The organism is Pseudoalteromonas sp. A3, from assembly GCF_025942345.1.
GTDB classification, from domain to species: Bacteria; Pseudomonadota; Gammaproteobacteria; order Enterobacterales; family Alteromonadaceae; genus Pseudoalteromonas; species Pseudoalteromonas atlantica.
In genome coordinates, this window is sequence record NZ_JAPCKL010000013.1 from 1 (window position 1) to 57671 (window position 57671).

Consider the following 57671-nt stretch of genomic DNA (forward strand, 5'->3'; position numbering starts at 1 on the left):
TGTATGTGCGAATATGAGAAAGCTCATCCATATATGTTTTGGTGTAATAAAAAACCAAGAAGCGTTTAAGCTCCAAGTAAGTTAAGTACGACCTTGAAGCTTAAAATGAGAGATGGTATCTACAGCCTAAATTTAGCATCGTGGCTATTTTACTTCTGGACGCACAACTTGTTGGCGTGACGGGCAAAGCCTGTAATAAAGGATTTACCCTCGAAGAGATTTAGAGGCGCTGCGCTTTAGAGCATTAATAAAACTAAATTAAAGGTAATAAAAAAAGCGCGATAAAAATATCGCGCTCTTAAATCGGCTTTTAACTAGATCAAATGAGTTTACTCACTTTCACTTTCCATAAAGCGTTGTAGTTGATCTTTTAAGTTTGGTGGAATGCCTTTAATAACCAGTGTATCGGTCGCTTCATTGTAAGTTACGCGCTCACCTAAATGTTTACGCTCAAAACTAACACTAACTCCGCCCCCTAAACCCGAAAACTTAACCATACTGGTCACCGTTTTTTTATCGACCGGGAAAGACTCTTCTAAATCGTAGCTTTGCTCTTTGCAAAAGTTATCAAACGGACTGTCGTCACCTTTCGTTAGCGTAGCCGAGAGCTCAGTAACGCTTGCATCTTCACCTGTGGTCACACAATCGTTACAGTAGTCAAATACTTGCTTACGTAATTCGTCTTTTTCTGATTTATCAAATGATTGCTCCGATAAATAGTCTTCAACGGCATTAAGCATCACTTGGCTTTGTTGTTTAGGGTCTATGCCCTCTTCACAACCTAAAAAGTCTAAGAAAAAGTCTGCTACTTTTCGCCCTGCTCGCCCTTTAATAAAAGAGATATAGCGATTGTCGTCAGCTTGAGTATCCCACGCGGTTAAATCTATACGTGCAGCTAGTTGCATGCGCGATATATCTAAGTGGCGCGACGCTGCTAAATCAAGCTCAGAGGTCATGCTGTAGTGCTCTTTAATATTGATCATAGCTATTAGCATGTAATCAGTAGCCACATACTGATAATGACAAAATACTAAGTAACCTGTTTCGCTAAAGGCATATTTATCTAACTCTTCTTTTAAAACAGTAGATGCCTGCTCGGTCATGTGCCAAAAGCCTAACTCGTCATTACGATAGCTTTGCATTGCCGAGGCTACAACACTGTTTTTATCGCCACTAAATGCACAGTAACCTTTACCTGGCTTTGAGTTGTATGCATGATGAAGTTGTTCGATAAAAACAGCGACTTTATCGTTTATCACCATTTCATCGTTTCGTAGGTGAATTTGCGTATCGTCGTCTTTTTTGTCTACATAATGAACGACTAATTTTTTAACGTCTGTTGTCATCTTTGTTTTTCACGCCTCTGGTGTTAAAATACGAGAATATAACTCTTTTATTGAACCAACTGATGCCAATCTTATCAAAATACTCTAATGAAGAAGTAGAACAAATCGTCGATCAGCTCATTGATGTGCTAACGCAACACAATGCGCCGGTTGATTTAAGCCTTATGTGTTTAGGAAATTCTATCACGCATATCCTAAAAGAGCATGTACCTGCAGGGAAAAGACAAGCCGTAACTGAGAACTTTGCAAAAGCACTTGCTCAGTCGGTTAAATAAATTATATGAATTTATCGCAGCACAATCAGTTTTCGTCAAAAGCGAGTCAGTTATTAAGTTGGGGCCACTGGTTCACTTTTGCAAATATTGGTTTAGCGCTTTTTATTAGCCTAAGCTTTTTATTTGCAGATTCACCGCCAACTAGCTTTATGGGTATTACCTATATGTTAGTGACGTGGTTAAGCCATACGAGCTTTATCGCTTTTTTAGCATTTGTGCTGACGGTATTTCCTTTAAGCTTAGTGTTTCCCTACCCTCGACATATTCGAGGTATGGCTGCCGTTATTGCTACGCTTGGGGCGTCTATTTTAACGCTTGATGCGTATGTATACGTTAATTTGGGCTATCATTTAAGCTCTTCTGCGCTACCGGAAATCATTTCCTTACTGTGGCATCGTCTAACTAGCTCGCCTGCCCTTACTACATTGCTAGCCGGGGGGATTGTTTTACTCATTTTAGGCTTCCAATTAGTTGTAAGTAACTATACATGGCAGCACTTAGCGCGTTTAAAACAACTTAAGTTTGCCCGTTTTGCCAGCTCGTTTTTAGTGTTGTGTTTTGCACTTAGCCACAGTATTCACATTTGGGCAGATGCAAATTTAAAGTTTGATATAACGAAGCAAGATAACGTTTTACCGCTGTCGTACCCTACGACCGCTAAAAGCTTATTAGCAAAAAATGATTTGCTCGACATTGAAAGCTATAAACAAGCTCACAATGTAAGAATTAATAACCAAAATATTAATTACCAAATACCTGCGCCAATGCAAAAATGTGAAGATTACACTGCGCAGCAAGTCGATATTTTTGTATTTGATACCAACGAGCAGTTAAAACGCTTTGTTGCCAAGCATAAAAACCTACATAAAACCGATCAGTTTTTACAGCCAACACACCATGGCGATAGCTTGTTTAGTTTAGTGTATGGCTTACCTTCTTTTTATAAAATGGCTATTTTATCAGAGCAAACCTTACCTGCGTGGCAAAGTCAGCGCAGAAGCATAGAGCTTGCTGGAATTGAAAAGCTAAGCTTTATAAACGATCAAGCGCATTCAAACAGCGCAATTAAAATCATTAAAGGTGAAGATAATCCGTCTCCTCGCAGTGACGACACCCGTATTTTTGCGTTTAGCTTAGCTAATAATAGCTCGGAAGTAGTTACATCATCGGTGTTATACAGTTCAGATAAGCGAATAGCCAAGGTAGATGGACTTATTCAACCCAGTGATATTATTGCAACCAGTGTAGGCCAGTACTTAAACTGTAAGTCTGTGGTTAAACAAACCATGCTAGGTGAAAACCTGTATAAGAAAAAAACGGACACTGGCGTTAATTACTCGCAAGGCGTAGTTATTGCTTACAAAAAAGATAGAATTACGCTAATAGATTCAGACGGTAACTATAAAAATATATCTGCCGCTGAAGGTTTTTCTATTGAGCAAAGCCTCGATATCCCGTTTTTAGTACAAAGTATTAAAAAGCTAAAAACCTACACACAATAGCCCTATCCCTTAACCTAGCTTGCTATAACACCAAGCTAGGTTATATTTACTAAATCATAGTAAACGCTCAGGGATGAAATTAATGCAAAAACACACACTTTTTTTATGCGCAGTAATGGTATGCCCACTTTCTCTGCATGCGCAAAATGCCACAACTTACTATAAATGCGTGACAAAAAACGGCACTATCTTTTCGCAATTCCCTTGTAACGATAACGCTACCGCCTACACAATTAATACTGTATCGGGAATTAATACTGCACCGGCGCAAGATTACACAAAAGAGCTAAACGCATTAGAGCGCGAACGGATCGTGCTTGACCTGCAAGCTGAGCTGAGAAGTAATACTAATAAATTAGCGATTATAAAACGTAAAAAAGACCGCGCAGAATACAACCAACAACAGCGCCTCAACCGTATTTTAGATGACGAGGACAAAAAGTTAATTAGCAAAGATATTACCAAGCAATTAAAAATAATAAATAAAGATCATAAAAAGCAAACCACCGAAATTGAAAAGCGCATTAAAAAATTAGAGAAAAAAATAGCTTCCTACCAATAACTTAGCTTTTGCCATCACACTCAATTATGCTTTAAGCTAAAAGTATAAAAACTGAGAATATTTATCTTGGTTTTAATCTTAAAATAACATAACCTTAACAACTATAGAGTTAAAGCTCTAACGTGTATAACACTACAGCACCACTAACATTTATCAATGCTGTACTAAAATCGTTATATACACTTTTTTAAGGAGTGTTTATGCAGCCACGCCACATAGCTGAATTAATTTTAACAGGTTTTAAAAAGCATTATCAGCTGTTTCAAAAAACCACCGCCCAAGCCCCGCTTGCCTTTGCAAAGCGCGATTGGCAGCAAATTAATGAAATTAGTAAACTGCGTATTAGTTACTACGATGACAGAGTAAACGAAACCACTAAAGCATTAAAACAAGCACAGTTAACTGAGCAATTAGATGAGCAGCTTTGGCTTGAAGTAAAAAGACTGTACCAACGCTTTTTATGCTTTCATCCTCAAGCTGAACTTGCCGAAACATTTTATAACTCAGTATTTTGCCGTTTGTACCACAGACGCTATTTTCATAACGACTTTATATTTGTACAAGCCACATTAAAAGATGCCCCTGCCATTCCTGTTGAGGCAGAGTACCGCAGCTACTTTCCAGTGGTTGATGGTTTAATGCCCACAATAAAGCGTATTATTGAGCATTTTGATTTTAAAGCCTCGTTTGTAAATTTAGAGCGGGATATACGTTTGCTCGTAAAGGCATTTTACAAACAAGCACCCGACACTCACCACCAGCCTTGGCAAATGCGCTTTGATATTTTGCACACGCCTTTTTATCGTAATAAAGCTGCTTACATAGTCGGCCGTGTGGTCTCTCAAAGCGGTGTGCAGCCTTTTATTATTGCGGTACTGCACCATGAAGATAAAGGCTTATACCTCGATGCGCTATTAACCAAATCATCGCAAATGCGGGTGATTTTTGGCTTTGCACGGGCTTATTTTATGGTTGAAACCCATGCGCCCTCAGCAATGGTGCGATTTTTAAATCAACTTATGCCTAATAAAACACTCGCTGAGCTTTATAATGCCATTGGGTTTCATAAACAAGGTAAGACAGAGTTTTACCGTGAATTTTTACATCACTTGTCTCACTCAGACGATAACTTTATTATAGCGCCAGGCACACCAGGCATGGTTATGATGGTATTTACACTGCCCTCTTTTGGCTATGTATTTAAAGTAATTAAAGATAAGTTTGGCGAAAGCAAACCGTTTGGCCGTGATACCGTGCTTAAACGCTATCAACTGGTAAAAAGCCATGATCGGGTTGGTCGCATGGCCGATACCATAGAATACTCTAACGTCGTATTTCCTTTGGCACGCTTTGATAGTAATTTACTGGCACAGCTACATAAAACCATTGGCTCATCTATGGTAATTGAAGGCCCGTGGCTTATTATCAAGCATTTATATATTGAAAGGCGCATGACACCGCTTAATTTATTTTTAGAAAACGCCAGCGAAGAAAGTGCTGCCGATGCAATAGAAGAGTACGGCCAAGCACTTAAAGAAATGATTGCGGTAAATATATTCCCAGGCGATATGCTGCTTAAAAACTTTGGGGTAAGCAAACACAAGCGCATTATTTTTTACGACTACGATGAGGTTCAATACCTAACAGATATGAACTTTAGGGCCTTCCCTAAGGCCAAAAGCTATGATGATTACTTAACTGATGAACAAAGCTACTCAGTTGCGCCGCAAGATGTTTTTCCTGAGCAGCTTTGTACCTTTGTTATGCCAAACCCAAAGTACAAACAGTTTTTGCTCAGTACACACCCCGAGCTTGTTGATGTTAGTTTTTGGAAGCAAGCTCAGCAAAATATAAAAAAGGGTCATGTTAGTCACATATACCCATACCCGACAGCACAACGCTTTATTCATCACTGGTAAGCGTTAAAGGACACACAATGAACATAAGTAAAATAGATTTAAATTTGCTGGTTTACCTCGACACCCTATTACGTGAGTGTAACGTAACCCGCGCCGCTAACCAGTTAAGTATTACTCAACCAGCTATGAGTAACGGCCTTAAGCGTTTAAGAAACTTGTTTAACGATCCAATTTTGGTACGTACCAGTGAAGGTATGGTCCCCACAGAGCGTGCTATAGAGCTACAACCGGTTATACGCGGTATATTAATGACCCTAGAAGAAACCCTGGCACCTAATCGCGAATTTGAAGCCAGCCAAAGTAAACGTGTATTTAGAATAATGGCCAGTGACTATGCAGCCAGTACATTAGCGCCAAAGCTTTTAAGTAAACTTCATGAAGAAGCGCCCGATACAACCCTAGATATACTGACGCCTAGTGATGTAACGTTTCATGATGTTGAAAATGGTAAAGTGGATATGGCAATTAACCGCTTTGAAAACCTTCCGCAATCTTTTCATCATAAACGCATATGGAAAGACAGCTTTTGCTGCTTAGTAAAAGCCGACAACCCAATTATCGAAAACTTTAGCCTAGACAGCTATTTAAAAGCCCGCCATATATGGGTCAGTAAAACCGGCTTTGGGGTCGGCGTAGGTATGGACCCTAAAGATGTACAAAAGCTAGGTTGGGTAGATGAAGCACTTGCCCATTTTGGTAAACACCGAAATATTGCCACGTTTACCCGTAATTACCACGTAGCCATTCATTTAGCAAAAGAGCAAAATTTAGTGGCGACCTTACCTTCAAAGGCTGCCAATATTTACTTAGATGATGCAGGCCTTAAAATTTTAGAGCCGCCATTTCCTATACCACCTTTTGAACTAGATATGATTTGGAGCCCTTTACTGCATCGTGATGCAAGTCATATTTGGTTACGCCAAAAAGTAGCCGAAGTGGCGGATGAGCTTAAATAACCTTATTACAAAAGCCATGTAAAATTTGCGAGGTTGTTTTATTTTAAATAGCCTTGCAGCTTGCTGAATAAAGAAATAATCAATAATTACAATAGTTTAAAAATTAAAATGAAATTGGAATGGCCTTTGCTTTAGTTACTATGAAACTTAAATTCATGTAAAGAGAGGTCATTATGAATACCCATCAAGGAACAGAAGCAACTCATATTACTGACATCATCCAAGTAATGAACAGTGGCATTGATTTTTATCAAAAAGCGCAAGAGAAAGTTGAAGACCCAGCCATTGGCGCATTATTTCAACGCATGATTGACGCACGAAAAGTAAGTGTTGAGCGCTTACAACCTTATGCTGTTAACGAAAAAGGTGAGCGTGAAGACGGCTCTTCTTTTGCTGTAGAAGCACGCAGAGCTTACACAGCCCTACTTACTACGTTTACTTCTCACAACGATAAAACATACGTTAAAGAGCTTGAAGAGGTAGAAGATAAAACACTTGAAGAAATTAAAGCAGCGATGGATAAACCACAGCCAGCCGACTGTGAAGCAGCCTTAGCGAAAACTTTGCTAACGATGCAAAGCTGCCACACCGAAATGAGCCGTATGCAAAAGCATTAATTTTCAATTGCATATATTTAAAACCCAGCCTAGCCGCTGGGTTTTTTATTATTACAACGTCCATTTTAAACCCTGCTATGTATAGCCAAGTCCAAAATGCCACATTTAGTATTATCAAAGCCATACAGGGGTTATACCAATCCGTAATAATGTTTAATTAAGCGAATTGGTATAATTTAACGCTGAGGTAAGGCGCAACACAATAAAATCGCGGTTGAGAAATAAATACTAAAAAGGCTAAATACAAAAAAAGGGCCTAACGGCCCTTTGAACTTAAATAACATAAGGGAGTGTTATTTATTAAAAACGGTATTCTGCGCCTACATAGTAATAAGCACCATTAAAGCCAAATGGCGCTGAACGGCGAGAGTATTCAAATACCCCATCGCTGCTTACAATCGTATTGCCATTTGAATCTACAATTGTGCCCGAGCGTGAGTTACCAATGGTGTTTTTATCTGGGTACACGTCAAATAAGTTATTTGCACCAATATTTACAGATAAATCTTCAGTAACGAAGTAATTAACTTTAACGTCAGTTAAAATTTCTGCACCGTAGGTTTGGCGTCCGCCATCTTCTACTGTGTATTCACCAAAGCGGTTGAGTGAAAGGTTTACAGTCCAATCACCACGCTGGTAAAGCGCACTTAAGTTGATGCGATCTTCTGGTTGCCACTCTTCAATAATTGAAATTTCTTGATCAGAGAAAACATCTTCAACAGGTACGGTTTCAAGCCCTGAGCCCGATGGCGTAAATAACGATACCACCTCAGTTTCAGTAAAGTTAGCTGCTAAAGTAAAATCAAGCGTGCCACCTAACCCCTCGGTATTCCAAGTAGCTACAAAATCAATACCCGAAGTTTCGGTATCTGCACCATTTAAGAAAAACTGCCCTGCACCTGCGCCTGAGCTGATTAATGCAGCATCTAGGCTTGAAGAAAGCCCTTTACCTAAACGGTTACTAATTACTATGCGGTCGTCAATATCAATTGAGTAGTAATCCACAGTAACATTAATGTTATCCGTAACGTTGTAGACAATACCTAAGCTGCGGTTTTGCGATTTTTCTTCCTTAAGTTTTGGAATACCTAAACTTTGTGCAAGGGTTGAATCGTTTCTGAATGTACCTACTTCTTCAGCAACTAATGAGCCGTCTTCAGCCACAACAAATTGTGTGCTGATATTGTTAAAATACAATTGCTGCATTGATGGCGCTCTAAAGCCTGAGCTTAATGCACCACGCAGTGACACATCATCAGTAATTGCCCAGTTACCCGCAAGCTTAAAGTTTACCGTGTCGCCAAAGCCTTTGTAATTATCGTAACGCAGTGCGCCTGATAAAATGACATCTTCAATTAGGTAGGTTTCTGCATCAAGGTAAAACGAAATTACATCGCGTGACTCATCAACCGATGATGCCGGCGAAGAACCACCAAAACCTTGCGTACCGCCAGAGGCATCTTCAGAGCCTACACCGCCACTTAAACCACTATAAATACTTACCCCATCAAGGGTGTCGTAATCACGATAAGCATATTCGCTACCCTCTAAAATACGGTATTCATCGGTGCGAATTTCTGCACCCATAGCCAGTGAGTAGTCATCAAAGTTTTGTGTAAAATCTATATTAATGGTTTGCAGTGATAACTCCATGCCATAGGCATAGGCTTCACGCGGAATAGTACTGCGAATATCAGCGGCACTTAAACCTTGCTCGTATCGTAAAAAGTTAGCGTACGAGGCATTAATTGTGTCACTTGTTGTGTAATCAATACTGTTTTCACCGTAGGTGTACGATACATCTAAACTTGCATCGTTATCAAAGTCGGTTTTGTAACCAAAGTTGTAAGAAATATCATCAATTGTGGTATTAATTTTAGGTAAAAAGCCTAACGGGATAGTTGCATCGTTGTCTTGTAAAACAGGGTTACCACCCGCATTCGCATTATGACGGAAAAACGCTGCTGATTCGTTATCGCGGGTTGAATAAGTAATAAAGCCATACAGCTCGCCATCACCTAACTCATACCCTGTATTAACGGTTAAGCCAAATTGTTGTGAGTCGGCATCGCCAATACGAAAAGTGTCTCTGTCGGCGGTCAATTCACGCGGATCGCCTGCTAGTAAAGTACCGTCGCTAAGCTCTGTACAGCCATAAAACTGACACGAGCCGTGCAAACCTGCGCGGTTAGTAGGCGAGCGGTCGCGGTAATTAAGTGTTGCATTTAAGTAGCCACTATCACTTAGGGCAAACCCTTTATTAAAATCAACGTTTACTGTTTCGCCATCACCCTCTGAGTATTGGCCGTAATTAACCGCTGCTTTGCCGCCTTCGCTGCCATCTTTTAGTACAATATTAATTACGCCGGCAATTGCATCTGAGCCGTATTGTGCTGCTGCGCCGTCTCGTAAAACTTCTATACGTTTAATAGCTGAGGCTGGAATAGCATTCATATCGGTACCTGCGGTACCACGCCCTACTGAGGTATTGATATGAATAATACTTGCCTGATGGCGGCGCTTACCATTAATAAGCACAAGTGTTTGGTCAGGCCCTAAACCACGCAGTGTTGCAGGTCGTAAGGCATCAGTGCCGTCACTGATTGACGAGCTTGAAAAGTTAAATGAAGGTGCAATAGATTGCAACATACGGCCAACTTCGGTTTGGCCTGTGTTTTCAAGTGCTTCAGCACTTAAAATATCAACGGGTACGGGTAAATCTTCTACTGAGCGCCCTGCTACGCGGCTACCTACAATAGCAATTTTTTCTATTTTCTCTTGTGCAACATCCTCTGCTGCATTCACACCGTGTGAATTTGCTGCAAGCAATGCTGGTAATACAGCTGCACTAACCCCTGAAAGCTTCATCATGTTGTTATCTTTCCTATTGATTTGTTTGAGTTTTATACTCAGTAAACCATTTTGATCAACAACCGCATCGAGCTCAGTCCCACTTAATAATGCTTGCAGTGCATCTAATTGGGTATAAAAACCATAAACCGAATTTGCTTGGTAATTTTTTGCCAACTCATAAGAAAACACCACGGTTTGCTCTGTTTGTTTAGCAAATTCTATTAAGGCTTTGTCTGCTCGCTGCGCTTGTATATCAAATTGCACCATTTGCCCAGTGGTCTGTGTTGCCCCTTGCACACTCAAGCTAAAAATAGCCGGAGCAAGTACACTTAAACCACTAAATAAATGCGTTTGGTTACTGCGCAATTTATATAAACAGCTGACAAACAAAATTCCTCTATAGTTTTTTATCTTTTTTTTAAACTTTTTTTTACTAATAACATTTAAAGATGCAACTTCACCTAACATTTGTTTGATATGCATAACATTTCTTATGATTTAGTTTGCTGTGTTAGGCTCACCATATGTTCACCTAAACGCTCATGCTCAATTGCAAAGTTAGTCTGTAAACTCTCAAGTAGCCCCTCAACATCGCCAGCTTTAAATACACCCGCCACTTTTATATTGGCAAGCTCATCGCTTGAAAGCTCAAAACGGGTAGAGGTGTAGCGGCTCACTTCATTTAATGCATCGCTTAAATGCTCACCATTAAAAATTAACATGCCATTTTGCCACGCTAAATCACGCTGTACGTCATCCACAGAAAGCTGTGTGATAGGTTTAGTAATGCTTTGCTCTATAATTGCTTTTTCACCAGAGATAACAATATTGGCATTGATTTTACGTACTTTTTTAGCGTTATTATCAGCCAGTTGGTAGTCTTTAAAATCGTTGGCACTTACCGCAACACTTGGGTCGGTGATCATCACTTTACCTTCGGTTACAACCAGCTCTAAATCAGAAGAGGTATTGCGTTGTACATTAAATACAGTACCAAGTGCCGTAAAGCTCTTATCGCCAGCCATCACACTAAATGGGCGCGATGCATCTTTTGCTACATTAAAACGCCCTTCACCCTTACTCAGTAATAACTGACGACGCCCTTTGCTATAAGCTACCTCTAATAGGCTATTCGTGTTTAATTGCACTATGGTGCCGTCGGGTAAAACATACGTGGCTTGTTCGCCCACCTTGGTTGTATAAATTTTGGTGTAATTTATTTTAGCCAGCTCTTCGTTGTAGCCGTTTTCAAGGTTAATTAATAAGTAACTACACACCATTAATGCTGCAAATAAGCTCGCGGCAATGGCACTAGAAAACGCCCATCTTTTTTTCTGGGGCTGTTTTACACTTCTATGCGGAAATAAACTGCTTAACTCGTTTAATACGGCCAATTCATCCCATAGCTGCGCAAGTTCGTAGACGGCATCTTGATGGGCGGTACTTTGCATCATCCACAGCTTAAATTGCTCTTTTTCAATTTCGCTTAAGCCCCTATCAATTGCGCTGATCCATTGGCAGGCTTTTTCTAAAATTAAATCTTTTGATGTAAATTGATGAACATTACTCATTTTGCTGCCCTCTCAATTGATAGAGCCGAATTACAAGCAGAATTATGTGCCGCAGATTGGTTATGATTTTGTTCATGTTCTTTCATGTATAACATGGTTTGTAATAAACCTTTGGCAATGTGTTTTTCTACTGTGCTTTCACTTAATTGCATGTGCTGGGCGATTTCTTTTTGGCTCATACCGTACACTTTTTTAAATATAAAACATTTACGGATAGAAGAATTTAGTTGATCCGTTGCTCTGCAAAAAAGTAAAAAACGCTCTTTTGAGGTGTATTCATCCTCAAGTTGTGAGGATTTAAGCAGCGGGGGTAATTCTGCGTCGTGCTCTAACGAGTCATTAAACTTGTTATCCCACTTGGCTATATGATTAAGCGCTAAGTGCTTTGCAGTTTTAAGCATGTAACTGCGTCTAAACTGAATATCTTGTTTTAAATCAGCTTCGTAGCTTTTAATAAAGGTTTCTTGCACAATGTCTTCTACGTCATCGGGCTGTACAATACGCGACACAAAGTGTTTTAACTGCTTAGTGATATCAACAAACGTTGATGTCATATTTACTTTGGTAGTCATCCTTAACATAGGCCTATTGTTATTTTTATTACCGATAGATTACGAGTTTTTGGCATAAAAACAAGCGCAAATGTTAATTTAGCGTTGTTTAGGTGGGTTTTGAGTAAACAGGAGATCAAATGAGTAAATTATTAGATTACATAAGGCTCAGTTTTTTTGCAGCAGGTTTACTATTAGGGGTACAAATACCGGCCTTTGTAAGCGACTTTGGGCACGCTTTAGATGCACATTTAATTGAAGCGAATAACGCATTAGCCCCGTTTAAAAAAGATGCTCAAAACTACTTTAACAACGATTTAAACAAGTTAATTACCCACTATGAAAATATTGGTGATGATATTGTTGGTAAAGGGGCTACCCATATTAAAAGCCTCAATAATCGCCAGCACTCTTTACAAGCGGCAGTTAATAACTTTAACCAATCGCCCTATTTATTTACTTTAACCAGCGACTTTCTCACCATTAAAAAGCAAGTATGGCAACGCTTTGAAGGGCAAATAGTGTTAAAAAAAGACTCCATAATAGCAGCGCTAGTTAGCGCCATTATTATTGCTATTTTTGCTGAGTTTATTGGCTTTGTAACCTTATTCATTATTAAGCGCGGGTATTACCGCTTATTCATAGCTGGCAAATAAAGACTTCATAAACTCATAAAACACCTCAGTTTTACGGGTTGTTAAGCTATTTTGAGGCCGTAAAAACCACACCGGCGCGTCGCTTTGGGCCATTACATTGGGCATCACCTCTACTAAGTTTCCGGCACTTAGCTCATCGTTAATCGCAATTTTAGATTTAATAGCTATGCCATGTCCGGCAAGCGCTGCTTGCGTCATGTTATCGGAATTAGAAATAGTAAAGCGCGTTTTGGCATTAAAGGTGTGTATTTTATTATTTTCATCATACAGCTTTAACTGCCTTTGCCAGGGTAAACACACCCAATAGTGCGTGCTCAGTTCGCTTAGTGTACAAGGCATACCATGCTTTTTTATATAACTTGGCGCTGCACATAAAATACGGGAGTTGTTGACAATTTTGCGAGAAAGCAGGCCAGAATCGGTTAATTGCCCTACTCTAATTGCCACATCTTGTGCATCATCGACCACATTGACAAAATGATCAGTAATTAAAAAGTCGAGCTTGAGCTGCGGGTATTGGGTTTCAAACTCGGTCAACTTAGGCATAACATACTTTGAAAAAACCCACGGCGGCATAGTCACACGTAATAACCCGCTCACCGAAGAGCTTCGTGCACCAATGCTGTGCTCTGCATCGTGCAGAGCTTCTATAATAGCCCCTACGCGATGATAAAATAGCTCACCGGCGGGCGATAACCTTACTCGTCTGCTGTCTCTAAACACTAACACGGTTGACAGCTCACGCTCGAGCTTGCTTAGCCTGTGGCTTACTGTTGCCGGCGACAAACGTTGCTCACGCGCAGCTGCAAGCACCCCTTTATTTTCTACGACGGCAATAAATGTTTCTAGGTCACTTAAATTATACATACATTTGGCTAGGCAGTTCTTAGTGTTTAACATTTTCGAATGAAGCTTTCAGTTTTGCAATATATATTTAAATAACTAAAACACCCATAATCGCCATACAGTTATATTCGAGATTTAATAATGAGTTTAAAATCACAGATTGATGCCTATAACGTGCAAAAAGAAGCGAAACTACCTAGCGATGTATTAGCCCTTATGGCGCAGACAAATGAAGAGCTTATTGCTCAGCATATAAAAGATAATGCGCTACAGGTAGGCGCAAAAGTAAGCAATTTCAGCTTAAACAATCATAACGCTGAGCAAGTTGAGCTTGCTGATTTATTAAATAATGGCCCGGTAGTAATTAGCTTTTACCGTGGTAACTGGTGTCCATATTGTAATTTAGAGCTAAAAGCACTTAATGATCACTTACCAGAATTTAAAACGCACAATGCGCAGTTAGTTGCGATATCACCACAATTACCCGACGAGACGTTATCTAGCGCACAAAAAAATGCCCTTGAATTCGATGTGCTTTCAGATATTAATAACAAGGTAGCCGAGCAATTTGGTTTACTGTTTACTTTAGATGAACGTATTGTGGCGCTTTATAGCCAGTTTGGAATTGATTTTGAAAAGTACTACGGCAATAAAAGTTATAAATTACCTTTACCAGCAACCTATGTAATTAACCAAAAAGGCATAATTACGTATGCCTTTTTAAACGAAGACTATACCCTACGCGCAGAGCCTACTGATGTATTGACCGCCCTTGAATCGGAGCAACACTAATGTCTATTTTAAAATCGTTAAAAACCTTTACCCTATCACTACTTGTTGGTACTAGCCTTGCCTCTGGCTACGCTATGGCTGAGGAGCCACAGGCACAAGTGAAACCTAAAGTACTTATTTTTGATGTAAACGAAACCTTGTTAGATTTAACCTCCATGCGCACCTCTATTGGTAAAGCGCTTGGCGGGCGTGAGGATTTATTACCACTTTGGTTTTCGACCATGTTGCATCATTCACTCGTTGATACTGTAAGTGGCAATTACCACGATTTTGGTCAAATTGGCGTTGCATCGCTGCGCATGGTTGCCAAAAATAACAACATAGCTATTACGAATGAACAAGCAAAAACAGCCATTGTCACCCCGCTTTTAACCCTACCTCCTCACAAAGATGTGAAAGAAGGACTGGCAAAACTCAAAGCACAGGGCTATAAGTTAGTAAGTCTGACAAATTCTTCAAACAAAGGTGTTAAAGCCCAGTTTGAGAGCGCTGGATTAATGTCGTTCTTTGATGCGCGTTACAGCATTGAAGATATTAAAATTTATAAACCAGACTTACGTGCCTATGAGTGGGTGCTAACAAAATTAAATGTAAAAGCAAATGAAGCAATGATGGTAGCGGCGCACGGTTGGGATGTAGCAGGTGCTAAAGAAGCCGGGTTACAAACAACCTTTATCGCCCGCCCAGGTAAAACACTTTACCCACTGGCAAAAAAACCAGACCACGTTGTGAAAGATTTACATGAATTAGCCGCTCTACTTAAATAAGCACTCCCAGCGCTAATTAATCAATACCCAAGCGGCCGATGTTAGGATGACATTGGCCGCTTTTTTATTAGGGCGTGTTGATTTTTGATAGTTGAATTTGCAGCAGTGTGGTTGGTTTTTAGCCAAGTCAGAGCCTATGAAGTGTAGTTATTTCACATAAATAGGCGAAACGCAGGAGCAGTTATCATGCCCACTAGGTTACAAACCTCACGCCGCAATTTAAACGCCCCTAGATTGAACAAATTTCAATCCGCAAAGTTCAACACGCCCTAATCAACATTCTTAAAAACTGGCTTATAAACAAACCATTTAGCATTTTTATCTGCTAGCAATTTACTCCCCACAACGCTACTATTTAATGAATACGCAGTGGAGATAATTATGAACAGTCAAAGATTAAGCGAATTTGAAGAATACTTTCAAATAAATGAAAGCATTCGAGTAAACTTATTTGCTGTAGAAAATCAGTTAGTGCCGCAATCTCAACTCGCGCTTGAAGACGACATACCTCCGCTATTTAAGCTAGCTAACGAAGTCAGTGAGCTTGAACAGGCCTCTTTAAGACCCCTTAGAAACCTAGGCGATTTAGCACAAGAGCTGGCGGCTTTTTTACAAGCACAGTCGCGTAAAATTGATTTAATAATGAGCCACATTTTAGCCTCAGAGCAAGCTCAAGATAACGCCATACAGTGCGATAGCTACGGCGGAGGCGGCATTCGCTTTACTTCGCCTGATGTATACGCAATAGGCCAAGCTTTTAGAACAAAGCTATTTTTGCACCACGAAGCCTCAGCCGTTTACTGCTATACAGAAGTTGTGGCCGTTGAAAAACAAGACAGCGAACATTACCAATACACATTACTGTTTACTGCAATAAGAACCACAGACCAAGAATTAGTTGTCAGAGCCAGCTTACATGCACAAACACGCCAGCTAAAAAAACGCCAAGAACTCGAGCAAATTGACGATGATTCTAGCGGCGATAAATAGCTGACATATGCATGTAAAATGCTAAACTAGCGCCACCGTAATTTGTATCAAAACTTCATGAACTTTAGACTTTTACCTGAATGGGCTGAGCAAGACGCCGTTATGCTTACCTGGCCCCATGCACAGACCGACTGGGCTGATACGCTTGAACGCGTAGAGCCTGTTTATGTTGAGCTTGCAACGCATATCACAGCCGTGCAGCAGCTTGTTATTGTTGCCCATAACACGGCGCTTAAAAGCCACATTACTGCCTTGCTAACAAAAGCGAATATAAACTTAAGCCAAGTGCATTTTGTTGTTACACCAACAAACGATACCTGGGCCCGGGATCATGGCCCTATTACCTGCGCAAATATTAACGACGCTCGCCAACTTAAAATTTACGACTTTATCTTTAATGGCTGGGGTAATAAATTCGAAAGTGCCCTCGATAATAAAATTAACGCCGTACTGGTAAACCAGCTAAGTAATCCAAACACTGATTACCAAGCCCTTAACGTGGTACTTGAAGGTGGCGGCATTGAAATTAACGAACACGGTGTGTTGCTTACAACCAGCGAATGTTTACTGAATAAAAACCGCAACCCCGATTTATCATCAGGCGATATAGAGTCAATTTTAACAACACATTTAGGCGCAACTGACTTTTTATGGGTAGATCATGGCTACCTAGCCGGTGACGATACCGACAGCCATATCGATACACTGGTACGTTTTGCCCCCAATAATACACTTGTGTATGTTAAGTGCGATGCTAAAGAAGATGAGCACTTTAACGCATTAGATGCGATGGAAAAGCAGCTGCAAAGCTTTAAAACGCAAAATAATACCCCATATACGTTAATTGATTTGCCGTGGCCAAAACCAGTGTTTGATGATGACAACACCCGTTTACCGGCAACGTACGCAAACTACTTGATTATCAATAATACGGTTTTAGTCCCGACGTATAACGATGACAACGACGCACTGGCGCTAGCGCAAGTTCAAAAAGCGTACCCAACGCACACTATTATTGGCGTTAATTGCCTACCTATTATTGAACAATTTGGTAGTTTACATTGCATTACCATGCAATTACCTCGTGGATTTTTAGCTGGAGCAGCACAATGACAAGCCCTGCAAAATTAACCGTTGCCTTAGTGCAACAAACTAACAGTGATAACGCCTGCCAAAATATGGCAAAGTCGATTGCTGGCATTCGTGATGCTGCTAAGCAAGGCGCACAGCTTGTGGTTTTGCAAGAGCTGCATCGTAGTCTGTATTTTTGCCAAACAGAAGATGTTGATGTATTTGACCTAGCCGAAACAATTCCGGGCCCAAGCACAAATACACTGGGCGAGCTTGCTAAAGAGCTAGGCATCGTTATTGTGGCTTCACTGTTTGAAAAACGTGCCACTGGGCTTTATCACAATACCGCGGTGGTACTTGAAAAAGACGGCACCATTGCGGGTAAATACCGTAAAATGCACATTCCTGATGACCCTGGCTTTTACGAAAAATTTTACTTTACCCCAGGCGATTTAGGCTTTGAGCCAATTCAAACCTCAGTAGGTAAATTAGGTGTATTAGTATGCTGGGATCAATGGTTCCCTGAAGCGGCCCGTTTAATGGCCATGGCTGGCGCAGAAGTATTAATTTACCCAACAGCAATAGGCTGGGACCCACGTGATGATAACGCAGAGCAAACACGCCAAAAAGACGCATGGGTAATAAGCCAGCGTGCGCATGCGGTTGCGAACGGCGTACCCGTTATTAGCTGTAACCGTGTAGGGCACGAAAACGACCCTAGCGGACAAAGCGAAGGTATACAATTTTGGGGTAACTCGTTTATTGCAGGCCCTCAAGGCGAAATGCTCTCAGAGGCGAACAATACTGATGAGCAAATTTTAGTAGTAGAACTTGATCAAAAAGCCTCTGAAAACGTAAGACGTATATGGCCGTACTTACGCGACCGCAGAATTGATCACTATCAAGACTTAACAAAAATTTACCGAGACTAAATAACTGCATGGCGTTTGTGAGCAAACGCCAACTAAAAAATGGAGCACTAAATGGCGTTTGAGCAATGGGCAGCCTTGCCGTGGGTAAAATCTCAAAAAGATAAAATTCAATGGGGGCAGCTAACTGGCAGTGCACTAAGTATAGCCATTGCAGAAGGTGTAAAACAGCAAAACGATTTAGTGCTTATTGTTACGCCAGATACGCCAAGCGCATTGCGACTTGAAACCGAGCTCGAATACTTATTGCCAGATAACCCGGTAATGGTATTTCCTGATTGGGAAACCTTGCCGTATGACCATTTTTCTCCGCACCAAGATATTATTTCAGCGCGCTTAGCCACTTTAAACACTTTAAAAAACGAGCAGCAAAGCGTACTTATAGTGCCTGTATCTACGTTAATGCTTCGTACTGCGCCTGCTTCGTTTATTTATGGCTCTACCCTTAATTTTAAAGTAGGCGATAAACTCGACACCCATAACCTGCGCAGTAATTTAGAACAAGCAGGGTATTTAAACGTACAACAAGTAATGGAGCACGGTGAATACGCAATTCGTGGATCTATTGTTGATTTGTACCCGATGGGCAGCGTGCACCCATTTAGGCTCGACTTTTTTGATGATGAACTCGACTCTATTCGTTTATTTGACGTAGAAACCCAGCGCTCAGATGAAAAAGTTGATAAAATTGAGTTACTTCCCGCGCATGAATTTCCAACCAACGAAGCAGACGTTGAGCGTTTTAGAATAAATTATCGCGACAAATTTGGGGCCAGCTCAGAGCAAGACTCTGTTTACATGCAAGTAAGCAAAGGTACTTGGCCTGCGGGTATTGAATACTACATGCCGCTGTTTTTTGAAAAGCTTGCCACCATTTTTGATTACTTGCCAAACACCACTACGGTTATGCAACTAGGTGATTTAGAACACGCCGCAGATACCTTTTGGCACGATGTAAACGTACGCTACGAAAACCGAAAAGTAGATCCCCTGCGTCCACTACTGGCGCCCAGCGAGTTGTATCAACCTATTAATGAGTTGTTTTCTAATTTAGGTGAGTTTTCACGAATACGCTTATCGCAAGCTAAATTACCCACTAAAGCAGGCAATAAAAACTTAAATGTGAGCGAGCTGCCCGCAGTAAGAATCGATCATAAACAACACGAACCCTACGGCGCATTTATTAACTATGTGGCAGAGCAAAAAAAGAAAAAAAGCCGTATTTTATTAAGTGTTGAGTCTGATGGTCGCCGCGAGTCTTTATTAAGCGTGCTTAAGCCAAGCGGCTTAAAGTTTAAAGAATTTGAAAGCTTACAGCAATTTACACAAAGCCAAAGCGATGTAGGCTTAATTGTAAGCCCTCTTGAGCAAAGTGTTGTACTGGGTACAAAACCGAGCCTTTCTATTATTACCGAGCAAGAGCTGTTAGGTATTAAGGTGTCACAACGCAGGCGCCGTAAACATAAATACGAAGCAAGCCAAGATGCGTTAATTCGCAACTTAGCCGAGCTTAAAGAGGGCCAGCCAATTGTGCACCTTGATCACGGTGTTGGTCGCTATCAAGGCCTGCAAACAATTGACGCGGCAGGTGTTATTACTGAATTTGTTACTATTACCTATGCTGGTGAAGCAAAACTGTATGTGCCGGTATCGGCACTGCATATGCTAAGCCGTTATTCGGGCGGTGAAGAAGCAAGCGCCCCGCTTCACAAACTTGGCTCTGATGCGTGGGAGAAAGCCAAAAAACGGGCCGCCGAAAAAGTACGTGATGTAGCCGCAGAGCTGTTAGATATTTACGCACAACGCCAAGCAAAACCAGGTAATAAATTTGCACTCGATGGGCAAAGTTATCGCCAATTTAGCGACAGCTTTCCATTTGAAGAAACCGACGATCAGCGTAATGCCATTGAAGCCGTACTTGGTGATATGCAATCAAAACTTGCTATGGACCGTTTAGTGTGTGGTGATGTAGGCTTTGGTAAAACAGAAGTGGCTATGCGTGCCGCGTTTGTAGCGGTTAACGATAACAAACAAGTAGCCGTATTAGTACCAACCACCCTGCTGGCTCAGCAACATTACGAAAATTTCAAAGACCGTTTTGCCGATTTTCCTATCGAAGTGGGAGTGTTGTCGCGCTTTAATTCAACTAAAGAGCAAAAAGACACGCTTGAAAAAATGGCCGACGGTAAACTTGATATCGTTATTGGAACGCATAAGTTAATTCAGCAAGATATTAAATTTAACGATTTAGGTTTACTAATTGTTGATGAAGAGCACCGCTTTGGTGTGCGCCAAAAAGAAAAAATAAAGTCATTACGTGCTGATGTAGATATATTAACGCTTACTGCAACGCCTATTCCGCGTACTTTAAATATGGCGATGAGCGGCATGCGTGATTTATCAATTATTGCCACCCCACCTGCTAAGCGTTTAGCAGTTAAAACCTTTGTACGCCAACGCGACAGTGACTTAATACGCGAAGCCATACTGCGTGAAATTAAACGCGGCGGCCAAGTGTACTTTTTGCATAACAATGTTGAGACTATTGAGCGAGTCTCGCAAGAGATCAGCGAATGGGTACCAGAGGCTAGTGTCACCTCTGCTCATGGGCAAATGCGCGAGCAAGAGCTTGAGCAAATAATGACAGACTTTTATCATCAAAAATACAATGTACTGGTATGTACCACCATTATCGAAACCGGTATTGATGTGCCTACTGCTAATACTATTATTATGGACAGAGCCGATAAACTTGGCCTTGCGCAATTACACCAATTACGCGGTCGTGTTGGGCGAAGCCACCACCAAGCGTATGCTTATTTATTAACCGGCGATGCTAAAGCACTTTCTAAAGATGCCACCAAACGCTTACAAGCAATTGAGTCGTTGGAAGATTTAGGCGCAGGTTTTGCCCTTGCCACACATGATTTAGAAATACGTGGTGCGGGTGAGCTATTAGGCGACGATCAATCAGGGCAAATGCAAACTATTGGCTTTAGCTTGTATATGGAAATGCTAGAGCAAGCGGTTAATGCCCTTAAAAATGGTAAAGAGCCAACGCTTGAAAACCTGCTTCAGCAGCAAACTGAAGTTGATTTAAAACTCCCTGCCTTACTACCTGATGATTACATACACGATGTTAATGCGCGTTTAGGTATGTACAAGCGCATTGCAAGTTGTGCTAACCTTGCCGATATGGACGAATTACAAGTAGAGCTAATAGACCGCTTTGGTTTATTACCTGATGCCACTAAAAACCTATTTAGTATGCAGCAACTCAAAATGCGTGCTAGCGATTTAGGAATTACAAAAATAGAGGCAAACCCTAAAGGGGGCTACTTTGAATTTAGCCAAAATACGAAGGTTAATCCTAGCTTCATCATAGGCTTGATACAAAGTGCACCCCATGTGTACAAAATGGATGGCGCAAATAAATTGCGCTTTGCGATTAATGAGGTAAACCCTCGTGAACGCTTAAAAATGGTCACTGCAATGATTGCAGATTTCGAAAAAAAGGTTAGCCATTAATGTTGCTAAAAAAATCGCTTATCGTGTTATGTTGCTTATTTAGCAGCACCGCATTTGCAGAACGTTGGTTTGAAGTAGAAGTGCTGGTATTTAAACAGCGCCCTGCCCCCTATTTACAAGAAGACTTTAGCTTAAAGCACGAGCCCATTAAGGCGAAAAATACGTTAGAGCTACTCACCCCTTTATACACAGAGCAAGCTATGCAGGCATGTATAGATGGCGATAGTCGCTTTCAAAAACGCTCGTTTACCGATTCTTTAGTTAATGCCAACCCACAATCGGGTGTGTGTGATAACAGTATCGACTTTATGCAAAGTTACGACGAGTTGCCCGTTACGCCATTAGCACCGGCACAAGATACGATGGATGAGCCCTATTTACTCGCACCTGAGCAATTACAATTTACTGCCCAGCGCCGCGCTTTAGACAGAAAAGGTTTAGCCCCGCTACTACATACCGGCTGGCGCTTTGAAGGGGCAAGTAAATCGCGTGCGCCAAGCATACATTTAATTTCTGGAGATCATATAAAACGCGACGTTAACACTACGCCTAATTATTCAAATCCCGACTTTATTAGCCTAGTACAAAGTAAGCCACAGTTATTTGATACCTCAGAGCAGCCCCTAAGCTATTGGGAGCTAGATGGTTTATTTAAAATACATTTACGCCACTACCTTTACATAACCGCTGATTTTGACGTAAACGAAAAACTACCTAATGGGGATATAGAATCGGCCCGCTTTTCACAATTTAAACGTGTAATTAGTGGTGAAATCCATTACTTTGATCATCCTCGTATGGGCATGATTGTACAAATACGAAAGTATAAACACTAAATCAATAGGACATAACAATGAAAAAACTCCTGATCATCGCAGCAACGCTAAGCCTGGCAGCTTGTTCAAAAGTAAGCCTAGAAAACTACGAAAAAATTGAAGTTGGCATGGATAAAGCCGAAGTAGAAGCTATTTTAGGCTCTGCTGATAACTGCGTAGAAAAAACCCTACATACTAATTGTGTATGGGGTGATGAGTCTAAAAACATTGAAATAACACTCGTTTCAGACAAGGTAACTATTTATTCTAAGCACGGTATTACACAGTAATACTGCGCTAAATTAGCTAAATTTACATGACACTAAGGGATAGCCGTTGCTATCCCTTTTTTATTTTCTATTTTTTAGAGTAAATAAGTTCAATATTAACTATTTTACTGCGATTGAGGGTTATCTTGTAACGCTGGTATAAAGTTCTTTCCTCGTCTTTTAATACCATCACCAAATTTAACTGGTAGCGCCTTTCAACCGCTTGCTTTGATATTTTATTACCATCTAGATGATACAGCTTGCCCTCGCCGCGTTTTAAATACCGTGCAAAAGGCGCCAAATTAAAACGCATACTTTGCTGTAGAGTATCGTAGCCTGGTAAAAACTCTTTGGCAGAAACACGTGTTTCACTGGCAAAATGCAGCCACTGCGCGGCTAGCTTATTTTGCTGACGCCTTTTTGAAAATATTGTTTTTACTTCACTAGGGATTTTTTTAAAACGCATGTACTCAAGCCACACAAACTGACTTGCAACGCGGTCTTTAGTGATGCTGTTTTTAAATACAAACCGCCATTTAGGACGCCCGCGCACAATAGCGCGCCAAATTACCCGCGTAATGTCTTCTTTAAATATTTCACGCAAGCCGTAAATAACCCCTAATATTAAAATAAGGGTAGCGGTCACTTCGGTAAAGGTTGAGCGTGCGTTAAGTATAACCACCATTACAAATGCCATAATGACAGCTGTAACCGTGCCTTTTACTAAACGCTTTAGGTAACTATTTAAATAGCGCGTATTGCGATGCAAAATAACGCCGTGCTCTATTAGGCGCTGCAGTAAACGCATTTTATTTGTAATGCGGTTACCATCTTGCAACGTGGTTTCTGAGTTGTAATTTTGCTCAAACCGGTATGTATTTTCGTTTTTACAAAATTGCAGTAAGTCGTTGCGCTCTTTCGCAAAGTCACTGCTGCGCGGGCCTTCATCTAATAGCTTTAAAAACGACTGCTCAACATGCCAACTTAAATAGTTATCGGCATTGGTGTAAAACGGCACCAGTTTTTCATCATCGGGGGTATATCTGCGCAGCTTTTTTAGCAGCCCTTCACTTTGCTCAAACAGCTCTTGTGCACGGGCATAAAAAGCATCCACTTCTTGAATTTTTAATGCATCTTTAATATCAGCGTCGAGCGCTAAACGCACCTGATAACAGTACAAATTAAGGTTTTGGCGGTAATCTTGTTGCTCACCTTTGTTTTTACTAACAAAGCGGCTACGCACTAAGGGTAAGTGTATGTTTTTAGCGTTATAAGCTAAGTGCGATTTAAAGTGGTTATTAAAATAAGACTCTTCACTGAGGGTTTGCACGTTTATACCCATTTCATTGGGTATAGAAAAATACAGGTCGATACGCTGCTCAGAGCGAGGGGATAACTCTGGTTCTATGACAAAAGATAAATTTTCGTCTTGTTTTATCAAACAACTCTCCTTTTATTGAGTGTATAAGTGTACTGGTCTCCTTAATTTTGTTCAATAAAAAAGGCCCAGTAAACACTGAGCCTTAATACGATTAATGTGCTAATTAAAACTTAACGTTTACACCAGCAAAGAAACGACGGCCTAGTACATCGTATGTGTACGGGTCAGTGTTAGAATCGTTGTTACCTGTGTAGTAAGGAGGTTGCTTATCAAATAAGTTGTTGATACCCGCAGATAGAGACAGGCTATCATTAACTAAGAAGCTACCGCTAATATCGTGATAAACGACTGAAGGAGTCGTAGGTGCATAACAGCTGTCAGCATCATCTAAACAAGAGTAGCTATCCATACCAGCAATATAACGCGCTTGATACTGTGCATCCCAACGATCGCCTGATACATTTAGTGTTAAATTAGATTTAATATCTGCATACCCACCAGAACCTGATGTAATAAGACCCGCATAATCTACTGTCTCATCAAGTACAGTAACTACATATTCATCTAAATAAGTTGTATCTAAACCGGCTTTCCAATTTAAGCCAGCTGCTTCGAAGCTATACGCTAAGTTTAAATCGATGCCAGATGTTTCCTCTGCACCAATATTTTGTAGCTGGTTATTAAACTTAACTCGACCAGTCGCATCCATTGACACATTAGAAGATTGGCATAAAGCAGAGCTTGAATTACCAGCATTATTTAAACATTGATCAACAATGTATTGATTATCAACAGACGCAATTGCATTCTCAATTTCGATTTTGTAATAATCCAATGTCATCGAGAAGCCATCAAGCCACTGCGGCTCATAAACAATACCTGCCGTTAGTGTATCTGCTTCTTCAGGTGTTAATTGGTCATTACCACCTACAGTTACTTCTGCCTGCTCCTGAGCGCCAGGGTAACTAATTTGCTCGAAAGAAGGTGAATTACCAGAATAAAGTTCAGATACTGTTGGAGCACGGAAAGCTGTAGAAACTACACTACGCAACATTAATTCGTCATTTACTTTCCATGTAAGACCTAGTTTCCATGTTTCATCAGAACCAAAAGTACTGTAATCAAAAGCACGAATTGCAGCACTTAGCTCTACATTTTGAGCAAAAGGCGCATCTGCAAGTAATGGGATAGCAAATTCCACATAAGCTTCATTTACATCAAAACCACCTGATGTTGGTTCTACCATAGGATCATTAGCTAAGCCTTGAGCTGTAAGCGAGTCAGGCGTATACCACGCCTTTTCTTGGCGACGTTCAACACCTGCTGCAAACGCTGCATAACCAGCTGGCATTTCAAACATTTCACCTGAAACAGATGCTGCTAAGATAAATAACTGACTACCACCATTGTTTACTTCAGTGTAAACATTTTTACGGAAATCTTCAGATGTCCATGCATTTTGATCAAGTGGGTTGAAAGTCCCCTCTAAGATCTGATCTTGAATGGCACCCATATTATGAAGATTACTTAGCTTATCAACTGAATCGTTACGACCAAAGTTAGCTGATATGTCCCAAGAGTAATCACTAATGAAACCCTGAGCACCAACAACAGCTCTTACTGTATCAACTGACTGTTCAAAATAACGTGCACCTGTATCAGACATGCGACGTCCGTAAGAAATTTTATCACCGTATTGGTAGTTAGTTTCTTGCGTGACGTAATTTCCATTTGCATCTTTATCTAAGTAGCCATCGCCATCTAAGTCAACACGATTATCATAGCTTTGGCTTAGAAGTGAATCACCCATATCTTCTGTATATTCAAAATCAAACCATACTGGCTGAGGCGCCATTTGCTGCTCTGACCAACGTTTAGTATAAGTAAACTCAGCAAATAAACTTGTGTCATCAGATAGCTCATAAGTAGCAAGACCAGTTAAGTTTAAGCGCTCCATTGGCGTGTAAAGATAGCTTGAAGGAGAATAGTTGTAAGCATCTTCATTAGTGTAACGATGATAATCGCCACCACGACCAGTAACACCCGAGTCATCAATTAATGAAACACTAATATCTTTACCGCTAGCATCAACGGTGGTACCTTTTTCACCATTACCGTTCCAAATGTGACCGCCTTCGTTATATGAAGACCCTGTACAGTAAAGTCCGTTAGAGCCTTCAGCAAGTGGGCAGTTAGAAAAGCTACGATCTGCCTGCGATGCTTTACCACGGTCAGTGTACTGCATACCGATAACAATATTACCTTTATCGAATGAAGTACCTACAGTGAAGTCAACTGAATTTTCTGTAGCATCGCCTTCGCCAGTGATTGCTGTGTTAGCATTCATGTCTAGGCCTTCGAAATCATCTTTTAAAATGATATTCACAACACCAGCAACCGCATCAGTACCATAAACAGCAGATGCCCCATCTTTAAGTACTTCAACCGATTTAATCATAGAAACAGGGATAGTATTTAAATCGACAGTAGAAGCAGCGCCTGTGCCCGAGTTGATCATACGACGGCCATTTACAAGTACTAATGTACGTTGTGAACCTAAACCACGTAAATCGATAGAAGCATTACCACCCGAACCATTGTTAATACCTGGGTTGGTCATTGCACCGCCAGTAGCAGTCATCTTTTGTAATACGCTATCGATGCTTGTTGCACCCATTGCTTTAATATCGTCTGCACCAATTAATGTAACTGGACTGGCGTTTTCCATATCCGAACGCTTAATGCGAGAACCCGTTACTTGAATTTTTTCAATAGCGTTTGCGCCATCTTCGGCCGCTACTACTTGCATACTTGAGAACATTGGGATTGCTGCGATTACAGCTAAACCAAGAGTTGATTTTTTCATGAATAAACCCTACTTGTTGGAAATTTACCTTGATTGGTAATGCTCACTTTTTATAAGAATTGTGAGTCAGGGGGGCAACTTAGGCTGAGCTAACTGAACAAAAACTTAATGAAAGATCGTTATATATACAACACAAAAAAAGAATAACCAAAAAAGGTACAAAGGTTATAACTTGTTGCAGTGTTAACTAAAAAAAACAATTAAAAATCATAAATATACAACCAACAGAAAGCAATTAAAACACACCTGAAATCAAAGTTATGCAGATTGTAATCAAATGTAATTAATGGATAGATATACCCTTTTTAGAAAAATTAACATATTAATCACAGCGCATTAGTAAAACCGTAAAGCTGTAATAAAATTAATAACCATAAATATGCAGATTTACCGCTTAAATAGTCTTATTAAGCTATTTATTTAGTTTTTTTGGTAATATTTTTTGTTCAGCGAGACTTCAACGTTTGCTCGGATCGGGAGGAGTTATTTGATTTAGTAAATCATTAGAGGGTCTTAATTTGAGGGCGTTTAACTTTATTAAAATAGTTATCATTAAAGTAAGCAGGATTTACTTATTTACATGCCCAGTAATGCAAGTAATACGCTTTTACTATAAACATTACGAAGCCCCCTATTGGCGTAAGGCAATTCACTCCATAACAAGAACGAGTAAGCACACCAACTTAAAACAGATGAGAATAAAAAAAGGTTTCAGCATACAAGGCAGCAAAGAGGTTTAAATGTGTGTTAGTGCTTTAAATACAATTTTATACACCTGCTATTGCAGCTCTGCATATAAAAGGCGTACCGCTAAATAGTAATGCCTTACTATAGGAATAGCTTATTATAGTAATACCTTATTAATAGCTGACTTTTGTTATGCGCCAGCTAAAAAAATGATTGGCATGAAAAGGTTTCTTAATACGTTACGTAAAAATTATAAAAGTGAGTGATTTGCTCACCAGTTTGAACATTGCTTAAATTAAGCACCAGTTGCCATAGCATATTTTTCTCAGAGCATATGCCCACCATAGTGTCACTTTTATAAATAGTTGCTTCTTTAGTGAACTTTTGCGGAATAAAACCCATATACATAGTTATACTTTCAAGCTTAGCGTTATCTATTTTTAGGTGGGCGGGTAAATCAAGGTAAATACTAAAGGGGGTTTCGGGGGGAATGTTTTTATCACTTAACCATACTTTAACACCGGTATTATAAATACAGCGCTGATTCGTGTCGCAATTTGTTTTTAACAGTGCTTTTTGATCTTTTTGGTTGGCATTGTCACAGCCTGTTAATACAAAAAACAGCATTAAAAACAAAGATAATCTATATATATACATAACAAATCCGCGCTAAATAAAAACAAATCTTAATTAGCATGCTTTGAAATAACAATAGTCAGTGTGATGTTTGGTTAATATAGGTACAATCTGTATCAAAAAATAAACAACAAACTCACAAACTTTGATTGATGTCATAATTTTATGTAATTGACCTATCTTTTTTAGGCCAAAAAATTTATCATTTCACCCGCAAAAAATAAGGGTTTCTCGAGTTTGTTTTCTGAAGCATTCAGGCTTTGAACGTTTTAGGTAATACGCTTGGGGAAAATAGTAGGCCCCACTTTAAACGGTGGGTAATTCATTTCTAAACGCATTTATTGCAGCGGAAGCCAGAAAATGAGCCAAACAGTAGCATCACAAACTGAGTATAACTATAAAGTTGTACGCCAATTCGCTATTATGACAGTGATTTGGGGCATCGTTGGCATGAGTATTGGGGTTCTGATTGCTGCCCAATTAGCTTGGCCAGCACTTAACTTTGATACACCATGGTTAACATACTCTCGACTACGTCCGTTACACACGAACGCAGTAATTTTCGCATTTGGTACCAGTGCACTTTTTGCGACGTCTTATTACGTCGTTCAACGTACTTGTCAAACGCGCCTTTTCTCAGACAAACTCGCCGCTTTTTCTTTTTGGGGTTGGCAGCTTGTTATTGTATTAGCCGTAATTACATTACCACTGGGTATTACTAGCTCTAAAGAATATGCAGAGCTTGAGTGGCCAATCGATATTTTAATCGCGGTAGTATGGATAGTTTACGCAGTGGTATTTTTTGGTACGCTGATCAAACGTAAAGTATCGCACATCTACGTTGCTAACTGGTTTTACGCTGGCTTTATTATTACTGTTGCAGTGCTACACATTGTAAACAGCATGGCAGTGCCTGTGTCGTTAACTAAATCATACTCAATCTACGCAGGTGCGGTAGATGCAATGGTTCAGTGGTGGTACGGTCACAACGCTGTAGGTTTCCTACTAACGGCTGGTTTCTTAGGTATGATGTACTACTTTGTACCAAAGCAAGCAGGTCGCCCAGTTTACTCTTACCGTTTATCGGTAGTTCACTTTTGGGCACTTATTTCACTTTACATTTGGGCAGGTCCTCACCACCTTCACTACACTGCGCTTCCTGATTGGACGCAAAGTTTAGGTATGGTTATGTCTATTATCCTATTTGTACCGTCTTGGGGTGGTATGATTAACGGTATAATGACGCTTTCTGGCGCTTGGCATAAGCTACGTACCGACCCAGTACTGCGTTTCTTAGTTGTTTCATTGTCTTTCTACGGTATGTCTACGTTTGAAGGCCCAATGATGGCAATTAAATCTGTAAATGCATTATCTCACTACACAGATTGGACTATCGGCCACGTACACTCAGGTGCACTAGGTTGGGTTGCGATGATTTCAATTGGTGCTATTTACCACCTTATTCCTGCGTTATTCGCACAAGGTCGTATGTACAGCGTTAAATTGGTTAACACGCACTTTTGGTTACACACGGTAGGTGTTGTACTTTACATTGTTGCAATGTGGATCTCAGGTGTTATGCAAGGTCTAATGTGGCGCGCAGTTAACTCTGACGGTACACTAATGTACAGCTTTGTTCAGTCTTTAGAAGCATCACATCCTTTCTATATTATGCGCTTTGTAGGCGGTGTATTCATCGTTACAGGTATGTTAGTTATGGCTTACAACGTTCTGCGTACAATTTCAGCTGAGAAAGAATCACTGAAGTTAGACGCGCAAGCACAATTAGCATAACGGAGTGAGATGATGAGCAATAAAAATTCACAAAACAAACATGAAATAGTAGAAAAGAACGTTGGCCTAATGGCTATTCTGACTGTTTTTGCTATTAGTTTTGGTGCATTAGTTGAAATTACTCCGCTAATGTTCCAAGACGATACAACAAAACCTGTAGAAGGTTTGCGCCCACTTAACGCGCTTGAAATGGAAGGTCGTGACATTTATGTACGTGAAGGTTGTTATAACTGTCACTCACAAATGATTCGTCCTTTTCGTGATGAAGTTGAGCGTTACGGTCACTACTCTGTAGCGGGCGAATCAGTATGGGATCACCCTTTCCAATGGGGTTCTAAACGTACTGGTCCTGACCTTGCACGTGTAGGTAACCGTTACTCGGACGATTGGCATTATGCACACTTAGTTGACCCACGCGCCGTGGTTCCTGAGTCGAACATGCCAGGTTTTCCTTGGTTAGCAGAGACTAAGGTTGATACCAGCCTGACTCTGAAAAAACTACAAATTTTCCGTGATACTTTTGCTATTAACCCAGAAAACCCTAAACACCCGGGTTTAGGTTATGGCAGCGACGAAGAGCTACAAGCAGATGTTGATAAAGTTAACGCTATGAATAACGGCGAAGGCGCAACAGAAATGCAAGCCCTAATCGCGTATTTACAGCAACTTGGCACCCACTTGAAGTAATTATTATGGATTACGGAACATACAGAGGCATTTTGACTCTGGTAATTTTAGTATTGTTTATTGTGATTGTTGTATGGGCATACAGCAAGCGTAGCAAAAATCGTTTTGATGACGCTGCTAATGCCATTTTCGAAGATGAAAAAAAACATAACAACACACTCTCTAACGAGGAAAAGGAGTCTGAAAAATGACTAGCTTTTGGAGTATTTGGGTTATTGTATTAACCCTAGCCTGCTTAATTATCATTTTTAGCTTATTAGTTTGGAACCTTAAAAACTATGCTGGCGTAAAAGAAGGTGAAGACTGCGGACATGAATATGACGGCATTACCGAACTAAATAATCCACTACCAAAATGGTGGACGTACATGTTCTTCGCAACATTTATTTGGTCGGTATATTACTTAGCAGCTTATCCAGGTTTAGGTAACTGGGAAGGCTTAGGTAAATGGACAAGCTCTAACCAAGGTATCACCTCTTTAGCTGAATCTAAAGAAGCCTCGGCTAAAGCAAAAGAAGAAGGCCGCTATGTAAAGCTTGATAAAGAATACGAAGCAGCACAAGAGCGCTTTGGTCCTATTTTTAACAAGCTTGCACAAGTACCAGTATTAGATTTAGTTAACTCTAAATTTGAAGGTGATGCAGCGCAGCAAGTAGCCCTTGAAAATGGCGAAAAGCATGAACAAACAGACGGCCAGTTAGCACTTGAAATTGGTCAGCGTTTATTCTCGCAAAACTGTGCGCAATGTCATGGTTCAGATGCACGTGGTGCAACTGGCTTCCCTAACCTAACTGATAAAGATTGGTTATACGGTGGCTCACCAGACAAAATTAAGGAAACGCTTCTTTATGGTCGTGTAGCCGCAATGCCTTCTTGGAGTGCAGCACTTGGTGAGCAAGGCGTTAAAGAAATGACAGCGCACGTACTTAGCTTGTCTGGTCGTACTGTTAACCAAAAAGATGCCGCTGCGGGTGCCGCTAAGTTTGCGATGTGTGCCGCGTGTCACGGTGCAGATGGTAAAGGCTCTGTTGCACATAACTTACCGTTTGGTGCACCAAATCTTACAGATAACATTTGGTTATACGGTGGCTCTCAACGCGCTGTTGAAGAAACCCTTAACCATGGCCGCGCCGGTGTAATGCCAGCATGGAAAGACATTTTAGGTGAAGATAAAATTCACCTGTTAACTGCCTATGTTTACAGTTTATCGCAAGATAAATAAACACCGAGTTAACTATTAATTAATCTTTTTATTTCAACAGATTAATCCAGATCAAAAAAGCCTCCAGTCGGAGGCTTTTTTTTAGTCTTTTACAAATATTTGCTATAAAATAGCCCTACCTAAACTAATTTTAGAGCAACTATGCAACCTACTCCGTGGTATAAAAATTTTTGGCCTTGGTTTTTAATCTTTTTTCCGCTAGCGGCCATTATTGGGTGCATAACCTTAATTATTACTGCTGTGGGCAACGGCCCAGATATGGTGGTTGATGATTACTATAAAAAAGGCAAAGCAATAAACTTAGAACTTACTAAGTTTGAAAAAGCCAAAGCACTGTTTTTACATGGCAAGCTTAATGTTACAAACGAACGTGCCAGTTTTGCCTTTACCAAAGGCGATTATAGTAACGTACACGCTTTAAAGCTGTCTTTTTATCATCGCACCATCAAAGCGCATGACTTTGAAGCAACGCTTACCCCTAATGCAAATAAAGAATTTACTGCCCTTTTAGATAACTACACACCAGGTGCTTACTCTGTATTTATAGAGCCGGTGGATGGTAGTTGGAAGTTAAAAGAAAACATTACTCTTCCTACCGAGCAGCCTTTGTTAGTTACCCCAAATTATAAGTAGCCACCACTATGAGCGTTTCTTGCTTTCATTGCCTTGAAAGTGTGCCAAATGGATTTCGCGCAACCGTAACAATAGATAACACGCCACAGCCTATGTGCTGTATTGGCTGCCAAGCAGTTGCGCAAAACATTGTTGACCAAGGCATGACCGACTATTACAAATACCGCACCGTACGCGCTGGTAAAGTAGAGCAGTTAGTCCCTGAGCAACTCGCGTTTATTAAAAGCTACGACAACGAAGACATACAAGATGAGTTTATAGCCACAACCGATAACTTATCCCAAGTACTTTTAAGTGTTGAAGGCATTACCTGCGCCGCGTGTGCATGGCTTATCGAAAAGCAATTACTTAGCTTAAAAACGGTAAAGCGCGTTGATGTTAATACCTCAACTAACCGTGCCATGATCCAATGGGATAAAACCCAAACCCCTCTGAGCGAAATTATTACTTCCTTAGCCAAAATTGGCTATAAAGCTTACCCGTTTCAAGCCGATGACGAAGCCCAACAAAAGCAACAAACAGCAAAAGCCTATATACGCCGCTTAGGTGTTGCAGGGCTGATGACCATGCAAGTGATGATGTTTGCCTTTGCCATGTACTTTGGCATGTTCTCGGGTATGGATAATAACTTTGAGCAATACTTTAGGTGGATAAGCCTAGTGCTTGCCTCCCCCGTTATTTTATACAGCGCATTACCCTTTTTAACTAACGCTATTAATGGCTTAAAAGCAAAACAGTTAAATATGGACTTACCCGTTTCGCTGGCTATTTTTGGGGCTTATAGTGCCAGCTGTTATGCCACATTTATGCAAGTAGGCGAAGTGTATTTTGAATCGGTATGTATGTTTACCTTTTTATTATTATTAGGTAAATACCTTGAGTTTAGAGCCCGATTAAAAGCCAGCGAGTTTACCGCCAACTTACAAAAGCTGCTACCTTTAACCGCCCGCACCCTTGATGATAGCGGCCAAGAGCATATTATTGCTGCAAAAAAACTTAAGCTTAATGATGTTGTACTCATCAAAGCTGGCGAAACTATCCCCGCTGACGGAGAGCTTATCAAGGGACAAACAAGCGTTGATGAATCGATGATGACCGGTGAGCATCAGCCCGTTAATAAGTTTATTGGCTATAATGTGTATGCCGGGTGTGTTAATCACGATGGCGTAATAGAAATAAAAATAAATAAAATTGGCCAAAACACCCTACTAAACCAAATTATACACTTACAACACACAGCGCTTACCAAGCGCCCTAAACTGGTAGAAATTACCGATAAAGTTGCCCAGTGGTTTATTGCCTGCTTGCTAGTTTTTGCCTCTATAACGGCCATTGGCTGGTACCAAATTGACCCAGAGCACGCGTTTTGGATCACTATTTCTGTATTGGTTGCCACTTGCCCTTGCGCGCTTAGCCTTGCTATACCTACCGCATTAACATGCGCTGTAGCCACGCTCACCCGCAAAGGGGTGCTAATTAAACAAGCGCATGTGCTCGAAACCCTCTCGCAATTAACGCTGTTTGCCTTTGATAAAACAGGCACCCTCACACAGGGTAAATTTAGCTTAGATGCCATTGATATACTCGATGACACAATCTCTAAAGAGCAAGCGCTTAATATTGCAGCCCAGTTAGAGCGTTATTCTGAGCACCCCATAGCCAGCGCATTTAATAAATACGCCACCACCGAGCTTGCCCTTACAAACATTACTGTACACCCAGGTATGGGCATTAGTGCACAAAGCGCAGATGATCATTACGCTATTGGTAAAAGCGGCTGGTTTGACAGTAAAAAAACAAATGCCCAAGCAAGCCTATTTATAAATAAACGCGTAGTTGCTCGTTTTTACTTTATAGATAAAGTAAAACCCGGTGCCAGTGAGCTTATAAGTACCTTACAAGCACAAAACTTGAGCTGTCATATGCTCACAGGCGATGCATCAGACGCCGGACAAAAAATAGCAAAACAGTTAAAGCTCAACAGCAGCCAAAGCGCCCTGTCGCCTAAAGATAAACAAACCGCCGTGGAGCAATGGTCATCACAAAACGAAGTGGTTGCCATGGTAGGCGATGGCATTAACGACAGCCCAGTATTTGCCAGTGCCCATTTATCCATTGCAATGGAAACCGGTGCCGACATTTCTAAAAACAGTGCCGATGTAGTGCTGTTAAACAGTGATTTAGCCTCAATTGCGCACCTACTCAATGTTGCTAAGCAAACTAGACGAATCATTAAGCAAAACCTAACGCTATCTTTGTTGTATAATGCTTCTATTTTACCGCTTGCAGCGCTTGGGCTTGTTGCCCCGTGGATGGCCGTTATTGGTATGTCTGCCAGCTCAATTATTGTGATTAGTAATTCACTAAGGCTTTTAAAGTTATGAGCATAATTTATATTTTAATCCCGATTGCCATATTATTTGTGATTATTGCCATTGGCGTGTTTTTTTGGGCCGTTAAAAGCGAGCAATTCTCTGATTTAAACAAACAAGGTCATAGTATTTTGTTTGAAGATGATAAAGAACAGCACAACAAAAGTAATGATTGACCCACTTTACACCAGCGCCTTTTTAATGGGCTTAATTGGTAGCGGGCATTGCCTTGCCATGTGCGGTGGTATTGCCAGCTCATTGCAATTGGCCAGTAACAAGCGCCAATCTGTTATTTATTCATTTGCTTATAACCTTGGCCGAGCGTGTAGTTACATGCTGGCTGGCGCACTCGTTGCAGGTATAAGTAGCCAATTTGCAAAGCAAAATACGTTTTTTTCTGTAACTCTTTCATTCATTGCGGCTATTTTTATGCTGCTGGTAGGCGTGTATATAATGCGCTTAGGCCCCACTTTGCAATGGCTTGAAAAAATAGGCAAAACACTTATTTGGCAGCATATTGTTAAGCTTAATAAATATTTAATGCCAGTAGATTCAACAGCTAAAGCATTGGGTTACGGCGCGTTGTGGGGGTGGCTACCCTGTGGTTTGGTTTATTCAGCGCTCACATGGGCAATGACCAGCCCTAGTGCATTTGATGGTGCCCTAGTGATGCTTTGCTTTGCGCTTGGCACCTTTCCGGCCATGATCACCTTAGGCCTGGCCGCCCAAAAACTTAATAGTGTTATTAACCACCCATGGACGCGAATTGTGTTAGGCAGTATTATAATTTGGTATGGTATGTACCTGTTGATCATTGCCATCGACAAACTAGTACATTAATCGTCAGCTGTATTAAGCCACTCGGTTTATTTTCACTGCTGTGTATAAAAATTAAAACGGATTAAATTATGGATTTCTCTCAAAAACGCGCTAAAAGTAATTGTGCAATTAGCTGTAACAACTGCAGCATCAGCCAATTGTGTTTGCCGTTTTCGTTAAATGGCCAAGAAATGGATAAACTTGACGAAATCATTGAACGCAAAAAGCCCCTGCACAAAGGCGACTACTTGTTTGAATCCGGTGCTGCGCTTAATGCAATTTATGCAGTACGCTCAGGCTCATTTAAATCGTACACATTGTCTGAACAAGGTGATGAGCAAATTACCGGTTTTCACTTAGCCGGCGATTTAGTCGGCTTTGATGCTATTAGTAAAATGGCTCATCAGAGCTTTTCGCAAGCACTAGAAACATCAATGGTATGCGAAATCCCGTTTGATACACTCGATGAGTTAGCAGGTAAATTACCCAAACTTCGCCAACAAATTATGCGTTTAATGAGTAGCGAAATTACCTACGATCAAGAAATGCTGCTACTTCTTAATAAAAAATCGGCAGAAGAACGCCTAGCGAGCTTTATTTATAACCTTTCGGAGCGCTTTGGCGAGCGCGGATTCTCGCGTAAAGAGTTTAGATTTACCATGACACGTGGTGAAATAGGTAACTACTTAGGGCTAACCGTTGAAACCATCAGCCGCTTATTAAGTCGTTTTCAAAAAGCGGACTTAATAAAGGTAGAAGGTAAATTTATTACTATTTTAGACAGCGACGCACTCGCCAAAACGGCAGCAATAATTAAGCCTTGCTAAACTAACAGGTGTTGTAACTTTGATTTAGAACAACAATTTGTGTGCTACCCCTTTAACTGCTGTGTATTTACGTTACACTGAAAGTAAGTTAAAAAGGGAGTAGCATATGAACACTATTAAACGTATTTTAGCCGTTATTGATCCCACTAAGGATGACCATCACGGTTTAGCTCGCTCGATTGATTTAGCCAAAAAGTCAGGCGCCAGTATTACCGCCTTTATGACTGTTTACGACTTTTCTTACGAAATGACCACTATGCTGTCGTTTGAAGAGCGCGAAGCAATGCGAAAAGCCGTTATAAACGATAGAGAATTATGGCTTAAGGATATAATTTCTACCTACCCAGATGTAAATATCACCACCCAAGTGGTCTGGCATAACCGCCCTTTTGAAGCCATTATTAATACCGTTATTGAACAAGAATACGATTTAGTGGTTAAAAGTACCCATCAGCATGGTGCGCTAAAATCGGTTATTTTTACCCCTACCGACTGGCACTTAGTACGTAAATGTCCCACACCTGTGTTATTTGTAAAAGAAATGGCCTGGCCTGAGCAAGGTAATATTTTAGCCGCAGTCAATGCGGTTAGTGAAAACGATGAGCATGTAGCCCTTAATAAACGCATTATTAAAGATGCACAATTTTTATGTGAACTTGCCAACGCTAAACTTAATTTAGTTAATGCCTACCCTGCTACACCCATTAATATTGCCATAGAGATACCTGAATTTAACCCAGGCCTTTATAACGAATCTGTAAAAAAGCACCACATAGAATCTACCAACGAGCTTGCTAAAACCTTTAGTTTAACTAATGAGCAATGCTTTATAGAAGAAGGCCTACCGGAGGATGTGATCCCCGATGTAGCAAACCGCTTAAATAGCGAACTGGTGGTGATTGGCACCGTAGGGCGTACGGGGCTAAGTGCCGCATTGGTTGGCAACACTGCCGAGCACGTAATTGATAGCCTAGATTGCGATGTCTTGGCATTAAAACCTGATGGCTATGTAAGCCCGCTTGCCAAAAGTTAAACAAAGCCTTAACTAGCGCTTTAATACCCATAGTACTTGGGTATATAATACGCCCCTTTATTTTCAGCAAATAATTTGCCGCATTGTTTTATAAGGGGGCGTAGTGTCTCACTCAGCTCAAGCCAAAGCTCAATACAACTTAAATAAGCTACAAAAGCGTTTACGCCGTCTTACTGGCCAAGCCGTCATGGACTTTAACATGATAGAAGAAGGCGACCGTATAATGGTATGCCTATCGGGTGGTAAAGACAGTTACACCATGCTTGATATGCTTAAACATTTAAAGCGTGTGGCGCCTATTAAATTTGATTTATTTGTTGTTAATCTCGATCAAAAACAACCTGGGTTTCCTGAACACGTTTTACCTGAGTACCTTGATAAACAAGATATTGAATACAAAATTGTAGAAGAAGACACCTACAGCATTGTTACCGATATAATTCCTGAGGGCAAAACCACGTGTTCGCTTTGCTCACGCCTACGTCGTGGTATTTTGTACCGTACAGCCAAAGAAATGGGCGCAACTAAAATTGCCCTTGGCCATCACCGCGACGACATGATCGAAACACTCTTTTTAAACATGTTTTACGGCGGTAAGCTTAAAAGCATGCCGGCTAAATTAATGAGCGATAACGGCGAGCATATGGTTATTCGTCCGCTCGCTTATTGTAAAGAAGCCGATATAAGTAAATACGCATTTAGCCAAGGCTACCCTATTATTCCGTGTAACTTATGTGGCTCACAAGAAAACCTGCAACGTAAACACACTAAAAACATGCTAGCGCAGTGGAATAAAGACCACCCTGGGCGTATTGAGAGTATTTTTACTGCAATGCAAAATGTGGTGCCTTCGCATTTAGCCGATACAGAACTATTTGACTTTGAAAACCTAAAAACCGGCGACGTTATTGATGGCGGCGATATAGCACTCGATAAACCAGATATACCTAACGCGCCTGTAAGCGATGAAGATGAAAACCAACAGCAACAAGCTGATGTGGTTACTATTAACCTAAGCTAAGCTAACGGTTTTAAAAATACAGTTAAGGGGCTACGCGCCCCTTTTTTTATACTCATTAATCCCGCTAAGCGCCTTTATCAGCTAACCCTTTTAAAAACTCTAAACTCATTCGTTCTTGCTCGTTTGCTTGATAAGGCAACTGTTGCAAACTATCGTAGGCAAAATCTGTAATTTCAAACTCAGTAATGTCACTACTACCAAAACTATTACGCTCACCTGGGCTTGGCGACATGCGCTCTATCACAAAGTCACTTAAACGCATGTTAACCACCCCTTGTGGTAATACCGACCAATGCGCCTTTAAATCCACCGTTTGACTGCCTTGTGAAAGTTTCTTTTTAGTCACCAAATGTGCAAGTGGGGTCGTATCACTGTATAAATTAGCTCTAATTCTATATAAGCCGCTTTTAAGCACCTTTAAATGGGCTGTGGCTATCATGTTTTCGTTTTGTGCATAGGCATTATCAAAATCAATAAGCGTCGCACTGGGTGGCATATACTGTATTTGCGCAACTGCAGGTACCTTTTTACCTGCAACATTTGCCTCTACAAATAGCTGTAAATTTCGCGGGTAGTCTTCACTGGCTTTAAAGCGCACCGTGGCTTCACCCTGCTGAGCTGTGGTGGTTTTTGAACTGATTGACGCTTTGGTATCGGTATTGCTTAGCGCTACATTTACCTCTGCTAAGTTTTGCGCAGCAATATTAATGGTTATTTCTTGCGGGTATACAAACCGATATTTATCTAAACTAACAACGAGGGCATTACCCGCATCGTCAATGGGGCTTGTAACTGGGTAAAACTGATTGGGCTTTAAACGGTCTTCATCAAGTGCGCTTAAGGGCTGTGAATAAGGTGGGTATTTGAGTGCGCTTTGGTATTGCATTGCCACATGCTCAGCAGCACTGGCCAAGTGCTGATCATAATGTATTTTGGGTGGGCTTTTTGCCTGTTTTTGTTTTGGCACATCAATGGTTATTACGGTGTTTTTATCTGGGCTTGCTGGATCTGTCTTGTTTTTTATTGCCAGCGCAGCGGGAGGCTCAAGCGTTTTAACTTCATTTTTATTTGTAAACCACAGTAAAAACATCGCAATACTGACTACAGCGGCACCAATGTAAAACTTTTTCATGTTGCATCAATCCTTTAAAAGCGTGCAGCAAATAACTACACGCTCTAGCGTTTAATACCTAACGCGTTTATAAATTTAGGTACTTATTAAGGGATCACGTTATAAATAAGTGCCGAGGCGCTTTGCGTGTTTGAATCCTTAATGTAGCGGTAGTGCTTTTTCCAAAACCAAGTACCCGTTGTTTTATCAAATGTGTTAAAGCCAACATTTTGACCATCTACATTTATATTGTTCATGGCAATTGTGACATTCCCTTTGCGCTGCGCATTATGGATCTCGTTGTGGCTGTAACTGTCGCTCATCATCATTGGATAATGGTGAGGCATAAAGCTATTAACGGCATCGCCTTGTGATTTTAACTGGCCATTAGTATCAATACTGCTACTACAACTACCAAACGATTTAGCCGCGCTTGCTCCACACGATGAATGCGATGCCACCACCGAATCATCATTACCTTTTAAAAACCCGCCCGTTAAACCTAGGTACTCATTACCATCGGCTACAAAACGTAAACGCGGCGTACGCGCATATGGAAACGGCGAAATTTTGCGTGCGTTATTTACTTTTAAATCGTGTAATACGCCCACCGCTTCTGTCACATCGCTGCCTAACCACCATTTGAGTGCAGCATCCACTGCAAAGTTCCATGCTGCGCCAGTTAAAGCACTTACAGCAATATCGGCAAGCTCGCTGCCGCCCCCTGCTCCCGCTAAATCAAAGGTCGCTACAATATTAAGTGGTGTAAGGCCTGCATTTTCAAGCCAATTAGCTTGGTTATCAATAATATGGCGAGCAACTAAATCGCCTGTTGAATGCGTCACTAACACACAGCCATCAGCACATAAGTTAGAACGCGATATTTGCTTTAATTTAGGCCATACCCAATCGGTCGCAATTTTACCTTCAATGCGCTCATAGGCAGGCCAATCAATACGTTCATCAGCACGGTTATTCCAATAGGTTTGCCAATAGGTTTCACCGTCGTGTATTACATCGCTGCCCGACTTATTGGTTATTTGCGATATCTGCAAGCCGTGGATCAGTATAATTTTGTGATCTTTACTCAGTGCAGAAAAGCTCATTAAAAACGCAGCGCTGGCAAAAAGTAGATATTTAAGTGTGTGTGTTCGTTTAGAGTTGTTCATATAAATCCTTAATGTGTTCAGTGTTTTATTTTTATGCCTATGTACTTAAGGTATTCATTTACACATGTGCAGGCGCACATGCATTGACCAGTATTAGGAACAACGCTCAAAAATGCAACAATTTATTATCATTTAAATTCTGTTAAATCTATATTGACTGTATATTCAATTACTTAAATTTAAATAATTGCAATATTTAGGACTGTAACGATTCTATAATAATAGAATTACCATCTATTTTTAACACTTTGGTGAATGAATTAATGTATACTTAAATATTTTTTCTTTTTTAAAATGACTAATATTTACTAGTAATCTAAGTCACGAATAAATCTACTCTTTTAAGAGAAGCTTATATTAATAAAAGCTATCTAAATTGTATTTTGAAGGAAATATCGAAGTGGAAATGCTAAGTTGAGAGATCAAGCAGAACACTTGATCTAAGATGATAATTCTTAAGCTGAACTAAAAATATAGGCTTTCTATTGTTTCACCACCGATTTTAATATCACACTTATCGCCAGACTTTGAGTTTGATGACTGAATTGCACCAGCCACTGCACCAAAAACCCCTCCTTTGCTACTCAAAACTGAGCCAAAGTAACAATAACTAGAAATATGTACATCTTGATAGTCACTTGCTAAGTTTAGTGTAGGAGTATATGGGGGAAAGCGCCCTTTCAATAAAGGATCTCCATTTACAGTAAGTTGTAATTCGTTGCGATTCTCATCATACTGACCACCAAACACATAAGTTTGTCCTTGATATGCAATAGTTTTTTCTTGTGCTTGAATCGGCGGTGTTGACCCACAACCAGCTAGAGCAAGTACGGGTAAAACACTGATAATAATTTTTTTTAGCATAACTGAATAAATTTCCATATAAATTAAATGAGCGAAAAATATACCCTAATGAATATTAACTTTCAATAGAGTCTTTTCTTATTATTTATTATATATAAACATAACAATAAACAACCTTGAGAACCATTAATAAAATAATTTTCTCTCTGCTTTAAACTTACAGCAGTATAAAACTAACTTTTCTTAAAAATTTTATAAATAAACCGGCTTTATAAAAAGAGTAAGTTCAGTATAAACTTATACTAATTTGCTAATTAAGTAAGCTATGCTGGGCTAGGGTGATTGCGTTAATAGTCAGACAAAAATTTATTCTAAATAAGAGTTTTACACAGCTAGAGATGCCTCCAATGAGTGCTGCGGGTTAGTTATACATATTGCCGTAGATGTTTCCCTATACAGCTTATTAGATGCAACTCATATTTCGCTTTTAAAAATCACCAAAGTTATAATTTATCGTAACCCCTTTTTTCTAAGTTAATTATAATTCGTTAGTAGCTGCGCTTATAACCAAACCAATCATTACTACAGTATTTTTGAATGATTTTAAGCCCATCAAACTGTTATGAAGATTAAAGTATAGAAGTCGCTATTTTTCTGATTCCGAGAAACATTAAATTTACTACTACATTTTTTAAAGCATTAACCCACATTATAAAAGGTAATTAGAATAAATAATCATCAGTAAAGTAAGTTAACTACTTTAGTCTTTCATACAACCCTGAGGCTCTTGATACGCTTTTGCTCATGGCCAATTGCAGTACTTTTTTATCGGCCACCAGCTCAAAGGTGTTTTTAGCACGTGTTATTCCTGTGTACACCAGCTGCCTATTTACGCCCATACTGGCGTGTTTAAGCGGCGGTAAAACCATAGCAGTATAACTAAACTCCGAGCCCTGCGATTTATGTATGGTCATTACATACACTTTATCGTGAGCAGGCAGGCGCGCGGGTGAAAACGCCCGAACCGTGTTTTGCTCATCAATAAATAACGCTTTTAACTGCCCGCTTTCATCGGGCATTAAAATACCAATATCACCATTAAACAACTTAAGTTGATAATCGTTTTGGCTCACCATAATGGGCATACCACTGTAATGGCGCTGGTTTGGGCTTACCGATATTAACCCTTGCTGCACAAGTGCGCGCTCAATGCGACTGTTTAAGCTATTTACGCCGTAATCACCCTCACGAACGGCCGCTAATAGTTGATATTGAGAAAACGCCGCGTGAACATCTGCAACACTAGCCCCTTGTGCAATTAAATTTAAATAATGAGCGTAATGCTTAGCAGCACTGTTTATTAATTTTTCTATGGGTTTTGCAACAAAGTCATAATCTAAAATAACATCGTTAAATTGCCCTTGTGTGCTTTGTTGCTCTACGTATTTTAAAATACCGTTATGGTTAGTATTAACCGCCAGCGCAAGCTGGCCAATGCCACTTTGTGCATCAAACCGGTAGCTGTGTTGTAAAAACGCAATGCAATCGGCTAGTTTAAATTCACTATGCCCAGGTGCCGCTAATTTAGCCTCTCCTTTAAAGCATAAAGCATTGAGCTCATCACATCGTGCTTGCGAGTAATTAGGCGTTTCACCCAATGCTAAGCCTTGGCATAAATCACTCATTACACTGCCGGTATCTACCGAGGCAAGTTGGTCTTTATCGCCAAGCAATATTAAACGCGCATGCGCAGGCAGTGCTTCTATTAATTTAGCCATGAGTGATAAATCAACCATGCTGGCTTCATCAATAATAAGTACATCTAAATGCAGCGGGTTGGTGCTGTTATGCTTAAATTTATTAGTAAAGGGTTTAACCCCTAAAAGCCGGTGAATAGTTTGTGCGCTATCGGGAATTAAGGCCTTTATATCCTCAGGAATATTTTTAAGTTGCTCTTTTGCACCTAAAATTGATTCACTTAAACGGGCTGCCGCTTTACCTGTAGGCGCCACCAGTTTAATGCTTAAAGGTGCGCTTTTATAAAGCGACTGTAAAATAGCTAATAGCTTAGTCACGGTGGTGGTTTTACCTGTCCCTGGCCCGCCCGTAATAACGCTAAAGCCTTTTGTTGCGGCAATAGCACAAGCTACTTTTTGCCAATCAATCGCAAGTGCTGAATTATCAACAAAGTAGTCATTTAATAATTGGCTGAGTAACTGGGTATTTATATTTAAATGGCGCTCACTCATCGCAAGTAAACGTGTAGCTAAGGTGTGCTCATAATCAGCTAGGCGCGCAAAATAAAGCCGTTCGTTAAATAACTGTAAGGGTTTGGCCTCGCCTACACTGTTATGGGCACTTAAACAGCTAAGCGCATCGAGGTAGTTAAAGGCTTCATTAAAAGGCGATGTAATATTTGGTACATTGCCCTCGGTTTTAGTAAAGTCGCTTTGGCGTAAATTAAACGGGTTTTGCCAGTCGACTTCTTTTAATGTTAAACAGCTATGTTGGCTTTGCTGTGCTAAACACAGCAATAACACTATATAAAACACGTCGTTTTGCTGGTTGTCGCACAGCATTAAGGCAAGCTTTACATCTACCATTCTTATGCGTTTTTCATCTAATAAGTAGTCAAGCAGCTCCACCGTATTTAACGGTTGGGCAGGTGCTGGCGGCTCATCAAACAGGCTTTGCTGCATAGGGTAGTCACTCATAACATGGCTCCTTGGCTAAATAAGCCATCTAATAGTGTGATTTGCTCTGCACTAAGCTTATTAAAATACACCCCTTTGCCCGCCGGCATGCCGCGTAAAAAAGTATAGTAAACCCCGCCTAAATGGGTTTCTATTGCATAATCACTAATGCGTTGTTTGAGTAATCGGTGCAGCGCAACGCTATAAATTAAATACTGTAAATGATACTGATGGCTATTCATGGCTTGCTCTAGCAGGTCGCTTTCATAGTCAGCGGGCGTATTACCTAAGTAATTAGACTTATAATCTAAAATATAATACTTCCCTTGATAGCAAAAAATTAAATCTATAAATCCCTTTAACAGGCCTTTTACATGAGAAAACTCGAGTTTGCTTTGGGTAAAACCAAAATGCTTAACCAGTATTTCGTTTAATTTAGGCGCGCTTAAACTATCTAAAGGTAAATTAAATTCCATTTCGACTAGGCAGTCTGTCGGGGCTAATTGACTTAAGCTTAACCCCTCATTGTTTAAGGGGCAGATTAACGAATCAAGCACCCATTGCTCGGTCACGTGTTGCCAGCTTTCGCTAATATGGTATTTATCCAGCGCATGTTTTACTACCTCTGCTAAATTTTGCTCTGGATTTGTAGGGTGTACTTGCGCACTGGTAAAGTCTATTTGCTCAAAAATCTCATGCAAACAGCTTCCGGGCTTCGCCCCCTTGGGAAAACTGTAAGGCGATGGTATTTCATCTTGGCTGTTAGCAAATTCATCTTTTTCATGATCTTCATCGCTGCGCCCAGGCTCAATATGATCGGTGTGCTTTTTAAAGCTCAGCGCGCTAAAGCTGGTTGCTCGCCAATCTCGCTCTATGTTGGCCGTAACCGTATTAACTCTTAACGCTTGGCTTTGCTGCACTGCGCTATTAAGTGTTAATTGGCCTTGTTCGGCCAATTGCTCAGCCGCAAATTGCTGATAGTGCATTTCGGTGTGAGCGTCGCAAAATTCACTTAAGTGGGTACGCCACGTTTGGCTACTTGTAATCTCAAGCCCTGCAAATAACACATGCCCTAATGCACTACTTTGTATAGCCAAGCGGCTACTTTGCCCTTGCCCTATGTTATACACCCCAAGCGCACAAAAATGTACCGCGCGGGTAAGGGCAACATAAAGTAAGCGTAAGTCTTCAGCTAAGCGTTCTTGCTCGGCTTGTGCTAAGGCGTCTTCGTTTTTACTTAAATCGTAAACTAGCTGGCCGTTTTGGTGATAAAGCGCTTCTTTAGTTTCGCGATAGCCACTGGCAAAAGGCATAAATACCAGCGGATACTCGAGCCCTTTTGAGGCATGCATAGTCACAATTTTAACTAAGTTGGCGTCACTCTCTAGGCGTACTTGCACGGTTTCGCCATCTTGCTGGCTAACCTTTTGTGCAAACCAACGCAGCAAGCGCAAAGTGCCTTCTAGCTCTATTTGCTTTTGCTGCAGTATTTCACCTAAGTGTCTAAAGTCGGTTAACCAGCGCTCAACGTTATAGCCAAGCCCTTGCCACTTAGCGCTCAGCTGATTATGACTTAACAAACGCTCAAGCATCGCCATTGCGCCTTGCTTGTTCCAAATATGGCTAAGTTGAGCAAAAAAGTTTAAGTGCTCTTGCCATTTATTTTCATCATCAGCAAGGGCGTAAATTTCGTTGTAGCTTAAACAAAATAATGGCCCGGCTAATACGCCGCGCAGTAACGACTCGTTGTATTGGCCATGCAATGCCGTTAAAAAGTTAAGTAAATGGTGGCTAAGCTCTTGGCTAAAAACACTGTCGCGCGATAAATACACGCTAGCAATATTGGCATTGCTCAGTGCTTTTTTCATTATTTGCGCTTCTACACGGTCGCGCACCAATATACAAATATCGGCAGCGGTCACCTTATGCTTACCAATGCACGCTCGCCCTTGCTCGGCTTGCTCAAGCAATGTCACTATTTTATTGGCAAAATAGCTGGCCAAATGCCCTTGCCCAACGCCTTTGCTGGTGGGTTTGTTTTTTTCATCTGCAGCTTCATCTACAAATACATTAAATTCAAACGCGGTGGCAGGTTTGCCATCTATTGTAAATGTTTCATCGGCTTTTTTGCCTTTTGCTGCTACTGCGTTAAACGGTATGGCATCGTTATAAATAAAGCTATTGGCATGTTTAGAAAACAAACTGTTTACACTGCTTACTATATCGGTGCTTGAGCGAAAATTAGTACCTAAAGTAAATTGCTGCTCAGGCTCTACCGACTCTTTTGCGCCAATATAGGTAAAAATATCTGCGCCCCTAAAGCCATAAATAGCCTGTTTTGGATCGCCTATCATGGCAAGCGTCGTTTTTTCTTGGCCATATATTTTGCTAAAAATTCCGTACTGAATCGGATCGGTATCTTGAAACTCATCAATCATGGCAACAGGAAATAGCTGCGCTATTTTTTGCGATAAAGCCTCGCCCTGCTCGGCATTTAAAGCACTGTGTAAATTAGTCAGTAAATCATCAGGGGTGATCACACTTTGCTCTTGCTTGCGTTTTACAATTGCCTGTTTAACCCACCGAGCTGCGGTTTGTACAACGGCAATTTTAAGGCCCTGATTAATTTTAGTATTAAGTGCACTGAGCTCATCAAACAGGCTAAGCAGAGGGTGGCTAAATAATGGCTGATTTTTTTTATAATTACTGGCATCACTTAAGTTTTCGCTGCTCCACACCTCAAACGAGTATTTATTGGTGCCAAATTCAAAAAATAACTCATCACCTAAACAAAATCCTTCAAGGGCCGTTAAACTGCCTTTTCGCCCAGGTGTTTTAGAGCCACTTAAACCCGAGCCCTTTATTGCAGCTATAAACTCTTGCTCCAGCACTGCTTTTTTAAAAGCGGGTACTTTAGCAATGTACTCATCGCGAGCTTTAAATACGTCATCTAAGTTTATTTGCGGCACTATGTTCGCATTGGCTTTATTTAGCACACTACTAACTTGGCTAAATAGCGATTCAGGGGCTGCAAACACCTCTAAAATAGCATCAGTGCGTTCTTTATTAAGTGGGTATACAAAGGCGCGCCAAAAATCCTTAATTGTGTCGAGCAGTATGTCGCGCTCATCTAAAATAAATTCAAGATTAAAAGCAACGCCCGATTCAAACGCATGCTGCTTTAACATGCGTTGGCAAAAACCATGAATGGTAAATATAGCGGCTTCGTCCATAGATTTAGCGGCGGCATCGAGTAAATCAAAGGCGCGATGTTTATCATCTACTGCGGCTATTACACCTTCTATTAATTCATCATTTGGGTTTTGGCCAAGTAATGCATCGCGCGCAGCAATAATACGGCTACGTACGCGGTCTTTAATTTCTTGCGTTGCAGCATCGGTAAATGTCACCACCAATATTTGCTCAACGCTTAACGGGGTGTTTATCTCCCCTGGTATTTGCAAGCCTAATAAATAACGTAAATAAAGCCCGGTAATGGTGTAGGTTTTACCTGTACCCGCACTGGCTTCTATTAAACTTTGCCCTTTTAACGGCATTGTTAGCGGGTTAAGCGCTTGCATGGTCACTCTCCTTTGCATGTGCATGTAATGGGGAGAGTAATTTTTCGCTCCACTTAATAAATTCTTCTTGGCAGTCATTGAGCGATTGCACCGTTAAACGAATATACGGGTTTTCGCCCTCGCCGCGCCCTATGTATTGTGGGTTAAACTTGCTAATGGCTTTGCCAATATCGCCACCACTTTTAACGTATTCATAGCCACTTACCGGATAAAATGCCACAGGCTCTTTGCGCAAGGCTTGGTATAACGAAAACCAATCACTGAGTAAGGCATCGGCCTCATTTTTACTCAGTGGTGCAAAGCTAATTTGCTTATCGAGCCCCAGTAAAAGGGTTTCAACATTTTGCTCCATACTTTGTGCAACAAGATGATATATAAAGCCCTTAATTAAATCTTTGGCCTTTATACTGGCACTTCGATAAAACACTTGTTTTTGAAGGTAAATATGATTAAGCCAGCCCTCAATGGTGGTGTTTTCTATGCGCAAAGACACCTCAAGCGGGTCGGTTTTGCCGCTTTTAATATGCTCTTTTACTTGCCCGGCTAGTGCATCTACTCGGTGCGCCATGCTCTCATACACTAAATTGCCCACATTGGCTTGTGGCAGCTCCCCCCGTTGCAATATTTGCTCTGTACTTAAAGGTTGCTCATTAATGTTGGCTTGCAGTATTTCGTCTAAATAAAAGTAGCGGCGCAGCGCATCTAGGCTAAAAGGCTCTTCATCTTTTGCTACTTCGTTAAATTCAGGTAGGCGTAAACCTAATGTTTGCTGGTAAAAGCTCTCTTGTGCGTTGCACACACTGCGAATAAATACATCAAGCTCTAATTGCGCGGGCGCTGTTACATCAATGGCTGTTAGCGGCTGCGCGTCTATACGCTCGCTTGGCAGCCAAATAGGATTAAAACTGTGATTACTCAGCTTAGCCTCAGCTTCACTGTCTGCTGTGTAATACGCACGATTAAAAGGCTGTAAGTGCTGTTGATTAATTAAACACTCAGGCAGCGTTTTTTCGCTGTCATTTGCTAACGTAAAGCTGCGGCCTATGTACTCTAAAAGCTCGCTTACTAAGGTCGAGGGCATACGTGGTTGATTGTCAAAACACGAGCGGCCAATGTAACTTATGTATAAATTTTCGCGGGCACTCAGGAGGGCTTCTAAAAATAAGTAGCGGTCATCTAATTTACGTGAACGGTCACCTTTTTGTTTTTTAGAATACGGCACTAAGTCAAACCCTATTGGCTGCACCGTACGTGGGTAATCGGCATCGTTTAAACCAAGCATACACACCACTTTAAACGGCACGGCGCGCATAGGCATTAGTGTACAAAAGTTAACTTGCCCCACTAAAAAGCGCTGCCCTACGCCTTTTTCTTGAATGCCTTGTTTTATCAGGTAGCTTACAATTCGTTGCGATACATGTTTATCGTAATCGCCATTATCGTGGTGCTTTTTAAGCTCCTCTAAAACATTTTGCAGTACCAGTAAATCCCAGCTGTCTTCGCCCTCATTGTAATAAATAGCATTTATTAGCTCAGATAAAATATCCGCTTTATTACTAAGAGTATCATCAGGGGTTAGCTCATCTTTAAAGCGCTGCAGTACATCAATAAAATGCACCAGTTTATTAAGGGTATCAAGCGCCATGCCCTCTACTTCATCGGCACTATAAATGCCGTTAAACGGGCATTGTTCATCGCGCTGGGCTATGCCTAGCAGTAAACGGTTTAAACCATGCTGCCAGGTATTTAAATCTATTGCGGGTAAATCAAAGCTACTTTTGTGCTCAGCATTTATACCCCATTTAACCCCTACACGCTCAAGCCAATATTGAATTTGTTCGTACTCGTGCGCCTCTAGCGCAAATTTTTCGGCAATTTGTGTTACTTGCAGTAAATCAAGAATATCCGAAACACCAAAACGCGAAAACGGCAAATTGGCTAAGCTGGCAAACGAGCTCAGCACCGGTTTTTCTTGCTCTATAGCTAAATCGGCCAATGCATAAGGAATAAAGCGACTGGTGTTTTGCGCGCCGCCAAATACCGCTTCAATATACGGGCTGTACGTACCTACATCAGGCATCATTACAATAATGTCTTTAGGAGTGAGCGACGGGTTTTGATTAAACAAAGTAAGTAAATAGTCGTGCAGGCGCTCAACCTCTCTAAGCGGTGTGTGGCAATCGCTTAAAGTAATGCTGGTGTCGGTGTCGCTAATGGGCAATTCGCCCTCATCATTTATAAACCATTGCTTATTATCGGTAAGCGACTCACCTTTAAATGCCAGTTGGTAAATCTCGCTTTGAATTTGACCCAGTAGGCTATCGTCAAACGCATCTATAAAGCCATCAATCCAACGCGCATCAAGTTGTACGAGTTGCTCAAAGTAGTCGCGCCCTAGTTTTCCCCATGACGATAAAAGCGGATTACCTATAAAGTAGTATTCTTCATCAGGGTTAGTTTGTTTTTTTTGCTGCGCTTCTAAAAGCGGCATTTTGGCGTATTTGGCATTTATTTTGGCTGCTGTTTTTTCATCAACCACATCGCCCCAATAATGCTCGCTAGGATTAAAAAAGAATAAAAACACCTCTGTTTTTTTGCTCAGGGCTTCAAACACCTCAAGCTGCGAGCTCGCAATCGCTGATATACCAAATAAACTAATGCGCTTAGGTAGTAAGCTATTATCCATATTCTCAAGGGCGGCGAGTAGCTGCCCTTGCATATTGGCACGATGAAATTGGCTTTGTCCAAGCGCTTTACTGTGCGCCACCAGCTTTCGCCATAAATCGCTTTGCCACGGAGCAATGCTTACATCAACATCGTCAAGTTCGTCTTTGCCGCTATCCCAAGTGGCAATCCAATGCGGGCGGTACATTAAATATTGGTCGTACACATCGGCAATTTTTTCACACAGGGCAAAGGTTTTTTGCCCGTCTAGGTCGCCCTCTAAATAGGTTTTTAAGGGCAAATAAAGCGGTTCATCAATACAGCTGGGCAGTATTGCAAATAATTTCCAAACAAGGTTAGGCTTATTAAATGCCGACTCTTTAGGTACATTGGGCAGTAACTGCTGATATAACTGCCATATAAAGCTCGATGGCAGCGGAAAATCAACCTGCGCGGCTAACCCTAAGTTTTCGCTTAAACCAATTTTAAGCCACTGCGACATACCCGGCGACTGCACTAATACCACTTCTTTATCGAATGGGCTTTGCAACGGGTTTACTTTTAATAGCTGATTAAACTGAGCCTGCAGCGCTTCCATACGGTTTGATTGAATAATATTGAGCATACAACTGGAGTCCTTACTTGAAGTAAAACCAGTTTAAGATATTTTCATTTATAGGGGTAGCGCAATCAGCAAATTGGCACTAATAAATCAGCGGGTTAGCAGGGAGTTTAAACGCACAGCGTTAATTTTAATCACTGTGCGTTTTATTGCTCAGGTCATTTTATTTATAAGGGCTAATGCTTGATAAGCTAAATGCGCTTTGCATAATCACTTTACCATCTATCCCTTTTAGCTTAAGTGAGATGGCCGGATCTGCTTGTTGCCAATCTATGCTTAAATCGCCGTAATTCACATTGTGGGTGTAATCACCTACACGATGTTTATTTGGGCTTACGTCTTTCCACTTTTCAGTGAGGCCTGAGCTGGTCATTTCTATTAAAGGGTAATCAAGGTTTTGTTGATACTTTGATATTTCGCCCCAGTGCGTATCGCCACTGATGATAATAACCCCATTCACTTGATGTTTTTTAATTAACGCAAATAAACGGTTACGATCCTCTGGGAAATTAGCCCACGACTCCCACCCTGTAAAATCGGGTAATAACTGCAAGCTTGAGGCAATTAGCTTTATAGCCGCAGGCTTTTTAAGCTCTTGCTCAAGCCATTGCCACTGCGCCTCACCTAGCATAGACGCGCCTTTCACCTCTGTTGGGCTATACGGGCCTTGGTTATTAAGCTTACGCTTAGTGTAATATTCAAGTTCGCTTACGTGGTTAAGTGCATCACGGTTCCAGCGTAAATCGGGCATTATTACGTGTACGGTTTGCTCATCCTCACCATACATATACGACGTGTAAATGCCATCCGTGCGGGTGCGCCTGGGTGAGCTTTTAGGCTCGCCCCAAAAGTCGAGCATAATTTGGCGAGACTGCTCTTTATGTGGGTAGTCTTTACCAATATCGTTTTGACCAAAGTCGTGATCGTCCCACATCGCAATGATTGGCGTATTCGCTTTTAGTGTTTTAAAGCCTGGTTTTGCACCTAATTTTTGGTATTTATTAGCAAGTACCGTCATATCGTTGGTGTCGCCGTAAATATTGTCACCTAAAAATATAAATAAATCGCCCTGCTCTTTATTAATGGTGTCAAATATTGGGATGTCTTTATCTTGATGCCCACACGAGCCAAATAAAATTTTTGAAGGGGCTGCCATAGTATTTGCGCTAAACGCTAACCCTAATGCTAATACGGCGTGTGTAATAGGTTTTACTAACTGCTTCATTTTAAAATCTCACTTATTGGCGATGCCATGTTTGAATTTAGGTGTTTAGGGTTTATACCCAATGCGCTTAAAACAGTGGCTGCAACCTGCGCTTGTTTAAGCTCATTTTGTGTTTTAATTAAGCCGTGCCCTTTTATTGCAGGGCCAATGGCAGCAAGCCAAATATGCTCAGAGCCGACAATGCCCTCAGGAAATTTATTACCCGCTAAATGCAGCTCAGCCAACGCACGTTTAGAGCTATGATGTTGCCAGTCACTTGCACTGCCCCCGCGGCCGTGGTCGGTGGTAACAATAAGCGTTGTATTGTTTTTATAGCCCGGTGTAGTTTGAATTGTGTTCCATAAGTCTTTTATAAACGCATCGCTTTGCCTTGCAGATTTTAAATACTGGTCGTAATGGCCATCGTGAGCAAAGTCATCGGTTTCACCTAAGCTAATAACTAATAAGCGCGGCGTTTTTGCCAGCATATACGCTTTAGCAAATCGGTAAGTAAAACTGTCTAAGCGTACGTTTTCCCATGGGCTTGGAATTTCATTTTGCAACGCGTTTAAAAGCTTAGCATCGGCAAATAAATCGTTTTCTATGGGCATAAAACCCGCATTCACATACACGTTACTACGCTGAGTATTCACAATGTAAGGAAATACATCCCAGCTCCCAAACAAAGCGGTTTTACCTTTAAAGTCTGCACGCTCATCTAGGCGCTCTAAAATGGTTTTATTCGCGTTTAATACTTTATTGTTGCTATTAATTTTTTCATCTACTTCGCCGGTGAGAATTTCGTTATACCCAGGGTATGAAAAATACCAAGGGTTGCTCACCGACATATTAGAGCCCTTTGCTCTATCACCTACAATTACGCCCTTTTTAGCCACATGCTGAGTTAAAAATGGCATGAGTAATTGCTGGCGCTTATTGGCGGTAGGCGCCCAAAATTGCTTATTTAATTGCGTTGGGTTTTTAACAAAATCGGCATTATTAATGAGGTTTTTATCTGCGCCGCTAAACACCTCTTGCCAGCGCACACCATCAAGGGTCACTAGCACTACATTTTGCGCTGCGCTCGCGGTATTGCTGATTAATACAATGATGCTAAATACCGTGGCTTTTATAATTGAGTTCATAACTACTGTGTACCTAATTACTGTGTACCTAATTACTGTGTACCTTTAACAAAAAGCCCATCAAAGATGGGCTTTTAATTATTTACTGTACATTATGGCTATTAAAACGTAGCCGATAACGTCAGTGCTGCTGTACGTGGTGCACCAATAAAGTAAGTGCTGCCATTGCCCGTACCACCCGCTAAATAGCTTTTATCGGTAACGTTATAAACAACAAAGGCAACATCAATAGCTTTAAATGGTCCTGCGTTTATATCGGTTGCGTAACCTGCGTTTAAATCAACCACGGTATAGCCATCAACTTCGCCACGCTCACCGGTGTATTTAGCCGATAAACCAAAGCGGAAATCACCGCTAAAGTAATCGGTCGATAGCACAAATAAGTCATCTACTGAGTCTATTACTTTTTCACCGGCTTCAAACCCGGGTGCATCGCCTTTGTACTCTGAATCATTATTCGTGTACGAGCTATATACACTCCATTGTGGGCTTAGCATGTAACTTGCCGACAGCTCTAAACCTTGCGATTCAATACCCCCTACGTTTAAGTAAGTGCCATTTGTACCTATGGTGTAATCAATACCGCCGGTGTCACTACCTGGGGCAATAAACGTAATACGGTTATCAAATTCAATTGAATACGCTGTTGCGGTCAGGTTTAGCGCGTTATTTTGATAACGTACACCTAAATCGATGTTTTCAGCGGTTTCAGCTTCAATGGCTGATAAATCAGAGCTGTCGCGCTCAAGCACCCCGTCTTTAATAGCAGCAAAGTTTTCGCTGTAGCTGGTAAATAGCTCGGTTGAGTTATTTAGCTGATACAAAATACCACCACTAAATAACACATCAGAGTCACTATTAACTTTAGCGGTTGTGGCATTTTGATAATGGTCGTACTTTTCAATATCAACAAGGTACTTTTTAACACCTACGTTAAGCGTGAAATCGCCAAGGGCCATTGAATCCTGCGCGTACCATTTAAGGGTGTCGGTCTCAAAGGTGTTTTTATACTGGGTCCAGTATGGCGTGCTATCAAAGTGATGGTAAATGCTGGCATTAATTACTTTGTGCCAATCGCGAGACTCGTCACGGTCGCTTTGCTCATACCAAAAACCGGCTTCTATATCGTGCATGCCAAACGTAGCTTGGTAGTTGGCAGTAACCCCTAAGCGGTCTTTTTTGTAATGCGTATGACGATACGACATTACAGGTATTGCCGTATCATCGTAACATGCTGGGTTTAAACCAGGACCCGACTCCCACGGCCAGCTTAAACTTGCCGTACACCCTTCGTTTGGTGCAAGTGCGTTACCTGCGCTATCTACAAAACCGTAAGAGCCTGCGTTAGTGCCGCCCTCTGTGGTTGGGTTGCCGTTTTCATCTACTGGAGTTGTTAAATACGGTGGGATCCAATCGCCACGGCCCGAGTTTTTATGATAATAAGGGCTCACTGTAATAAGCGATGTTGGCGAAAGCGCATACTCAAACTTTAAATACGCTAGTGTATTTTCACGCAGTGTACCCCAGCCCTCAGCAAACATTTGGTCGTAATGTGGAACGCCTGTCCAGTTCCACGTTAACTGATCCCACTCTGGCGTTTGTTCAAATTGCGCAAGACTTACACTGTTGTAGTTAGTCTCGCTTACATCATCGTAAGATAAACGCCCTGTAATTGTTAAATCAGCAAGCGTTGTTACAAATTTAAGCTCTGCGTGTTGATTATCTTTTCCGCCGTTGCTACCCGAGCCAATCCAGCGGCTAGTATCAGTTTGCGAGTAACTTACATACGCTTGTGTATTATCAAATAAAGTACCCGTTTCGTGCTTAACGTAAAAGCGGGTCGCATCGTGGCTACCCGAGGTGTAAGCAAAAGTGGTGCTGCTATCAAGACTTGGCGCTTTACTTACAAAGTTAAATGTACCGCCTAGTGCCTCAAGCGATGCCGATTTAATATCTGAGGTGCCTTGGCCTACTTCTACAGTGGCTAAATTTTCAGTGTCTAGGTAACGGTTTGCTTTAGCGCCACCACCATAGTTTGAGCCACCGTTAGGAATACCATCTACGGTCATCCCTAATTGCTGTTGGTTTGAGTCAATACTAAAACCACGCATAGTGATTGTGGTAGACCAATCATCGCCACCAAATGCATCGCCTTCGTTTATGCTAATGCCAGGTAAGTTATCGATAACCGATAACACACTCGAAACCGTTGTTTGTTGATCAAGCATTGCAGGCTCAATCACATTATTTGCGTAACTGGTTGGTTTTGCAGTAACGGTTATTTCTTCTATTTCGTTGTCATTTGCATAAGCTGACGTTGATACAGCCATAGCAATTGCCATGCTCAAAATCGATTTATTAGTTAAAGCGTACATTGTGATCCCGTTTGGTTTTAATTATCTAAAGTAATTATGAAAGCGGGCACAGTATGATTTCGAATTATGACAACAAAAATGAAGTTTATTTACAGGGGTGTTAAAAAAATGTGGGGTTTTTATGGCTTTGTTATGTCATTTGTAAGTCAGCCTAAGCACAAAAACCTAGGCTGGTTTATATATAAATACTAGGGCGTGTTGATCTTTGCGGATTGAAATTTGTTCAATCTAGGGGTGATTAAATCGCGGCACGAGGTTTGTAACCTAGTGGGCTAAGTAAAAACCGAGTAACAAAGAGTTTATCGCCCCTAGGCAGAACCCGAAGGGCAGCGCATGTTTGGCATTTATGCTGCGTTATCGCCTATTAATGGGGAGTAACCACACTTCATAGGCTCTGCCTTGCCTAAAAACCAAACATACTGCTGCAAATTCAAACGCCAAAGGTCAACACGCCCTAATTAATTAGAATAGTTTAGCTAACATCTCGTCACTATAAGCAACAAGTTCTTCATTATTAGCCACTTTACTAATGTAATCTGGATTAGCAATAAATGGACGACCAATCGCAATTAAATCAAACTGGTCATTATTTATTGCTTGTTTTGCATCATCAAAACTATAGCTACCTACCCCTACAAGGCTGGTTTTAGTGTTAGCGCGCAAATACTGCGAGGTTGTTTTACCTTCTAAAGAGTCAAATTGAGTGCTGTCATCAAAAATACCGCCATGAATGTAAGCCAGTTTTTTGTCATCTAGCTGCGCTAATAAATAATCAAATACCGCTTTATCACGCTTATCTTCTTCCATATTAAAATAAGCACCTGGCGATAACCTAATTGCCGTACGCTCATTACCTACTGCATTAACAACTGCATCGGTCACTTCTATTGCAAAACGCGCCATATTTTCAGGTGTTTGGCCATATTCATCAGTGCGCTCATTTGCAGCGTAATGTAAAAACTGATCAATTAAATAACCATTTGCGCCATGAATTTCTACACCATCAAAACCAGCTTCAATGGCGTTTTCGGCCGCTTTAGCAAAGTCGGCTATCAGTGAATTAATATCCTCTTTAGTGGCAGCTTTTGGCGTAATGTACGTCAGTTCACGCATACGTGGTACAGAGCCTTCTACACCAATTGCCGATGGCGCTAATACTTCGCCGTCAAAAAAGTGAGGGTGAGCAACACGGCCAACATGCCAAAGCTGTGCAAACATTTTACCGCCGTTTGCATGTACGGCGTCGGTTACTTTTTTCCAACCTTGAATTTGCTCGCTGGTAAATAACCCCGGTGTATTTGGGTAGCCCTGTGCATCTGGGCGAATGATAGTGGCTTCGCTAATAATTAAGCCGGCATCGGCACGGCGCGCATAATATTCGACCATATCTTGCGTAGGTACTAAATTATCATCAGCCATACAACGGGTTAAAGGCGCCATAAAAACGCGATTTTTAAGTTCAAGTGAGTCGTTTAATTTATACGGAGCCAGTAAATCTGTGGTCATTGTT

44 protein-coding genes are annotated in these 57671 nt (G+C 41.0%); 26 read left to right on the top strand and 18 right to left on the bottom strand.

Going from position 1 to position 57671, the window contains the following annotated elements; translation table 11 throughout:
• Window positions 1-329: 329 nt before the first annotated feature.
• On the bottom strand, window positions 330-1346 hold the full coding sequence (gene yejK / locus OIZ54_RS17140; RefSeq protein WP_264390905.1) for a nucleoid-associated protein YejK: 1017 nt from the start codon (window positions 1344-1346) through the stop codon (window positions 330-332).
• Window positions 1347-1408: 62 nt separating this feature from the next.
• Here yejK and OIZ54_RS17145 point away from each other — a divergent pair, with 62 nt between their 5' ends.
• The 6 genes from OIZ54_RS17145 to OIZ54_RS17170 all read left to right on the top strand — a co-directional run bounded on the left by OIZ54_RS17145 (window position 1409) and on the right by OIZ54_RS17170 (window position 7177).
• Window positions 1409-1621, top strand: a complete 213-nt coding sequence (locus OIZ54_RS17145; RefSeq protein ID WP_004588923.1) for a DUF1414 domain-containing protein — start codon at window positions 1409-1411, stop codon at window positions 1619-1621.
• A 5-nt stretch (window positions 1622-1626) separates the two neighbouring features.
• Window positions 1627-3123: a DUF3413 domain-containing protein gene (locus OIZ54_RS17150; RefSeq protein WP_264390906.1), complete on the top strand. Its 1497-nt coding sequence runs from the start codon at window positions 1627-1629 to the stop codon at window positions 3121-3123.
• Window positions 3124-3205: 82 nt separating this feature from the next.
• Entirely contained in the window at window positions 3206-3685 is a 480-nt protein-coding gene (locus OIZ54_RS17155; protein ID WP_029772054.1) for a hypothetical protein, read from the top strand.
• A gap of 200 nt (window positions 3686-3885) precedes the next feature.
• Window positions 3886-5604 (top strand): bifunctional isocitrate dehydrogenase kinase/phosphatase, encoded by a 1719-nt coding sequence (gene aceK, locus OIZ54_RS17160; protein WP_264390907.1) that lies wholly within the window; start codon window positions 3886-3888, stop codon window positions 5602-5604.
• 17 nt (window positions 5605-5621) lie between these two features.
• Window positions 5622-6560: a LysR family transcriptional regulator gene (locus tag OIZ54_RS17165; protein ID WP_024032602.1), complete on the top strand. Its 939-nt coding sequence runs from the start codon at window positions 5622-5624 to the stop codon at window positions 6558-6560.
• A gap of 173 nt (window positions 6561-6733) precedes the next feature.
• Window positions 6734-7177, top strand: coding sequence for a ferritin-like domain-containing protein (locus OIZ54_RS17170; protein ID WP_264390908.1), 444 nt, complete (start codon window positions 6734-6736; stop codon window positions 7175-7177).
• Between the two features lie 300 nt (window positions 7178-7477).
• Here OIZ54_RS17170 and OIZ54_RS17175 read toward each other — a convergent pair whose 3' ends face one another.
• The 3 genes from OIZ54_RS17175 to OIZ54_RS17185 are packed head-to-tail and all read right to left on the bottom strand — an operon-like array spanning window position 7478 to window position 12173.
• On the bottom strand, window positions 7478-10513 hold the full coding sequence (locus OIZ54_RS17175) for a TonB-dependent receptor plug domain-containing protein (RefSeq protein ID WP_264390909.1): 3036 nt from the start codon (window positions 10511-10513) through the stop codon (window positions 7478-7480).
• Between the two features lie 8 nt (window positions 10514-10521).
• Window positions 10522-11601: a FecR family protein gene (locus OIZ54_RS17180; protein ID WP_004588916.1), complete on the bottom strand. Its 1080-nt coding sequence runs from the start codon at window positions 11599-11601 to the stop codon at window positions 10522-10524.
• Window positions 11598-12173 carry an RNA polymerase sigma factor gene (locus OIZ54_RS17185; protein ID WP_264390910.1) on the bottom strand — a complete coding sequence of 192 codons (576 nt, stop codon included), beginning with the start codon at window positions 12171-12173 and terminating at the stop codon, window positions 11598-11600. The genes OIZ54_RS17180 and OIZ54_RS17185 overlap by 4 nt, the downstream gene beginning before the upstream one ends.
• Before the next feature lie 119 nt (window positions 12174-12292).
• Between OIZ54_RS17185 and OIZ54_RS17190 the strand changes: the two genes are divergently transcribed.
• Window positions 12293-12808 (top strand): DUF2937 family protein, encoded by a 516-nt coding sequence (locus tag OIZ54_RS17190; RefSeq protein ID WP_264390911.1) that lies wholly within the window; start codon window positions 12293-12295, stop codon window positions 12806-12808.
• Here the strand turns inward: OIZ54_RS17190 and OIZ54_RS17195 are convergent.
• On the bottom strand, window positions 12788-13675 hold the full coding sequence (locus tag OIZ54_RS17195) for a LysR family transcriptional regulator (protein WP_024032599.1): 888 nt from the start codon (window positions 13673-13675) through the stop codon (window positions 12788-12790). The genes OIZ54_RS17190 and OIZ54_RS17195 overlap by 21 nt on opposite strands.
• A 120-nt stretch (window positions 13676-13795) precedes the next feature.
• Between OIZ54_RS17195 and OIZ54_RS17200 the strand changes: the two genes are divergently transcribed.
• From OIZ54_RS17200 to OIZ54_RS17235, 8 genes are all read left to right on the top strand, one after another.
• Window positions 13796-14446 (top strand): peroxiredoxin-like family protein, encoded by a 651-nt coding sequence (locus OIZ54_RS17200; RefSeq protein WP_264390912.1) that lies wholly within the window; start codon window positions 13796-13798, stop codon window positions 14444-14446.
• Complete coding sequence (locus tag OIZ54_RS17205; protein WP_264390913.1) at window positions 14446-15213, top strand: haloacid dehalogenase type II; 768 nt, start codon at window positions 14446-14448, stop codon at window positions 15211-15213. The genes OIZ54_RS17200 and OIZ54_RS17205 overlap by 1 nt, the downstream gene beginning before the upstream one ends.
• A 381-nt stretch (window positions 15214-15594) precedes the next feature.
• Complete coding sequence (locus OIZ54_RS17210) at window positions 15595-16203, top strand: PilZ domain-containing protein (RefSeq protein ID WP_054982349.1); 609 nt, start codon at window positions 15595-15597, stop codon at window positions 16201-16203.
• 57 nt (window positions 16204-16260) lie between these two features.
• Entirely contained in the window at window positions 16261-17316 is a 1056-nt protein-coding gene (locus tag OIZ54_RS17215; protein ID WP_264390914.1) for an agmatine/peptidylarginine deiminase, read from the top strand.
• Window positions 17313-18206 (top strand): carbon-nitrogen hydrolase, encoded by an 894-nt coding sequence (locus OIZ54_RS17220; RefSeq protein WP_004588908.1) that lies wholly within the window; start codon window positions 17313-17315, stop codon window positions 18204-18206. Before OIZ54_RS17215 ends, OIZ54_RS17220 begins: the two co-directional genes overlap by 4 nt.
• Before the next feature lie 51 nt (window positions 18207-18257).
• Window positions 18258-21731 (top strand): transcription-repair coupling factor, encoded by a 3474-nt coding sequence (gene mfd, locus OIZ54_RS17225; protein WP_264390915.1) that lies wholly within the window; start codon window positions 18258-18260, stop codon window positions 21729-21731.
• Window positions 21731-22567 (top strand): peptidoglycan binding protein CsiV, encoded by an 837-nt coding sequence (locus OIZ54_RS17230; protein ID WP_248461313.1) that lies wholly within the window; start codon window positions 21731-21733, stop codon window positions 22565-22567. Before mfd ends, OIZ54_RS17230 begins: the two co-directional genes overlap by 1 nt.
• Before the next feature lie 17 nt (window positions 22568-22584).
• The gene (locus OIZ54_RS17235) at window positions 22585-22836 is read left to right on the top strand and encodes a hypothetical protein (RefSeq protein WP_004588905.1); all 252 of its coding nucleotides are present in this window, start codon (window positions 22585-22587) and stop codon (window positions 22834-22836) included.
• A 67-nt stretch (window positions 22837-22903) separates the two neighbouring features.
• On the opposite strand, the gene OIZ54_RS17240 is transcribed toward OIZ54_RS17235, so the two are convergent.
• The 3 genes from OIZ54_RS17240 to OIZ54_RS17250 form a co-directional block, all read right to left on the bottom strand.
• The gene (locus OIZ54_RS17240) at window positions 22904-24256 is read right to left on the bottom strand and encodes a hypothetical protein (protein ID WP_024032591.1); all 1353 of its coding nucleotides are present in this window, start codon (window positions 24254-24256) and stop codon (window positions 22904-22906) included.
• Between the two features lie 103 nt (window positions 24257-24359).
• Entirely contained in the window at window positions 24360-27062 is a 2703-nt protein-coding gene (locus OIZ54_RS17245; protein ID WP_138579716.1) for a TonB-dependent receptor, read from the bottom strand.
• A 918-nt stretch (window positions 27063-27980) separates the two neighbouring features.
• Entirely contained in the window at window positions 27981-28406 is a 426-nt protein-coding gene (locus tag OIZ54_RS17250) for a hypothetical protein (RefSeq protein ID WP_264390916.1), read from the bottom strand.
• 339 nt (window positions 28407-28745) lie between these two features.
• Between OIZ54_RS17250 and ccoN the strand changes: the two genes are divergently transcribed.
• The 11 genes from ccoN to ttcA all read left to right on the top strand — a co-directional run bounded on the left by ccoN (window position 28746) and on the right by ttcA (window position 38793).
• Window positions 28746-30179: a cytochrome-c oxidase, cbb3-type subunit I gene (gene ccoN, locus OIZ54_RS17255; protein ID WP_004588826.1), complete on the top strand. Its 1434-nt coding sequence runs from the start codon at window positions 28746-28748 to the stop codon at window positions 30177-30179.
• Window positions 30180-30191: 12 nt separating this feature from the next.
• Window positions 30192-30866, top strand: a complete 675-nt coding sequence (gene ccoO / locus OIZ54_RS17260; RefSeq protein WP_004588825.1) for a cytochrome-c oxidase, cbb3-type subunit II — start codon at window positions 30192-30194, stop codon at window positions 30864-30866.
• A 5-nt stretch (window positions 30867-30871) separates the two neighbouring features.
• Window positions 30872-31057, top strand: coding sequence for a CcoQ/FixQ family Cbb3-type cytochrome c oxidase assembly chaperone (locus OIZ54_RS17265; protein WP_004588824.1), 186 nt, complete (start codon window positions 30872-30874; stop codon window positions 31055-31057).
• A complete protein-coding gene (gene ccoP, locus OIZ54_RS17270) occupies window positions 31054-32088 on the top strand; it encodes a cytochrome-c oxidase, cbb3-type subunit III (RefSeq protein WP_024032588.1) in 1035 nt (344 codons plus the stop codon). The genes OIZ54_RS17265 and ccoP overlap by 4 nt, the downstream gene beginning before the upstream one ends.
• A gap of 141 nt (window positions 32089-32229) precedes the next feature.
• Window positions 32230-32721, top strand: a complete 492-nt coding sequence (locus OIZ54_RS17275; protein WP_004588822.1) for a FixH family protein — start codon at window positions 32230-32232, stop codon at window positions 32719-32721.
• An 8-nt stretch (window positions 32722-32729) separates the two neighbouring features.
• Window positions 32730-35105, top strand: coding sequence for a heavy metal translocating P-type ATPase (locus OIZ54_RS17280; RefSeq protein ID WP_264390917.1), 2376 nt, complete (start codon window positions 32730-32732; stop codon window positions 35103-35105).
• Window positions 35102-35269: a cbb3-type cytochrome oxidase assembly protein CcoS gene (gene ccoS, locus OIZ54_RS17285; protein WP_002963071.1), complete on the top strand. Its 168-nt coding sequence runs from the start codon at window positions 35102-35104 to the stop codon at window positions 35267-35269. The genes OIZ54_RS17280 and ccoS overlap by 4 nt, the downstream gene beginning before the upstream one ends.
• Window positions 35262-35933: a sulfite exporter TauE/SafE family protein gene (locus OIZ54_RS17290; RefSeq protein WP_055255344.1), complete on the top strand. Its 672-nt coding sequence runs from the start codon at window positions 35262-35264 to the stop codon at window positions 35931-35933. The genes ccoS and OIZ54_RS17290 overlap by 8 nt, the downstream gene beginning before the upstream one ends.
• Before the next feature lie 68 nt (window positions 35934-36001).
• On the top strand, window positions 36002-36739 hold the full coding sequence (locus tag OIZ54_RS17295) for an FNR family transcription factor (protein WP_264390918.1): 738 nt from the start codon (window positions 36002-36004) through the stop codon (window positions 36737-36739).
• Between the two features lie 106 nt (window positions 36740-36845).
• A complete protein-coding gene (gene uspE / locus OIZ54_RS17300) occupies window positions 36846-37772 on the top strand; it encodes a universal stress protein UspE (protein ID WP_024032584.1) in 927 nt (308 codons plus the stop codon).
• Window positions 37773-37875: 103 nt separating this feature from the next.
• A complete protein-coding gene (ttcA, locus tag OIZ54_RS17305) occupies window positions 37876-38793 on the top strand; it encodes a tRNA 2-thiocytidine(32) synthetase TtcA (RefSeq protein WP_029774533.1) in 918 nt (305 codons plus the stop codon).
• Window positions 38794-38857: 64 nt separating this feature from the next.
• On the opposite strand, the gene OIZ54_RS17310 is transcribed toward ttcA, so the two are convergent.
• The 10 genes from OIZ54_RS17310 to OIZ54_RS17355 all read right to left on the bottom strand — a co-directional run bounded on the left by OIZ54_RS17310 (window position 38858) and on the right by OIZ54_RS17355 (window position 57667).
• The gene (locus OIZ54_RS17310; RefSeq protein WP_264390919.1) at window positions 38858-39925 is read right to left on the bottom strand and encodes a hypothetical protein; all 1068 of its coding nucleotides are present in this window, start codon (window positions 39923-39925) and stop codon (window positions 38858-38860) included.
• Between the two features lie 86 nt (window positions 39926-40011).
• Window positions 40012-41073: a hypothetical protein gene (locus tag OIZ54_RS17315; protein ID WP_264390920.1), complete on the bottom strand. Its 1062-nt coding sequence runs from the start codon at window positions 41071-41073 to the stop codon at window positions 40012-40014.
• 465 nt (window positions 41074-41538) lie between these two features.
• Window positions 41539-41937 (bottom strand): hypothetical protein, encoded by a 399-nt coding sequence (locus OIZ54_RS17320; RefSeq protein ID WP_096042570.1) that lies wholly within the window; start codon window positions 41935-41937, stop codon window positions 41539-41541.
• A 695-nt stretch (window positions 41938-42632) separates the two neighbouring features.
• The gene (gene recD / locus OIZ54_RS17325) at window positions 42633-44591 is read right to left on the bottom strand and encodes an exodeoxyribonuclease V subunit alpha (RefSeq protein ID WP_264390921.1); all 1959 of its coding nucleotides are present in this window, start codon (window positions 44589-44591) and stop codon (window positions 42633-42635) included.
• Window positions 44588-48151, bottom strand: coding sequence for an exodeoxyribonuclease V subunit beta (recB, locus tag OIZ54_RS17330; RefSeq protein ID WP_264390922.1), 3564 nt, complete (start codon window positions 48149-48151; stop codon window positions 44588-44590). The genes recD and recB overlap by 4 nt, the downstream gene beginning before the upstream one ends.
• The gene (gene recC, locus OIZ54_RS17335; RefSeq protein WP_264390923.1) at window positions 48138-51440 is read right to left on the bottom strand and encodes an exodeoxyribonuclease V subunit gamma; all 3303 of its coding nucleotides are present in this window, start codon (window positions 51438-51440) and stop codon (window positions 48138-48140) included. Before recC ends, recB begins: the two co-directional genes overlap by 14 nt.
• Window positions 51441-51600: 160 nt before the next feature.
• Complete coding sequence (locus OIZ54_RS17340) at window positions 51601-52662, bottom strand: alkaline phosphatase D family protein (RefSeq protein WP_064386492.1); 1062 nt, start codon at window positions 52660-52662, stop codon at window positions 51601-51603.
• Entirely contained in the window at window positions 52659-53786 is a 1128-nt protein-coding gene (locus OIZ54_RS17345) for an alkaline phosphatase family protein (RefSeq protein WP_264390924.1), read from the bottom strand. Before OIZ54_RS17345 ends, OIZ54_RS17340 begins: the two co-directional genes overlap by 4 nt.
• 101 nt (window positions 53787-53887) lie before the next feature.
• A complete protein-coding gene (locus OIZ54_RS17350) occupies window positions 53888-56161 on the bottom strand; it encodes a TonB-dependent receptor domain-containing protein (protein ID WP_264390925.1) in 2274 nt (757 codons plus the stop codon).
• 462 nt (window positions 56162-56623) lie between these two features.
• The gene (locus OIZ54_RS17355; RefSeq protein WP_121637301.1) at window positions 56624-57667 is read right to left on the bottom strand and encodes an alkene reductase; all 1044 of its coding nucleotides are present in this window, start codon (window positions 57665-57667) and stop codon (window positions 56624-56626) included.
• Between the last annotated feature and the right edge of the window lie 4 nt (window positions 57668-57671).

What these genes read in the sequence shown, in the direction of transcription:
- OIZ54_RS17210 (WP_054982349.1), top strand. Translation starts at nt 15,595, where the DNA reads ATGAACAGTCAAAGATTAAGCGAATTTGAAGAATACTTTCAAATAAAT.
- recD (WP_264390921.1), bottom strand. Translation starts at nt 44,591, where the DNA reads ATGAGTGACTACCCTATGCAGCAAAGCCTGTTTGATGAGCCGCCAGCA.
- OIZ54_RS17280 (WP_264390917.1), top strand. Translation starts at nt 32,730, where the DNA reads ATGAGCGTTTCTTGCTTTCATTGCCTTGAAAGTGTGCCAAATGGATTT.
- OIZ54_RS17205 (WP_264390913.1), top strand. Translation starts at nt 14,446, where the DNA reads ATGTCTATTTTAAAATCGTTAAAAACCTTTACCCTATCACTACTTGTT.
- OIZ54_RS17355 (WP_121637301.1), bottom strand. Translation starts at nt 57,667, where the DNA reads ATGACCACAGATTTACTGGCTCCGTATAAATTAAACGACTCACTTGAA.
- OIZ54_RS17180 (WP_004588916.1), bottom strand. Translation starts at nt 11,601, where the DNA reads ATGAGTAATGTTCATCAATTTACATCAAAAGATTTAATTTTAGAAAAA.
- OIZ54_RS17220 (WP_004588908.1), top strand. Translation starts at nt 17,313, where the DNA reads ATGACAAGCCCTGCAAAATTAACCGTTGCCTTAGTGCAACAAACTAAC.
- OIZ54_RS17170 (WP_264390908.1), top strand. Translation starts at nt 6,734, where the DNA reads ATGAATACCCATCAAGGAACAGAAGCAACTCATATTACTGACATCATC.
- OIZ54_RS17350 (WP_264390925.1), bottom strand. Translation starts at nt 56,161, where the DNA reads ATGTACGCTTTAACTAATAAATCGATTTTGAGCATGGCAATTGCTATG.
- OIZ54_RS17165 (WP_024032602.1), top strand. Translation starts at nt 5,622, where the DNA reads ATGAACATAAGTAAAATAGATTTAAATTTGCTGGTTTACCTCGACACC.
- recB (WP_264390922.1), bottom strand. Translation starts at nt 48,151, where the DNA reads ATGCAAGCGCTTAACCCGCTAACAATGCCGTTAAAAGGGCAAAGTTTA.
- ccoS (WP_002963071.1), top strand. Translation starts at nt 35,102, where the DNA reads ATGAGCATAATTTATATTTTAATCCCGATTGCCATATTATTTGTGATT.
- OIZ54_RS17195 (WP_024032599.1), bottom strand. Translation starts at nt 13,675, where the DNA reads ATGTATAATTTAAGTGACCTAGAAACATTTATTGCCGTCGTAGAAAAT.
- uspE (WP_024032584.1), top strand. Translation starts at nt 36,846, where the DNA reads ATGAACACTATTAAACGTATTTTAGCCGTTATTGATCCCACTAAGGAT.
- yejK (WP_264390905.1), bottom strand. Translation starts at nt 1,346, where the DNA reads ATGACAACAGACGTTAAAAAATTAGTCGTTCATTATGTAGACAAAAAA.
- OIZ54_RS17250 (WP_264390916.1), bottom strand. Translation starts at nt 28,406, where the DNA reads ATGTATATATATAGATTATCTTTGTTTTTAATGCTGTTTTTTGTATTA.
- OIZ54_RS17320 (WP_096042570.1), bottom strand. Translation starts at nt 41,937, where the DNA reads ATGCTAAAAAAAATTATTATCAGTGTTTTACCCGTACTTGCTCTAGCT.
- OIZ54_RS17345 (WP_264390924.1), bottom strand. Translation starts at nt 53,786, where the DNA reads ATGAACTCAATTATAAAAGCCACGGTATTTAGCATCATTGTATTAATC.
- OIZ54_RS17265 (WP_004588824.1), top strand. Translation starts at nt 30,872, where the DNA reads ATGGATTACGGAACATACAGAGGCATTTTGACTCTGGTAATTTTAGTA.
- OIZ54_RS17190 (WP_264390911.1), top strand. Translation starts at nt 12,293, where the DNA reads ATGAGTAAATTATTAGATTACATAAGGCTCAGTTTTTTTGCAGCAGGT.
- OIZ54_RS17215 (WP_264390914.1), top strand. Translation starts at nt 16,261, where the DNA reads ATGAACTTTAGACTTTTACCTGAATGGGCTGAGCAAGACGCCGTTATG.
- OIZ54_RS17185 (WP_264390910.1), bottom strand. Translation starts at nt 12,173, where the DNA reads ATGACTACCAAAGTAAATATGACATCAACGTTTGTTGATATCACTAAG.
- OIZ54_RS17315 (WP_264390920.1), bottom strand. Translation starts at nt 41,073, where the DNA reads ATGAACAACTCTAAACGAACACACACACTTAAATATCTACTTTTTGCC.
- OIZ54_RS17230 (WP_248461313.1), top strand. Translation starts at nt 21,731, where the DNA reads ATGTTGCTAAAAAAATCGCTTATCGTGTTATGTTGCTTATTTAGCAGC.
- OIZ54_RS17245 (WP_138579716.1), bottom strand. Translation starts at nt 27,062, where the DNA reads ATGAAAAAATCAACTCTTGGTTTAGCTGTAATCGCAGCAATCCCAATG.
- mfd (WP_264390915.1), top strand. Translation starts at nt 18,258, where the DNA reads ATGGCGTTTGAGCAATGGGCAGCCTTGCCGTGGGTAAAATCTCAAAAA.
- OIZ54_RS17295 (WP_264390918.1), top strand. Translation starts at nt 36,002, where the DNA reads ATGGATTTCTCTCAAAAACGCGCTAAAAGTAATTGTGCAATTAGCTGT.
- aceK (WP_264390907.1), top strand. Translation starts at nt 3,886, where the DNA reads ATGCAGCCACGCCACATAGCTGAATTAATTTTAACAGGTTTTAAAAAG.
- OIZ54_RS17275 (WP_004588822.1), top strand. Translation starts at nt 32,230, where the DNA reads ATGCAACCTACTCCGTGGTATAAAAATTTTTGGCCTTGGTTTTTAATC.
- OIZ54_RS17150 (WP_264390906.1), top strand. Translation starts at nt 1,627, where the DNA reads ATGAATTTATCGCAGCACAATCAGTTTTCGTCAAAAGCGAGTCAGTTA.
- ccoP (WP_024032588.1), top strand. Translation starts at nt 31,054, where the DNA reads ATGACTAGCTTTTGGAGTATTTGGGTTATTGTATTAACCCTAGCCTGC.
- OIZ54_RS17310 (WP_264390919.1), bottom strand. Translation starts at nt 39,925, where the DNA reads ATGAAAAAGTTTTACATTGGTGCCGCTGTAGTCAGTATTGCGATGTTT.
- ccoN (WP_004588826.1), top strand. Translation starts at nt 28,746, where the DNA reads ATGAGCCAAACAGTAGCATCACAAACTGAGTATAACTATAAAGTTGTA.
- OIZ54_RS17145 (WP_004588923.1), top strand. Translation starts at nt 1,409, where the DNA reads ATGCCAATCTTATCAAAATACTCTAATGAAGAAGTAGAACAAATCGTC.
- OIZ54_RS17155 (WP_029772054.1), top strand. Translation starts at nt 3,206, where the DNA reads ATGCAAAAACACACACTTTTTTTATGCGCAGTAATGGTATGCCCACTT.
- OIZ54_RS17175 (WP_264390909.1), bottom strand. Translation starts at nt 10,513, where the DNA reads ATGCATATCAAACAAATGTTAGGTGAAGTTGCATCTTTAAATGTTATT.
- OIZ54_RS17235 (WP_004588905.1), top strand. Translation starts at nt 22,585, where the DNA reads ATGAAAAAACTCCTGATCATCGCAGCAACGCTAAGCCTGGCAGCTTGT.
- OIZ54_RS17340 (WP_064386492.1), bottom strand. Translation starts at nt 52,662, where the DNA reads ATGAAGCAGTTAGTAAAACCTATTACACACGCCGTATTAGCATTAGGG.
- OIZ54_RS17290 (WP_055255344.1), top strand. Translation starts at nt 35,262, where the DNA reads ATGATTGACCCACTTTACACCAGCGCCTTTTTAATGGGCTTAATTGGT.
- ccoO (WP_004588825.1), top strand. Translation starts at nt 30,192, where the DNA reads ATGAGCAATAAAAATTCACAAAACAAACATGAAATAGTAGAAAAGAAC.
- recC (WP_264390923.1), bottom strand. Translation starts at nt 51,440, where the DNA reads ATGCTCAATATTATTCAATCAAACCGTATGGAAGCGCTGCAGGCTCAG.
- OIZ54_RS17200 (WP_264390912.1), top strand. Translation starts at nt 13,796, where the DNA reads ATGAGTTTAAAATCACAGATTGATGCCTATAACGTGCAAAAAGAAGCG.